Source organism: Fredinandcohnia onubensis (assembly GCF_002734285.1).
GTDB classification, from domain to species: domain Bacteria; phylum Bacillota; class Bacilli; order Bacillales; family Bacillaceae_L; genus Ferdinandcohnia; species Ferdinandcohnia onubensis_A.
Genome location: NZ_NSEA01000016.1, coordinates 57672 through 115342 on the forward strand (window position 1 = coordinate 57672; position 57671 = coordinate 115342).

61 protein-coding genes and 1 pseudogene (1 of these 62 only partly in view) are annotated in these 57671 nt (G+C 40.9%); 11 read left to right on the top strand and 51 right to left on the bottom strand.

Annotation, left to right across the window (positions count from 1 at the left end; all coding sequences use genetic code 11):
• Positions 1-40 precede the first annotated feature (40 nt).
• The 3 genes from CKJ95_RS23480 (at position 41) to CKJ95_RS16345 (ending at position 2076) form a co-directional block, all read left to right on the top strand.
• Positions 41-199: a hypothetical protein gene (locus tag CKJ95_RS23480; protein ID WP_180271552.1), complete on the top strand. Its 159-nt coding sequence runs from the start codon at positions 41-43 to the stop codon at positions 197-199.
• 171 nt (positions 200-370) lie between these two features.
• Complete coding sequence (locus tag CKJ95_RS16335; RefSeq protein ID WP_099354523.1) at positions 371-832, top strand: hypothetical protein; 462 nt, start codon at positions 371-373, stop codon at positions 830-832.
• Positions 833-1371: 539 nt separating this feature from the next.
• Positions 1372-2076: a YwaF family protein gene (locus CKJ95_RS16345; protein ID WP_099354525.1), complete on the top strand. Its 705-nt coding sequence runs from the start codon at positions 1372-1374 to the stop codon at positions 2074-2076.
• A gap of 121 nt (positions 2077-2197) precedes the next feature.
• Here the strand turns inward: CKJ95_RS16345 and CKJ95_RS16350 are convergent, their stop codons facing one another.
• From CKJ95_RS16350 to CKJ95_RS23485, 3 genes are all read right to left on the bottom strand, one after another.
• Complete coding sequence (locus tag CKJ95_RS16350; RefSeq protein WP_099354526.1) at positions 2198-2848, bottom strand: response regulator; 651 nt, start codon at positions 2846-2848, stop codon at positions 2198-2200.
• Positions 2823-4679 (bottom strand): GAF domain-containing sensor histidine kinase, encoded by a 1857-nt coding sequence (locus tag CKJ95_RS16355; RefSeq protein WP_099354527.1) that lies wholly within the window; start codon positions 4677-4679, stop codon positions 2823-2825. Before CKJ95_RS16355 ends, CKJ95_RS16350 begins: the two co-directional genes overlap by 26 nt.
• A gap of 367 nt (positions 4680-5046) precedes the next feature.
• Positions 5047-5208: a hypothetical protein gene (locus CKJ95_RS23485; protein ID WP_165918276.1), complete on the bottom strand. Its 162-nt coding sequence runs from the start codon at positions 5206-5208 to the stop codon at positions 5047-5049.
• Between the two features lie 346 nt (positions 5209-5554).
• Between CKJ95_RS23485 and CKJ95_RS16360 the strand changes: the two genes are divergently transcribed.
• The 3 genes from CKJ95_RS16360 (at position 5555) to CKJ95_RS23880 (ending at position 10163) form a co-directional block, all read left to right on the top strand.
• Positions 5555-7153: an SWIM zinc finger family protein gene (locus CKJ95_RS16360; protein ID WP_099354528.1), complete on the top strand. Its 1599-nt coding sequence runs from the start codon at positions 5555-5557 to the stop codon at positions 7151-7153.
• A gap of 12 nt (positions 7154-7165) precedes the next feature.
• Complete coding sequence (locus CKJ95_RS16365; protein WP_099354529.1) at positions 7166-9919, top strand: DEAD/DEAH box helicase; 2754 nt, start codon at positions 7166-7168, stop codon at positions 9917-9919.
• 118 nt (positions 9920-10037) lie between these two features.
• Positions 10038-10163 carry a hypothetical protein gene (locus CKJ95_RS23880; RefSeq protein ID WP_257215822.1) on the top strand — a complete coding sequence of 42 codons (126 nt, stop codon included), beginning with the start codon at positions 10038-10040 and terminating at the stop codon, positions 10161-10163.
• A 67-nt stretch (positions 10164-10230) separates the two neighbouring features.
• Here the strand turns inward: CKJ95_RS23880 and CKJ95_RS16375 are convergent, their stop codons facing one another.
• From CKJ95_RS16375 to ssb, 8 genes are all read right to left on the bottom strand, one after another.
• Complete coding sequence (locus CKJ95_RS16375) at positions 10231-10857, bottom strand: hypothetical protein (protein WP_099354531.1); 627 nt, start codon at positions 10855-10857, stop codon at positions 10231-10233.
• Positions 10858-10927: 70 nt separating this feature from the next.
• On the bottom strand, positions 10928-11473 hold the full coding sequence (locus CKJ95_RS16380; protein ID WP_099354532.1) for an RNA polymerase sigma factor: 546 nt from the start codon (positions 11471-11473) through the stop codon (positions 10928-10930).
• A gap of 74 nt (positions 11474-11547) precedes the next feature.
• The gene (locus CKJ95_RS16385) at positions 11548-12744 is read right to left on the bottom strand and encodes a hypothetical protein (RefSeq protein WP_099354533.1); all 1197 of its coding nucleotides are present in this window, start codon (positions 12742-12744) and stop codon (positions 11548-11550) included.
• A 16-nt stretch (positions 12745-12760) separates the two neighbouring features.
• Positions 12761-13591 carry a hypothetical protein gene (locus CKJ95_RS16390; RefSeq protein ID WP_099354534.1) on the bottom strand — a complete coding sequence of 277 codons (831 nt, stop codon included), beginning with the start codon at positions 13589-13591 and terminating at the stop codon, positions 12761-12763.
• Positions 13588-14277, bottom strand: a complete 690-nt coding sequence (locus CKJ95_RS16395) for an ABC transporter ATP-binding protein (RefSeq protein WP_099354535.1) — start codon at positions 14275-14277, stop codon at positions 13588-13590. The genes CKJ95_RS16390 and CKJ95_RS16395 overlap by 4 nt, the downstream gene beginning before the upstream one ends.
• An 11-nt stretch (positions 14278-14288) precedes the next feature.
• Positions 14289-14654, bottom strand: a complete 366-nt coding sequence (locus CKJ95_RS16400) for a GntR family transcriptional regulator (RefSeq protein ID WP_099354536.1) — start codon at positions 14652-14654, stop codon at positions 14289-14291.
• 434 nt (positions 14655-15088) lie between these two features.
• Positions 15089-15265 (bottom strand): hypothetical protein, encoded by a 177-nt coding sequence (locus CKJ95_RS23490; protein ID WP_180271553.1) that lies wholly within the window; start codon positions 15263-15265, stop codon positions 15089-15091.
• Between the two features lie 35 nt (positions 15266-15300).
• Positions 15301-15642, bottom strand: coding sequence for a single-stranded DNA-binding protein (ssb, locus tag CKJ95_RS16405; protein ID WP_099354537.1), 342 nt, complete (start codon positions 15640-15642; stop codon positions 15301-15303).
• A 305-nt stretch (positions 15643-15947) separates the two neighbouring features.
• Between ssb and CKJ95_RS16410 the strand changes: the two genes are divergently transcribed.
• On the top strand, positions 15948-16385 hold the full coding sequence (locus tag CKJ95_RS16410) for a YwpF-like family protein (protein WP_099354538.1): 438 nt from the start codon (positions 15948-15950) through the stop codon (positions 16383-16385).
• 44 nt (positions 16386-16429) lie between these two features.
• On the opposite strand, the gene CKJ95_RS16415 is transcribed toward CKJ95_RS16410, so the two are convergent.
• From CKJ95_RS16415 to CKJ95_RS16500, 18 genes and pseudogenes are all read right to left on the bottom strand, one after another.
• Positions 16430-16798 (bottom strand): hypothetical protein, encoded by a 369-nt coding sequence (locus CKJ95_RS16415; RefSeq protein ID WP_099354539.1) that lies wholly within the window; start codon positions 16796-16798, stop codon positions 16430-16432.
• A 175-nt stretch (positions 16799-16973) separates the two neighbouring features.
• Complete coding sequence (gene fabZ, locus CKJ95_RS16420) at positions 16974-17408, bottom strand: 3-hydroxyacyl-ACP dehydratase FabZ (protein ID WP_099354540.1); 435 nt, start codon at positions 17406-17408, stop codon at positions 16974-16976.
• A 152-nt stretch (positions 17409-17560) separates the two neighbouring features.
• Positions 17561-17857, bottom strand: coding sequence for a DNA-directed RNA polymerase subunit beta (locus tag CKJ95_RS16425; protein WP_099354541.1), 297 nt, complete (start codon positions 17855-17857; stop codon positions 17561-17563).
• A gap of 98 nt (positions 17858-17955) precedes the next feature.
• On the bottom strand, positions 17956-18798 hold the full coding sequence (locus CKJ95_RS16430) for a flagellar hook-basal body protein (protein WP_099354542.1): 843 nt from the start codon (positions 18796-18798) through the stop codon (positions 17956-17958).
• Positions 18799-18891: 93 nt separating this feature from the next.
• Positions 18892-19728: a flagellar hook-basal body protein gene (locus CKJ95_RS16435; RefSeq protein ID WP_099354543.1), complete on the bottom strand. Its 837-nt coding sequence runs from the start codon at positions 19726-19728 to the stop codon at positions 18892-18894.
• Positions 19729-20040: 312 nt separating this feature from the next.
• Positions 20041-21042 (bottom strand): rod shape-determining protein, encoded by a 1002-nt coding sequence (locus CKJ95_RS16440; RefSeq protein WP_099354544.1) that lies wholly within the window; start codon positions 21040-21042, stop codon positions 20041-20043.
• Positions 21043-21190: 148 nt separating this feature from the next.
• On the bottom strand, positions 21191-21466 hold the full coding sequence (gene spoIIID / locus CKJ95_RS16445; RefSeq protein ID WP_010677153.1) for a sporulation transcriptional regulator SpoIIID: 276 nt from the start codon (positions 21464-21466) through the stop codon (positions 21191-21193).
• Positions 21467-21760: 294 nt separating this feature from the next.
• Entirely contained in the window at positions 21761-22423 is a 663-nt protein-coding gene (locus CKJ95_RS16450; RefSeq protein ID WP_257215826.1) for a 3'-5' exonuclease, read from the bottom strand.
• 13 nt (positions 22424-22436) lie between these two features.
• Positions 22437-24317, bottom strand: a complete 1881-nt coding sequence (locus tag CKJ95_RS16455; protein WP_099354546.1) for a DUF294 nucleotidyltransferase-like domain-containing protein — start codon at positions 24315-24317, stop codon at positions 22437-22439.
• An 82-nt stretch (positions 24318-24399) separates the two neighbouring features.
• Complete coding sequence (locus CKJ95_RS16460) at positions 24400-26058, bottom strand: sodium:solute symporter family protein (protein ID WP_099354547.1); 1659 nt, start codon at positions 26056-26058, stop codon at positions 24400-24402.
• Between the two features lie 213 nt (positions 26059-26271).
• Positions 26272-26574, bottom strand: coding sequence for a DUF4212 domain-containing protein (locus tag CKJ95_RS16465; protein ID WP_099354548.1), 303 nt, complete (start codon positions 26572-26574; stop codon positions 26272-26274).
• 102 nt (positions 26575-26676) lie between these two features.
• Positions 26677-26856 (bottom strand): hypothetical protein, encoded by a 180-nt coding sequence (locus tag CKJ95_RS16470; RefSeq protein WP_099354549.1) that lies wholly within the window; start codon positions 26854-26856, stop codon positions 26677-26679.
• A gap of 738 nt (positions 26857-27594) precedes the next feature.
• Complete coding sequence (locus tag CKJ95_RS16475; protein ID WP_099354550.1) at positions 27595-28122, bottom strand: chromate transporter; 528 nt, start codon at positions 28120-28122, stop codon at positions 27595-27597.
• Positions 28119-28670: a chromate transporter gene (locus CKJ95_RS16480; RefSeq protein WP_099354551.1), complete on the bottom strand. Its 552-nt coding sequence runs from the start codon at positions 28668-28670 to the stop codon at positions 28119-28121. The genes CKJ95_RS16475 and CKJ95_RS16480 overlap by 4 nt, the downstream gene beginning before the upstream one ends.
• A gap of 198 nt (positions 28671-28868) precedes the next feature.
• A complete protein-coding gene (gene pcp / locus CKJ95_RS16485; protein ID WP_099354552.1) occupies positions 28869-29474 on the bottom strand; it encodes a pyroglutamyl-peptidase I in 606 nt (201 codons plus the stop codon).
• A gap of 13 nt (positions 29475-29487) precedes the next feature.
• Positions 29488-30018, bottom strand: coding sequence for a chromate transporter (locus CKJ95_RS16490; RefSeq protein ID WP_099354553.1), 531 nt, complete (start codon positions 30016-30018; stop codon positions 29488-29490).
• Positions 30015-30590: a chromate transporter gene (locus CKJ95_RS16495; RefSeq protein ID WP_099354554.1), complete on the bottom strand. Its 576-nt coding sequence runs from the start codon at positions 30588-30590 to the stop codon at positions 30015-30017. Before CKJ95_RS16495 ends, CKJ95_RS16490 begins: the two co-directional genes overlap by 4 nt.
• A gap of 24 nt (positions 30591-30614) precedes the next feature.
• Positions 30615-32224 (bottom strand): annotated as a pseudogene (locus CKJ95_RS16500) (gamma-glutamyltransferase family protein).
• Between the two features lie 270 nt (positions 32225-32494).
• Here CKJ95_RS16500 and CKJ95_RS16505 point away from each other — a divergent pair.
• From CKJ95_RS16505 to CKJ95_RS16515, 3 genes are all read left to right on the top strand, one after another.
• The gene (locus tag CKJ95_RS16505; RefSeq protein ID WP_099354555.1) at positions 32495-32944 is read left to right on the top strand and encodes an Lrp/AsnC family transcriptional regulator; all 450 of its coding nucleotides are present in this window, start codon (positions 32495-32497) and stop codon (positions 32942-32944) included.
• A 126-nt stretch (positions 32945-33070) separates the two neighbouring features.
• On the top strand, positions 33071-33805 hold the full coding sequence (locus CKJ95_RS16510; RefSeq protein ID WP_099354556.1) for a polysaccharide deacetylase family protein: 735 nt from the start codon (positions 33071-33073) through the stop codon (positions 33803-33805).
• A gap of 158 nt (positions 33806-33963) precedes the next feature.
• Entirely contained in the window at positions 33964-34329 is a 366-nt protein-coding gene (locus tag CKJ95_RS16515; protein WP_099354557.1) for a cupredoxin domain-containing protein, read from the top strand.
• Between the two features lie 32 nt (positions 34330-34361).
• On the opposite strand, the gene CKJ95_RS16520 is transcribed toward CKJ95_RS16515, so the two are convergent.
• The 4 genes from CKJ95_RS16520 to CKJ95_RS16535 form a co-directional block, all read right to left on the bottom strand.
• Positions 34362-35141 (bottom strand): ABC transporter permease, encoded by a 780-nt coding sequence (locus tag CKJ95_RS16520; RefSeq protein ID WP_099354558.1) that lies wholly within the window; start codon positions 35139-35141, stop codon positions 34362-34364.
• Positions 35138-36049 (bottom strand): ABC transporter ATP-binding protein, encoded by a 912-nt coding sequence (locus CKJ95_RS16525; protein ID WP_099354559.1) that lies wholly within the window; start codon positions 36047-36049, stop codon positions 35138-35140. Before CKJ95_RS16525 ends, CKJ95_RS16520 begins: the two co-directional genes overlap by 4 nt.
• A 1-nt stretch (position 36050) precedes the next feature.
• Positions 36051-36248 carry a PLDc N-terminal domain-containing protein gene (locus tag CKJ95_RS16530; protein ID WP_099354560.1) on the bottom strand — a complete coding sequence of 66 codons (198 nt, stop codon included), beginning with the start codon at positions 36246-36248 and terminating at the stop codon, positions 36051-36053.
• 234 nt (positions 36249-36482) lie between these two features.
• A complete protein-coding gene (locus tag CKJ95_RS16535) occupies positions 36483-37400 on the bottom strand; it encodes a M23 family metallopeptidase (RefSeq protein ID WP_099354561.1) in 918 nt (305 codons plus the stop codon).
• 707 nt (positions 37401-38107) lie between these two features.
• Between CKJ95_RS16535 and CKJ95_RS16540 the strand changes: the two genes are divergently transcribed.
• Positions 38108-38554 (top strand): VanZ family protein, encoded by a 447-nt coding sequence (locus CKJ95_RS16540; protein WP_257215829.1) that lies wholly within the window; start codon positions 38108-38110, stop codon positions 38552-38554.
• Positions 38555-38565: 11 nt separating this feature from the next.
• Here the strand turns inward: CKJ95_RS16540 and spoIID are convergent, their stop codons facing one another.
• From spoIID to atpA, 18 genes are all read right to left on the bottom strand, one after another.
• Complete coding sequence (gene spoIID, locus CKJ95_RS16545) at positions 38566-39585, bottom strand: stage II sporulation protein D (RefSeq protein WP_099354562.1); 1020 nt, start codon at positions 39583-39585, stop codon at positions 38566-38568.
• Between the two features lie 419 nt (positions 39586-40004).
• Positions 40005-41303, bottom strand: coding sequence for a UDP-N-acetylglucosamine 1-carboxyvinyltransferase (gene murA, locus CKJ95_RS16550; protein ID WP_099354563.1), 1299 nt, complete (start codon positions 41301-41303; stop codon positions 40005-40007).
• 844 nt (positions 41304-42147) lie between these two features.
• Positions 42148-42384 carry a DUF1146 family protein gene (locus CKJ95_RS16555; protein ID WP_099354564.1) on the bottom strand — a complete coding sequence of 79 codons (237 nt, stop codon included), beginning with the start codon at positions 42382-42384 and terminating at the stop codon, positions 42148-42150.
• Positions 42385-42727: 343 nt separating this feature from the next.
• On the bottom strand, positions 42728-44239 hold the full coding sequence (gene nuoN, locus CKJ95_RS16560) for an NADH-quinone oxidoreductase subunit NuoN (RefSeq protein WP_099354565.1): 1512 nt from the start codon (positions 44237-44239) through the stop codon (positions 42728-42730).
• Between the two features lie 4 nt (positions 44240-44243).
• Positions 44244-45755, bottom strand: a complete 1512-nt coding sequence (locus tag CKJ95_RS16565) for an NADH-quinone oxidoreductase subunit M (protein ID WP_099354566.1) — start codon at positions 45753-45755, stop codon at positions 44244-44246.
• Positions 45752-47620: an NADH-quinone oxidoreductase subunit L gene (gene nuoL, locus CKJ95_RS16570; RefSeq protein WP_099354567.1), complete on the bottom strand. Its 1869-nt coding sequence runs from the start codon at positions 47618-47620 to the stop codon at positions 45752-45754. The genes CKJ95_RS16565 and nuoL overlap by 4 nt, the downstream gene beginning before the upstream one ends.
• A gap of 120 nt (positions 47621-47740) precedes the next feature.
• Positions 47741-48055 (bottom strand): NADH-quinone oxidoreductase subunit NuoK, encoded by a 315-nt coding sequence (gene nuoK / locus CKJ95_RS16575; protein ID WP_099354568.1) that lies wholly within the window; start codon positions 48053-48055, stop codon positions 47741-47743.
• The gene (locus CKJ95_RS16580) at positions 48052-48567 is read right to left on the bottom strand and encodes an NADH-quinone oxidoreductase subunit J (protein ID WP_099354569.1); all 516 of its coding nucleotides are present in this window, start codon (positions 48565-48567) and stop codon (positions 48052-48054) included. Before CKJ95_RS16580 ends, nuoK begins: the two co-directional genes overlap by 4 nt.
• Positions 48564-48983: an NADH-quinone oxidoreductase subunit NuoI gene (nuoI, locus tag CKJ95_RS16585; RefSeq protein WP_010677182.1), complete on the bottom strand. Its 420-nt coding sequence runs from the start codon at positions 48981-48983 to the stop codon at positions 48564-48566. The genes CKJ95_RS16580 and nuoI overlap by 4 nt, the downstream gene beginning before the upstream one ends.
• Positions 48984-49028: 45 nt before the next feature.
• Positions 49029-50030 carry an NADH-quinone oxidoreductase subunit NuoH gene (gene nuoH / locus CKJ95_RS16590; protein ID WP_099354570.1) on the bottom strand — a complete coding sequence of 334 codons (1002 nt, stop codon included), beginning with the start codon at positions 50028-50030 and terminating at the stop codon, positions 49029-49031.
• A complete protein-coding gene (locus CKJ95_RS16595) occupies positions 50030-51130 on the bottom strand; it encodes an NADH-quinone oxidoreductase subunit D (RefSeq protein ID WP_099354571.1) in 1101 nt (366 codons plus the stop codon). Before CKJ95_RS16595 ends, nuoH begins: the two co-directional genes overlap by 1 nt.
• 3 nt (positions 51131-51133) lie before the next feature.
• Positions 51134-52633, bottom strand: a complete 1500-nt coding sequence (locus CKJ95_RS16600) for an NADH-quinone oxidoreductase subunit C (RefSeq protein WP_099354572.1) — start codon at positions 52631-52633, stop codon at positions 51134-51136.
• A 1-nt stretch (position 52634) separates the two neighbouring features.
• Positions 52635-53147: a NuoB/complex I 20 kDa subunit family protein gene (locus tag CKJ95_RS16605; protein WP_099354573.1), complete on the bottom strand. Its 513-nt coding sequence runs from the start codon at positions 53145-53147 to the stop codon at positions 52635-52637.
• Positions 53138-53515: an NADH-quinone oxidoreductase subunit A gene (locus CKJ95_RS16610; RefSeq protein ID WP_099354574.1), complete on the bottom strand. Its 378-nt coding sequence runs from the start codon at positions 53513-53515 to the stop codon at positions 53138-53140. Before CKJ95_RS16610 ends, CKJ95_RS16605 begins: the two co-directional genes overlap by 10 nt.
• 817 nt (positions 53516-54332) lie before the next feature.
• Positions 54333-54737 carry a F0F1 ATP synthase subunit epsilon gene (locus tag CKJ95_RS16615; protein ID WP_099354575.1) on the bottom strand — a complete coding sequence of 135 codons (405 nt, stop codon included), beginning with the start codon at positions 54735-54737 and terminating at the stop codon, positions 54333-54335.
• 25 nt (positions 54738-54762) lie between these two features.
• Positions 54763-56184 carry a F0F1 ATP synthase subunit beta gene (atpD, locus tag CKJ95_RS16620; RefSeq protein WP_099354576.1) on the bottom strand — a complete coding sequence of 474 codons (1422 nt, stop codon included), beginning with the start codon at positions 56182-56184 and terminating at the stop codon, positions 54763-54765.
• 92 nt (positions 56185-56276) lie between these two features.
• On the bottom strand, positions 56277-57134 hold the full coding sequence (locus CKJ95_RS16625) for a F0F1 ATP synthase subunit gamma (RefSeq protein ID WP_099354577.1): 858 nt from the start codon (positions 57132-57134) through the stop codon (positions 56277-56279).
• Positions 57135-57246: 112 nt separating this feature from the next.
• On the bottom strand, positions 57247-57671 hold the 3' end of the coding sequence (atpA, locus tag CKJ95_RS16630) for a F0F1 ATP synthase subunit alpha (protein WP_099354578.1). Its footprint extends 1087 nt past the window's final position; 425 of the gene's 1512 nt are visible here — the last part of the coding sequence; its start codon lies beyond the right edge, outside the window; the stop codon is at positions 57247-57249.

A 57671-nucleotide genomic window follows, 5' to 3' on the forward strand; every position in this document is an offset into this window, starting at 1 on the left:
ATAGAGATCATTTTTAAAAAATGGGGGAGGAGTTCTAAAAGTGCCTTATTATACGTTTAAAGAAATTTGGACACCATTCAGTATCGTCGGAGTTCGCTTTTACAAACGACTCGAAGATCGGATTTATTTCATACGAGTCAAAAACGGCCCACGCCGTCCATTTCTAACTCGATTCAGTAAAACCAACGCTAGAGTCTAAACTCTAGCTTTTTTATTGTCTTTGGGACACAGGGACAGGTCCCTTGTCCCACTTGCGCGGGTCGAAGGACCTGTCCTCCTAACCAGAAAGTTATTTTGTTCTTGTACTAGGACAACTTTCCAAGGGCATATCCATATTAGTAAACAAGCTTAAGGAGGCTTTTGTTTACATATGAGACGACGACAAGGCGTGCCAATTCATCTGATTCTGGTTTCAGTTGGGGCTATACTGATTGTGTTCCTGCTTATTTCATTGTTTCGGTCATCACCGGAGGAGGATGCGAAGGAGATTGTCCACTCCTTTTATACATTCGAACAAGATGCGGATTTCGGGAGCTCATGGGAATTGTTCCATCCCCTGATGCAGGAGCGGTTTGAGAAAGCCGACTACATCCAGCAGCGCAACCATGTCTTTGTGGGTCACTTCGGAACCGATACCTTCAAATTTACGGTAGAAGACGTTGAACACCTCAAAAGCTGGCAAATGGCCAAAAACACCACAACCTTTCACGACGTCTATAAAGTGCCCATCACCCAAACCTACAAAAGCACATACGGCACCTTCACCATCCAGCAAGACATCTTCGTCGTAAACGAAGACGGCGACTGGACGATTTTGTGGTCGTATCATTAGGTGGTGGGGCTGGACCAAGGGGACGGTTCTCGTGGTTCCACATTGGCCAGCGAGGGCGCGGGGGATGAAGAACTTTTCCATCGGGATTTTCGCCGTGAAAGTTCTTCATTCCATTATGAAGGACTTTTCGACTCTTTTCTCTGCATAAAATGGTCTTCATCACGCTTATGAAGGACTCTTTGACTCTATTTTTTGCTCAAAATGGTCTTCATCCACGAGCAACCTTTGTTTGCCTGGGACGAAGGACCTGTCCCCGCGACCCACTTGCAACTCCAAACCAGGGTGTTATTTAGGTTATCGGACATATATGAGAATATATCGGACAGAGTTAGCCCGATATCGGACATAGTCCAAATTTTATCGGACACAATTCTAATTATATCGGACACAAACCACAATATATCGGACAAACCAATACCCACGCTAGGTTCAGCAACCATTCTACAAAAAAAATCTAATTCCCCCAATTTGTCCGAACGTCTAAACTCCACCAACCCCCGAATAGACTAATAGAAACCATTTAGAAATGGGGTGGCAGTATGTTTTCAGCTGAAGGAATGCAGACGTTTGAGTTGTTTTCCTTGACTCATATTGTGACGCTTCTAATTTTTACGATCCTCACCTTCCTGCTGATCGCCTTCAGAGAGAAGCTCGAACCATATCAGTCAATCATCAAATGGACATTTTTCAGCATCTTGGTCGCTAGTGAAGTGTCACACCAAATTTGGCTAGTTGCGACCAATCAATGGGAAATCGGCTCCCTCCCGCTACACCTTTGTTCCATTAGCACTTTTATTTGTATCTTCCTATTCTTAAAGCCTAGTAAAAAAGCATTCTACCTCGTGTTCTTTACAGGATTGCTCCCACCGATTCTAAGCCTAGTGACTCCCGAACTATTCCATGACTTCCCGCACTACCGCTTCCTAAAGTACTTCCTCCATCACGCTACAATTGCCTGGTCCGTGCTCTATTTCATTTTTTACGAGGGCTATCGTGTTCCGCGAAAAGCTGTCTGGACCGCTTTCTTGCTCCTTAACCTAATCGCTGTGCCAATCTTTTTCATCAATCTCCTTCTCGACACAAATTTCTTTTATCTAGCAAACCCAACTGAAGCCACAACGATCCTGTCCTATTTCGGCTCCGGCATTACGTATTATCTAACCCTCGAAGTCGCTGGTATTATCGTATTTCTCATCACCTACCTCCCGATGGCAATCTGGATGAAAAAAGATAAAAGCCATTAAGTCAAACGACTTAATGGCTTTTATGTCTACATGGTAAAATATGGACAATAAATAAAATTTATGGCTGTTAGCCCTTTTCATAAAAATGGAACCAATAGAACCGTCCCCCTGGTCCTTACTCTTAAATCCCAGGGTTTTGCATGGGAACTAGTTTGTTTTGTACGGCGTAGATGACGACTTGGGATCGGCTTTTGACGTCGAATTTTTTGAAAATCTTGCTGACGTGAATTTTTACGGTTTTGTCGCTGATGAAGAGACGATCCGCGATTTCTTTGTTGCTCATTCCTTCCACCAGGCATTGGAGAACTTCCATTTCCCGCTCTGTTAGCACGTTTTCCTTTGGCTGCTCCTGCTGTTGTTGATGGAAATTGAGAAGCTTTTTCGTCATCGACGGATGAATCACAGACTCGCCACGTGCGACTGTACGAATCGCTTCGACGACCTGCTCTGATGGTGCATCCTTTAGCAAATATCCGTCAGCACCCTCGCGAATCGCGGCCATGAAATACTCGTCATGGTTGTGCATGGTCAGTACCAGTACCTTAATCGAAGGATATTTTTTCTTGAGAATACCCGTCACTTCCACTCCATTTTTCTCAGGCATGTTGATGTCCATTAAAATCACATCTGGTTCACACATGGGTACCTTCTTCAGTGCGTCATCACCTGAAACCGCCTCGCCGACAACGCGAATATCGTCCTCTAACTCTAATATATTTCTAAGTCCGTCACGTAACACAGCATGATCATCCACCAGCATAAGCTTGATCAACAGTACTACCTCCTTCAAGTCCCATCTTTGGAACAGTTAATGTGATATCAGTACCTTCGCCCTCTTTAGAATCAATTTGGAGAGTTGCATTGATTTTTTCTGCGGCGTCATTCATATTTAAAATGCCAAAATGAGGATTGTTTTGCGCCTTGACCATCGCCTGAAACAGTGAAAACCCTACGCCATTGTCCTTGATTTTTAAAACAATATGCTCCTTTTGATAGCTTAACAGAACTTCAATTTCTGTGGCCTTTGCATGCTTGATTGTGTTTTGCAAGCTCTCTTGAAAAATATCAAACAATTCTTTCTCAACCATCGAACTGAGTGGAACTTCTTGACCTCTTATATCAAACGAAAACTCGATATTATACTCATCTTTTACCATTTCAATTCGCTTTTTAATCGCAGCTGATAACCCCACACGTTCGGTCGGATATGGTCGCAACTCGTAAATAGATTCGCGAACTTCTCGCAAGCTAAGTCTTAATTTATCCATGCTATCTCGGATGAGTTTGATTGTTTCTTCCGGATTTCGATTAAATTTACGTTCGGCCGTTTCAAGCTTCATGACCGCACCGGCTAGAGTCTGGGCAACACCATCATGAATCCCCCGCGCGATCCGGTTGCGCTCCTCGAGGATAATCCGTTTTTCTTTCTCTTCTATTAAAAATCTCGTCTTCACCGCAACCGCCAGCTGGTTAGAAAGTGTCGCAATCGAGTGGATTTCGTCATCCCCAAAGCTACGCGCACGACTTTTCGCAACGACGAGCATTCCAATTGTTTCGTCCTCGACGACCATCGGTGAATACACAAAGGCCTTCATGTCTTTTTTAAAAAATTCATCAATGGGTCCAAGCTTTCTTACCCTGTCCTGATAGACAATAGGTTGCTTTTTCCCATCAAAACGGGCCAATGCCTCACCTGTTAAGGCATCCTTCGGAGTGACCCTTCCATCATAATACAAAATCTTCCACACATCATTTTCTTTCACCCAAAGCATAAGAGCTTGCACATCAACGATTTGAGAAAATGTATTTTTAAACGTCTCAATCCACTCGGTTGAATGGATTTTCTTATTCACACCTGTTGTAATTGCAAACAGCGCATTTAAACGTTTCTTTTCATTTTCAAGTGTGGAGATGACCGAATACAGGAGCGATACTGCTACCAATGGCGAGAAAAAGAAGAATAGTGAGAACACGTCAACGGTTCGACCATCAAGAAAAGCCATGATAACCCCATATAATAAGGAAATGAATGCACTACCCAACTCTGTTAAAGTCTTTCCTTTAAACATGTAAAATGGATAAGGTTGTGGACGAATCAGCAGGACAAAATCAACAATTAGATTATTTATAATAAAAAAGAGTGAAACAAAAAGACCATATGTAAGGATACCTGTCAAAAATCCACTGTTCGTCGCAAGAACCTGGGTGATCGTTGTATTTTTTAATATGTAGTCTGCAAGAAATACACTGACCGCTAGCTGAGCCGGGTTAAACAGGACAATTCTTAGCGGACGTTGACGAAGGATATTAATGATTAACACGATTGTCACATAAATGATAATTGGATACGATATCCCAAATAGCGCTTGCATGACGAAGATAAAAGGAAACGTAATCGTCGTGGAGCCTCTCAAGAGCTGAATCGGAAAATACTCGATTAACGCTAAAAATGCTGTAAGTAATAGGAGAATCGCAATTTCATCAGTTGGTTCAATAATAAAAAACGAATACCCTACAACTGTCCAACCAAGTATTGCAATTAAAATCATATAGATCCTTGCATAGTTCTCCCGCTTATGGGAGGACACCATTGGAAGCTTCACACTTCTCCCCCTTATCATAACATTCTGTAAATTTTTGTCTGTTATTATTATAATATATGTACTATGAAAAAATAACAAATGATACCATTGAAAACGAATACACTCAATCCGCATAAAAACCCAGACTAGTCGAATGGCTTGAAAACCACTGACCAATGCTGGGTAACCACAAACAACTGTAATGTTTGTGGAAACAATTATGCCAAAAAAACACACGATTATCTATGACCCAAATTTATTATTTCTATAAGCCAAAAGTAGTATAACATGTCCTTTTATGCCCAATAAAAAAACTGCCACCTCATAGGTAGACAGTGTTAGACAGGTCCCTTGTCCCAAATCTATGTGTTGGCTTACCCGTTATTGGCTATGCTGTAGGTGAGCCTTTAATATCGTTAGCTATGTCTTTGATAAATTTCTTCATATCTATATCTGTACTTCTTTCGCCTTTCATATAAGCACGAATTAACGCTCTTCTAACCTGGTTTTGATCAATCGAAATATCCTTACCCGAAGATTTAGGATCCAAATTATGTTCACTCCTAGTTGGAAAAATACATAGGTTTTCGAACCCTGCTACTGTGAAGGATGGAGACGCCTCCACACAACAGAGTTCGATAAGTGCCTGAGTGGCCAGGACACTATGGGAGAAAATGATTTCTTGGGGAGTTTGGATGGAGAAACCAGCTCCGCCAAGTAATTACTATACATGTACGCTGAAGACTTCTTTTTTGCGACTGTCTTTTGAAAAAACTTTCTAAATTTAGGTAATACGCAAACACTTTCGAAGGCCAAAATGCCAATTTGTTCTATTTTACGGTATAATAAAAAGATGTGATTTCATCAATCTATGCAACATGGGGAGTGAGACTAGCTTGCTTCAAAAAGATATTCCAAAGGATGCGGTCATGCATTTTTCCGAAAAGCTTCGGGGCATGATTACATTCGACAATGAAGTTGACCGGACATTAATCAAAAAAGGACTAAACCTCTTCCGTCAGGGGAGTGTTTATAATGTAAAATACAACGGGCAGAAGTTGGAAGGACGCGTTCAGGATGTCACACCTGTTGATGTTACACTGGATCTCGACTCTCTCGAAACGAGCAGCTGTTCGTGCCCAACTACTGCTTTCTGTCGTCACCAGATGGCTTTGTTTTTCTATATGTATGCGAGTGTTGACCGAGTCGGGTCTTTGCTTGAGCAGTGGAAAGAAGGCAGTAAACCGAAACCTACCCTTGAATCCATTCCTGTAAAAAAAGGAAGCATCCTAGAGCGTGTGGAATACAAGGAAAATTCACTCGAAAGCTGGCTTGCCCTTTTTGACAAGGAATACGCACGGTTTGAATCAGGACACCCTGAAAAAACGATATACTTTTTCGCAACGCTGTACCATTCTTTTTTTCAAACATTAAAAAGAAAAGCCCCTTATTCTGAGGAGTACAAGCGCTTATTTCATATTCATGCAGCCCTTTTTTGCATTCGTAAAACAGTCGAGCTGCTTGATCAAATGGAAGTTCGAAACTATCAGGTGGACACGTATATCAAGCCTTATTTTCATAATTTCACAGACATCGTACTTGATCATTCATTAGAAATGAAGAAAGTGTCACTGCCATTTTCCTTTGATACTCTCCTTGAGGAAAGCATCCAACCAGTTCGTGAGACACTGCTTTGTCAGTCGATGTTTCAATATGAGCGCATGCAAATGTACCGTTTGCTATGGGCGACCTTTTTTAATCAAAAAAAATGGATAGAAATCGAACAGAGCGCCCTGGATACCGATCATCCAGTACACCAGATTGCCTTTGCCCATCTTCGCTTTTTACTAAAGGATGATACGAGTGCAATCGAATCAATGAAAAAGCTTGGGCACGATGCGACGCCTTATAGTTTCTGGTGGATTTCCTATCTATCTGAATCAAAAAGTTGGGACCGTGTTCGTCCTTGGATTGAACATGCTTTAGAGGGCATTCGGACGTTTATTTTTGGCATCCAAAGCTATGAAGGCCGCCGTCATATGACAAGATTGTTTTTACAAAACATAATGCCGTACGCCGAGGAACAAGATGATACGGTTTATATGGATGCCGTAAAAAAGCTCCTCCCGTACAGTTATGTCGAGTACAATGACTATTTGCTTGAGACTGAACAATTCCGGAAATGGGTCGAACTGCAAATCATGCTCGGCTATGATATCGATGAAATAGACCGTTATATTTTAAAAGAAATTGAAAGCCACGATCGGAGTGCATTGTTTCCTCTTTATCACCAGGCCGTTGCAAAGGCAATTGAGGGTAAAAATCGGCCAAGCTATAAAAAAGCCGTTAAATATTTGCGCAAGATCCGAACTCATTATAAAAAATGTAAACAAGAAGACGTCTGGGAGGACTATATTACGAGACTTGCCACGATGAACAAGCGATTACGTGCCTTCCAGCAGGAGCTGATTCGGGCTTCTATGATTTCGGAGTAAAGGGGTGAGATGATGGTAATTGGAGAAACATTTGTAATCCATGCAGAATGGGTTGCCGAAAAAGGATTTTATGTTTGGTGCACCACAGACGATGGAGATGAGATTCGGATAAAAAACTGGAAGCAAAACCTCTTTGCATGGCATGAGGCCTCCTTTTACGGGACCTTCCTCGAAGAGAACGACTTTCAACATCATGATGCCGTTCTACTTTCACCCTGGCAGGCATTTACCTATTTTGGAGAATTACCGGTTAATTCCCTGATCGAAGTAGAGCTTAGCGAGAATGCCGAACACTATCACGCGCTTTCGAGCAGCTTGCTACCGCTTGTTAAGGAAGGCGATTTTATGCCCGACTTTGATTATTGGCGCAAATCAGAGCGTTTTGGCTGGAAACCGATTGGCACTGAAGTAACGGGATTTGCAGCTGAGTGGTTTTCTGAAGCCATCACCGATTGGATTCAAGCGGATTCCACGCTCTCTGACTCTTGGGAGGAAATTGCCTCAACTTTCCCGCTTGTAAAAAGTACTGCGGGAGCTGAGTTTGTCGTTGATGAAAACAATTGGCTCGAACGGATTGGTTGGAAGGAAGACCTTACTCCATTTGATGTCATGCTCCAAATTGAGGAACCGGAAATGGACAATGGCTCGTGGAAGTTACAAACTGTACTTCGCAGCAAAAAAAAGCCCTATAAAACACATATGGATCTACCAAAGGAATGGGCGCCTTTTGAGGAAAAAATCACGAATGACCAGGAGATGTGGTGCAAACTTGTTCCATGGCTTCGCGATGAGGAAGGAATCGTTCACCAGTTAACGGAGCGTCAGGCCTGGGACTTTTTAACGGAAGCAAGCTCAAGGCTTATCGATGCTGGAGTCGGAATCTTGTTACCAGCTTGGTGGCAAGCGATCAAGGACGCCCAGCTTGCGATTAAAGCAAAGGTAAAAACAACTGCTGGTGGCGGGCGCCAATCGTTCGTTGGGTTGCAGTCCATCGTCAATTTTGACTGGCGTTTTTCAACAAACGGTGTGGAGCTTTCCGAAGAAGAATTCATGTCGCTCGTAAACGAGCAAAGACGATTAATCAATATCCGTGGTAAATGGATTAAGCTTGATCCTGCGTTTATTAAACAGGTTCAATCGATTCTAGAACGTGCGAATAAAGAAGGACTTCATATCCGCGATGTCCTAGAGCAGGAGCTATTATCTCTTTCTGAAAAAGCCGAACACGAAGAACAGGAAGCGGCACGAGCATTCGCAGGCGTTCAAATCGAACTGAACCGCCATTTGTCCCATATGATTACTCAGCTAACGGACATCAAGGAGATTCCACAGGCCGCCATTCCAGAAACCTTCAGGGGTGAGCTTCGTCCTTATCAGCAACAAGGTGTCGACTGGCTCTTATTTTTACGAAAGTTCGGTTTTGGTGCCTGCCTTGCTGATGACATGGGACTTGGGAAAACAATTCAAATGATTGCCTACTTTTTATCGGTAAAAGAAAGTGGTGCTAAGCCTGCGCTGATCATATGCCCAACATCTGTGCTTGGAAACTGGCAAAAGGAGCTTGAAAAATTCGGACCCGATTTACGCGTTCACCTTCATTACGGTTCGAACCGCTTGAAGGGTGAGGAGTTTACCCAACAAGTCAATGAGGCTGACATCGTGCTCACCTCTTACGGATTGTCTCATTTAGATGATGAGGAAATTTCCGCTTACGACTGGGGTACAATTTGCTTGGATGAGGCACAAAACATTAAAAATGCACAAACGAAGCAATCACGTGCGATTCGCAAGCTAAAAAGTGACCATAATATCGCACTGACAGGAACGCCAATGGAAAACCGCTTAACCGAGCTTTGGTCGATTTTTGACTTCATCAATCGCGGCTATTTAGGTAGTCTCGGAGGATTCCAAAAACGATTTGTGTCTCCAATTGAGAAGGACCATGACCAGGAAACTATTGCTCAACTGCAGCGATTAATCAAGCCATTTTTACTAAGACGTACGAAAAATGATGAAGCCGTTGCATTGAATTTACCAGACAAGCTCGAGCAAAAAGAATACTGTCCGTTAACAGTTGAACAGGCATCGATTTATGAGCAGCTGGTGAAGGATACATTGGAGCAAGTCGAACAGCTTGCGGGCATTCAGCGTAAAGGGTTGATTTTAAAAATGCTTGGGCAGTTGAAGCAGGTTTGTGACCATCCGGCACTCTATTTAAAAGAGGCTGCTCCGAAAAATATAGACGATCGATCTGCAAAAATGGAAAAGCTTCTTGAGTTGGTCGACCACATTCGTGACCAGAACGAAAGCTGTTTGATTTTCACCCAATATATCCAAATGGGTGAAATGATTAAGGATGTCCTTTCAAAACGTTATAACGAATCAGTAAAGTTCTTGAACGGAAGTGCTGCAAAAGTACAGCGTGACAAGATGATTGAAGGATTCCAGAACCGGGAATACAATATCTTGATTCTTTCACTGAAGGCTGGTGGAACCGGCTTGAATTTAACGGAAGCAAACCATGTGATTCACTATGACCGCTGGTGGAACCCAGCCGTCGAAAACCAAGCCACCGACCGCGCTTACCGCATCGGCCAAAAACGCTTCGTCCACGTGCACAAACTCATCGCAACCGGCACACTGGAAGAAAAAATCGACGAAATGCTGGAGAAAAAGCAGTCACTCAACGACGAAATCATCACCAGCGAAAACTGGATCACCGAACTCTCCACAACTGAACTAAAAGAACTGTTAGGTGCGTTCTAGAGTGGGTCACAGTAGTTGGTCCCTTCCCAAGATTGGGCGGTTCACAGGGGCCTCTGGGACACAGGGACAGGTCCCTTGTCCCAGGTCATACGGCAAAAAACCAAAGGAGCTGATTCAGTTGGCAGAAAAAACAACCAAACCTAAGAAAAGAACCAAAAAATTTGTGCCAAGTGAAAAGCACAAAGACAAAACCGAACCTTGGCAAAAATTCTATCATCTAGTTGAAGAAAAACTAAAGAAATGAAATGGGTGGTGACTGTTGTCACCACCCGAATTTTTTCTAGAAACCCTTACTTGCGTAGCAAACCACTCTATTGACCTACCTTCAAATCTTCCTCGTATTGCTTATATATAATATATCGCTGCATTCCACGCGTTTTTTCGTAAGCCTTTTGGATTTCAGCCACATACTCGTCATGATCGCCTTTCTTTTTTGCAATACCAGAAGCCAAGGCATGCTTCATCCACTCGGACTTCACCTGATTTCCAAGCTCAGCCGCCTGCTCCAACTTCCCCTCCTCCACAGCAACAATTGCCTGATAATAGGCTTTATACTGAGAGGGATGAATGTCCTCAATGTCCTTTTTCACTCGCAAAATATCATCCTCGTATAAGGCATGCAATGTCTTAAACAACGCCTGTCTTGCGGGATCTTTATATTTTCGAAGCAAGGACTCTGTCGCTTCCTGCACATCTTGGTCAATCCGATTACCCATACCGTAATAGAGCTTAAATGCAGGGTTTTTTCTACGTTTTTCAAGATAAGACTCTATCTTTCTTACATTTTTCTCCCCGTAAATCGGATAAATAAATAAGTAAGTACCAAGAACAACTATCACAATCATACTTATGGTCATACTTATTGGTTGACCTAGCTCCAAAAACCCTAGCAAGACTCCTAACAATAATGATATTCCAAACAAAACTACAACCCTCACCAAATCATCCCCAACAATTTGTCATTATTGGATAATTATACCTCACTAGACTCCCATAAAAAAAGACCAATCACGTCGTTTCCCATGATTGGCGGGACGAGGGGACAGGTTCATTGTCCCAGCTTTCATAGATTTGCTTCAACATCCGCTTTCCGCGAAAAAGCTTATTTTTCACAAACGAAATGTCTACACATAAAAGATCGCTAATTTCCTTGTAGCTATAATCACTAAAATAATAGAGGGATAGTGCTTGTTGGTAATCCTTAGGTAAAGCTTCGATTTGTTGGTAGAGACGTTCTCTTTCGAACCTTTCTACTATTTCATTCTCCACCATTTCATTGGTCGAATATCGCAAATCCTCCATCTCATCAACCAAAACGGTCGCTTTTACAACTTTACTACGAAGATAGTCAATACATTGATTACGTGTGATTTTATATAACCATGATTTCAATTTAGACTGTTCTCTAAACGAATTCAATTTTAAGAAGATCTTCAAGAATACTTCTTGCATAATATCATCAACAACTGCCCAATTTCGAACATATCGAAAGGCCACGTATCGTAATTCCGTTCCGTAATTCGTAATGATTTCTTCAATTTTTTGTTCCGACATTTTTTCTCACCTTATTGTGGGACACGGGACCTGTCCCCGTGACCCATTTTTGGGGGACACGGCCCTGTGTCCTACTAATTGTTGATTTCGTAAATGTATAGTTTGTAGTCTTTTTGTTCTTTTGTTTGGTTTTTCACGGTAAGTTTTCCTTCATAGAGTGACTCACCAGTGCTTAAATCACTAATCGAGAGTGGATACTCACCATTAAGTACACTTATGATATAAATCTTTCCGTTTAGTAACTTAATATAAGGATCATGTTCGCCCTTATCATGTTTTATCTTAAAGGTGTGCTTTTCGCCCCAGCTTTCCGTCTCAAGATTATACTGATTCACTACAACTTCATTTGAAGATCGACTTGGAATATATACAGTAGCTTCATTAATAACAAATGAATCAATGCCCATGCCTTCCTCTTCCAAACTAAGCTCAATCTTTTTCATTTGATTTGTTTCTATGTTATAAACGTTAATTTCATCTACAATCACTTTCGGTTCTGCCATCTCACCCTCATTTTCATAGTCAGGCTCCTCATGTGCGTACACTTGGAACAACAGATATTTTTTCGGTTCGACTGAATAATATTCATCAACGACTCTTATATCTGACCATCCATTCTCAATCTTTGGTGATCCATAGATGGTTTCATCACTAACGGCCTTTTTGTCTAAGTCAATAGTATATACATTTAGGTCCTCACCGCCTTCAGCGCGAAATCCTCTTGCTATGACCTTAATTTCGTTATTGATTGATTGGACATCCATCACATCGACCCAATGATAGTTGTCTTTATTAGGAAGATCCAACTCCATTGATGTTGTTTTGTCTGTTTTAACGTCTAAAATCTCTATTTCGAAATACATATTTTTAGAGACATTTCCATTTCCATTGCCTTCCACATTTACATACACGGCAAAATTCTCATCTGCATATAAGCTATTTGTTAAGTATTTTTTTCCTCTCATAAAATGGCTATACTTTTCTTTTAGCTGATTATACGCAGGTACCGTACTCGTCCTTGTCAATTGTTCAATGAACGATTGATTACTTAAATTAATCGTTTCATCTTTTGAAATAAGTAAGGAATGATGAATATTATTACCGCCAAAATCTCCGTTAATCCTTATATTTTCTACTTCTTCTTCATTTCCACTTACCTTTTCGATGCCGATTACAATATTTTCATCAGCCAAACTAGAATTTATATAAAAAGCACCAATCACAATCACCGTAATTAAACTTACCGAGATTATTTTCCAATATCGTTTCATGCTATTCGACCTCCTATCATACCCTTATTTTTTTGTTCATGAGGTAATTTCCGATCCATATTGCCCCAGCAAGGGTAAGTAAGCATGTACCAAGTTCCATATAGAACAATTCATTTGCATAAAAATAATTACCTAAGATAAATTCATTCACTAATATCGGTGCAAAAAAGACTAAAATGGATACTGCGGCATAAAGGATCCCGAAGAAAATCCCTTTTAATCGATATGAACGTTCAAATAGAATCGCCGTAAACACGACACATACCGCTACAATCCCAACACCGTATATGAGAATAAAGTCTGCAACTGTCATAGGGAATAAAATATTTAAGTAATGGAAGTTAGAAACTTCTGCGATTGGAAAATCAACATGAAACTCTTCTGGCACTAACCACTGTAAAATTTGCAATTCAATAGTGATTAGTATTAATTGCAAAGCAATGAGACCCAGAACAAATAATAAGATGGTTGTAGCCTTCGCTAAATAAATATTCAATCTTGCTGTTGGTAAAACGAGTAAACGATAACTAAACGTGTTCTTTCCAAGCCAATCACGGTACCAAATAAAGAACACATAAATCAGCAATGTCACTCCAGAGAGGACAATCGGCCCCATAAACCAAACAGAGCCAGAAAAATTAAAGAAGGACATTGTACCGTATTGTGAGATAAAATCACTCTTCGATAGGAGATCCTCATAAATTGCCTTGTTCGCTTTGCCTACGTATCTACGTGCTTCAACTATTACGCCAACAATTTGAACAAGCACCGTAATCCCAAGCAAAATAAGATATAGCTTTAAAAATCGAGAAAACTCGAAATTGACCAGTTTCAAAAATCGATTCATGCTCTATACACCTCTCTCATCACATCGATGACCGATTTCCCTTCATTCTCCCTGACTTCTTCGGTATCGAACTCCCTTAACACGACGCCATTATCTAGCAACACGACTTTATCAATTAAATGCTCGATATCATTGATTTCATGGGTTGTAATGATCACGCCGCGGTCCTCAATTAAATGGCTTGTAAACACATCTGCAATCTGCTCTCGACTAAAAATATCAATCCCCGAAAAAGGCTCATCCATCAAGACATAGTCAACATCCAATGCAAGTCCAAGGATTAAGTTGACCTTTGCCGTATTTCCCTTTGATAGATCCGAGATTCGGTCCGTTTCTTTTAATCTAAAAAATTCGAGTAGCTCCTCGGCACGTTTTTGATTCCATGAGTCATAGAAATCTGCCATAAACGTGAATGCTTCGTGAATTTTCATTTGAGGCAGCATCGTGATTGTATCTGGAATAAACGTAATTTTTTCATAGCTACCTTTATGAATTTTTTCTCCATTAATGAGAATTTCACCACTATTAATTGGAGTTAGGTTCATAATCGCCTTCATAAGTGTTGTTTTTCCAACACCGTTAATCCCAATCAAACACGTAATCTTTCCTTTTTCAGCAGTGAAGTTTACGCCTTTTAACACGGTTTTCCTACCAAACTTCTTGGTTACGTCCTTTACTTCAATCACCCAAATCCCCCCTATTCCTTTTCGTACTCTTGTTCAACTATTTTCAATGCCTCTTGCAAGGGCATATTAATTGACCGAACTGAATGAATAAATGTGGTAACTGCGTCTAATACCAATTCCTCACGAACCATCTTCAATACTTGTTCATCCTTCGTAATGCGACTAGGTAAATTTCCCTCTGTAAAAATCAACCCTTGTTCCTCCATTTCTTTATACGCACGCTGAGCCGTATTTGGATTTATCTTCAATTGATTCGCTAACTCTCTCCTTGACGGAATCTCCTGACCTGGTTCAAAAAAGCCTTTCGCAATTTGTTCCTTAAAAAACTGAATGACTTGAACGTATACAGGATCCCGATTATTAAACTTCACATCCATAGACCCAACTCCTAAAAAAATTTATCCCCCGTATTAAAGGGTTAATACACCAAACTCAAAAAGAAAGCTTATTTTGACAACTGTATTAAACACACCATACAGCTGTGATAAAAAAATTCCGTGGTGTATCAATCACTTAATACACCTTATGAATGTATTATATGGTTAATACACTTCAACTGTCAACACTAAAAAAGAAATAAATGTAAATAACCTATTGACCACCAAGAACAAATGTTCTAATATAAGAGTAAGAAAAAGGCCAACCATGTTGTGACCATGATTGGCGAATATTTGAAGAATTACTGGAGCATCCATCTATCTCTAGAGGAACCTTTTTGAAAAGACGACTGAGGCTGCTTACTGCGAGGTACATGAATAGTGGGGATATGTTGACTTTTCATAGTCTGAATTTCTTTTTTACAATTCTCAAATTACAACACCTTCCTTTCTAAAATACGATTGATTTGTAGAAGCCTTTCATTATAGTTTTGATCAATCTGATCCATGCGTTCTCCAATTTGACCTTGTAATATTTCTAGATGTAATGCAATACCCATAGCAAGCTTATTCAACTTATCGTTCATTGTCTTAATCTCATCATTGTTCATACATACACCTCCTACTACTCAGACATCAAGGATATTTAATTTTCTACAAGCTCCCTAGGCTTTCCACCAAGAAATTTAACAGAGTCTGCTAACACTTCAGTCACATACACCCTTTTGCCCTCATTGTTTTGATAGTTCCGGGTTTGAATTCGTCCTGTAACACCTAGAATGGAACCTTTTTTACAATAATTTGCCGTGTTTTCTGCAGTTTTCTGCCAAAGTGTACAGTTAACAAAATCGGTGTTAATTTCACCACCCGCAGTTTTAAAATTACGGCTTACCGCGAGTGTCACATGCGCTACAGCTTTCCCGTCCTGGGTGTAACGCAAATCTGGATCACGAGTCAATCTACCAACTAAAATTACTTGATTTATCATATGTTTTCCCCCTTTGTTAAGTCTAACAGGGCTATCATACTTCACGATTCGACAGAGGTAAAATTAGGAAAAATTAATTATTCAAAGAATGTCTTTATAAAAAACCGAATTTCTCTACACCTCTTTTACATTTTTTAATCGAAAATAGATTAAACCCAAGAATTATCTAAGGTTCTACAATTTTTTTAAAAAAGGGACACAATTTTCAGATTCATTTCCTCTTCTTCTACATATAATAACCAAGTAAATATGCTATAATTTAACTACCTTTATTAGTACGAAAGATTTACAAGGGGGTCAGGGATATGAAAACGTTTAAGTTGGTGTCACTTAAAGTTCTTCATCAGGACGAACAAGCGGAACGGGTCGAGGATATTCCGTTGATTGATGGATTAATCATTAATCGGGAGGATGGAGAAAACCGTTGGATTGTGGAGGCTTTTATTGAAAAACCGTATAAGGCGATTTTCGAAAAAGCAAAACAAGCCCAAGAAAAGCTTAATCTTCAAGTAACCATTTCAAAAAAATCAAATGATCCCGCCCCCTTAATGGGTGAAGTAAAGATCATTAAGGAAATGGAGAATAGTGTGAGTGTCCTTTTAGACGGAAACTTAGTTCCAGTTCGACTCAACATGGCTGAGATTGTGTTAACCGATCTTATTAAGCAAGGCTTAGAAGGCGATGGCCTGCTTGCTGAATTTAAAAACAGACTACAAGAAAAGAAAAAGACGATACAAAGTTAAAAAAGGCAGGACACGATCCCGCCTTTTCTTACGACTACAGAGACTTATTTGCCTCCGCCTGCACCGTTAGTACCACCATTGTCTCCACCAGTGCCACCGCCAGGAGCCATTTCATTGTCACCTAACTCATCATTGTCATCTTTACCCACGTCTAGGTCACCATCATTATTGTCATCTTCAATTAGATTTCCGTCACCATTTAAGTCATTATCAATGTTATTCATGTCATTATCACCAGGAACAACATCTTCCTCAGGAGTTACATCGTTATCTAGCTCGTTGTTGAAATCCTCACCCGGTGTTTCTAGTCCATCATCCTCCGGAGGCGGATCTTGGTCATCGGCGTTACAGCCGGTTACTAAAAACACAGCAAGTAAAGATCCCATTAGCTTAAGGAACCATTTTTTGTTCATTTGCAAAATCTCCTTTCTGTTTTCTTCTAAGTATTTTTGTGACCACTTGGTCTTGGCTTAGCTTTCCCCGAAGTATAAAAATGTATCAAAAAAATTACATGATTTATCTCTATTTTTTTATTTGACCAAATAAAAAAACCAGATGATCACTTTCATCCGGTTTCTACGTTAATCCTTATTCTGTTTTTTCACCTAGTGCAAACATAATTTCCGTTTCGCAAACAAGCTCTCCGTCAACCGTTGCGATCCCTTTTCCTTTGCCGATAGAGCCTCTAAGACGAGTGATCTCGACTTCTAGACGAAGTTGGTCTCCAGGAACTACCTGTCTTTTAAAGCGACAGTTATCAATTCCAGCAAAGAAAGCAAGTCTGCCTTTGTTTTCTTCTTTTTTTAGCATAGCTACTGCGCCAACCTGTGCTAATGCTTCAACAATTAACACGCCCGGCATGACTGGGTATCCAGGAAAATGCCCGTTAAAAAATTCCTCATTCGCCGTTACATTTTTAATGCCTAGCGCACGTTTACCATCTTCCATTTCAAGGATGCGGTCGACTAATAAAAATGGGTAACGATGGGGAATGATTTCCTTGATTTCATTAATATCGTACATCTTTACAATTTCCTCCTCTATGTATATAAGGACTTACTGAATAAAGTCAGTATCTTATGCCTATTATAATACAAGTGTTGGGGAAAATCTAAACTTCGTCGGGAAAGCCGTAAATTTCTAACCATAAAAAAAGAAGGCATAGGCCCTCTGTTTTATTTTTCTGCATCCTTATTTACAATGTCAACAATATGCTGCCATGTTTCTTTTTTCAAGGCATCACTTGGCTTACCATCCCCAATGACTCCGTAACCCACAACCACACCGATTAAAATGCTGGCTGCAAAAAGAACAACGACAAGCAAAAGTCGTACCCAAATCGGAATTAAGCGAATTCGAATTTTTGATTCGCGCTTTTTCTTAGGTTCTTTTTCCGTATTCTTTTGTTCGTCACGCGTTTTTCGAAAATCTTCGCGCGATTTTACTTGTGTATTGTTTAGTTCACTAGTCACTGAGATTACTCCTTATCTATAGGGTGTTCCAAGAATTGCGATTGTCTGCCTTAAATTATAGTATTCCGTAGGTTTCTATTTTTATCAAATAGTTTCGGTTATCGTAGACCGTTCACAAGCCCCATCATTTGGTCTGAGATAGAGATTGATTTTGCATTGAACTGGTAGGAACGTTGTGTCAGTAGTAGATCTGACATTTCGGTTGTTAAATTAACGTTGGACTGTTCTAGTGCTCCTTGTTGCAAACTTACTTGTTCACGTAAGGCCCCTTGAAGAGAAACGAATACGTCATCTGCTGCGATGCCAAGCTCCGCTAAATCAGGTAACGCAAATTGATTTTGACCTACTCCTTGAAGAAGCTGTGGTTTTTGAAATTCTACAACGGACAGATTAAATCGTTGCGGCGCACCTATTTCAGGGACAACCGTTATCTCCCCGTTTGCTGATATCTGAATTTCCTTAAACCCATCAACAAACGCAATTGGTTCCCCGTCTTGATCGAGTACAGGATTACCACCACTTGTCACAAGAGCAACACGATTTGTTCCGTCATTAGTTGGTGATAAATAAAGCGCCCCATCCCTTGTGAATCGAGGAACTTGAACTCCATTTTCATCGACTACTATTTGAAGAAATTGATTTTCCTTTGTGAAGGCAATATCAAGTTCACGGTCCGTTGTTTTTATCGCACCTTGGGTCATCATCATATTTGTAGACCCGAGTTTTGCACCGACACCTACTCGAACACCATTTGGAGTCAAGCGGCCTTCTTCCTGCGCAGCAACTGGTTGGTTATTAAACTGTTGGGTTAAAAGCTCACTAAAGTTGACCTGGCGTTTTTTATAACCGGTCGTGTCAGTATTGGCTAAATTATGCCCAATTGTATCAAGCTGTTTTTGTAACTGACTCATCGTATTGGTTGCTGTTATCATCGAGCGCATCTGAAGACCTCCCTACCATTTCTAATATGTCTAGCTCCAACTGTCATCGGCTCTAGTTCAAAAGCCAATAATCCGGCACACTTAGGGCTTTTCTTATAATCTTCCAATCTCGTTAACCGCTTTGTCCATACTCTTATCATACGCCTGAAGAACTTTTTGGTTGGCTTCAAATGTACGGTATGCTGTCATCATTTCCGTCATTGCCTGGGTTACATCCACATTTGAGCCTTCAAGAAATCCTTGTTTTAGCGTGTATGATACTTCAGGATTTGCCGTTGCATTAGGTAACACCAAACCATCATTCGTACGGAATAATCCATTTCCCTCTTTAGTTAGGTTTTGTGGATTTTCTGAGTAAGCAATGCCAAGACGCGTTTGGGCAAGCCCATTTACAAGAACACGGCCATCCGCTGTAACCTCAAATTGAGTACTATCGACCTGGATTCGATTTCCATTCTCATCTAGTACGTAAAAGCCTTCATTTGTTGTTAAAGAACCGGTTGGGTCAACCGTGAAGTTTCCATTTCTCGTGTATCTCACATCACCATTTGCATTTTGAACTGCAAAAAACAAAGAGCCCGGTTTGTTAGTCTCAGGATTGATCGGTAAATTTCCGTCCACTAATGCCACATCTGTGGAGAGTCCTGTTTCGCGGATATCTCCTTGCTTGAACAGTGGAGTCATTTCCTGCATATACACACCTGTATTCAATCCACCAATCGTACTCGCCGTCCGAAGGGTACCACCATTTTTAGCAGGACTTTGTATACCCTCAAGACGTTGCATTAACATTTCAGGGAAAGCACGTAAAGAACCTTGGTCCACTTTGTAGCCAGGTGTATTCGCATTAGCAATGTTATTCGTTAACATTTCCGTACGACGCTGTCCAGCAAGCATTCCAGATGCTGCAGAATAAAATCCACGTAACATGAACTCACCTCATTTTTCTATCCGAACATAATACTACTATAATAGGATGTTTAAAAAGTCGGCTGCAAATGACACATCGAATTTCTGCGTTGGCTTGCTTCTCCGTTCCTCACGTATATACTGCATACGCTCCGGTACTCAAAGCTGCGCCGCCTTGAAATTCTTGGTCCTTTTCACCCTCCCTTTTAAACCCATACTTATATTTATTATAGTAGGAAATTCCTATTTCTTCATCTGTAAATTTTAGCCACGTAATAAAATGTTGAAATGTTAGAAAGGACCTGCCGAGTCGGAAAGGTCCTCAATTACGTATTAGACTAATTTTCTTCGTGGAAGCTTATCCAAGTTTTCAAGCATGACGCCTGTACCGATTGCGACACATTCCATTGGGTTTTCAGCAATTAATACAGGTACGCGCAATTCCTCAGCTAAAAGCTGATCGATTCCGTGAAGCAATGCTCCACCACCCGTTAAAATCACACCGCGGTCAATGATGTCTGCAGAAAGCTCAGGTGGTGTACGTTCAAGTACACTTTTCGCAGCTTGTACAATTGCAGAAACCGGCTCACGTAGTGCTTTTTCAATCTCACCAGATTTAATTGTAAGTGTGCGTGGTAAACCAGTAACCATGTCACGGCCACGAATGTCAATTTCTTCATTACGTGAATCCGGGAATACCGTTGCCACTTGAATTTTAATATTCTCTGCTGTTCTTTCACCGATTAATAGCTTGTACTGACGCTTAATATAGCTTAGGATTTCCGCATCAAACGTGTCCCCAGCCATTTTGATGGATGAGGCGGTAACGATATCGCCCATTGATAGTACAGCCACGTCTGTAGTACCACCGCCAATATCAACTACCATATTTCCGCTAGGTTGGAAAATGTCCATGCCTGCTCCAATCGCAGCCACTTTTGGTTCTTCCTCAAGATAAATTTTCTTCCCACCGCTTTTTTCAGCTGCTTCCTTGATTGCCTTTTGCTCAACAGAAGTAATATTCGTTGGACAACAAATAAGGATTCTTGGCTTTGAAAGAAATCCTTTGACATTTAACTTATTAATAAAGTGCTTTAACATCGCTTCTGTTACATCAAAATCTGCAATAACACCGTCTTTTAAAGGTCGGATCGCAATAATATTTCCTGGTGTACGACCCACCATGCGTCTTGCTTCTTCACCAACGGCTAAAACCTTGCCAGTGTTTTTATCTAATGCCACTACAGATGGCTCGTTTAATACAATTCCTTTACCTTTTACGTGTATGAGCACGTTTGCAGTTCCTAGATCAATACCGATATCCCTAGCTAACATTTGAGTAACTTTCCTCCTTGCATTTTAAACAAAAATGCATCTATTTTCCTAATAATATATTGTATCACAATTTACCATATAAAATAGATATTTTGTAATTTTTTTGTAGGAAAATGTCGTAAATGCAAGAAAGAAAGTCACAGGCATGTTATTTCACTGGTTCTTCTTGTAGCTCTTCCTCTTTCTTGTACTTTAGCTTTGTCGCTTCTCCACCCCGTAAATGTCGTATTGATTTATGATAATCAAGGATTTCTTTTACTTCATTTGCCAATTCGGGATTGATTTCAGGTAGCCTTTCAGTTAAATCTTTATGGACAGTACTTTTGGAAACGCCAAATTCCTTCGCAATGACGCGAACTGTTTTTCTTGTCTCCACGATATACTTTCCAATCTTGATAGTTCGTTCTTTGATGTAATCGTGCACACTACTCGCCCTCCCTATATGGATGTGAGAAGTGTGAAATGAGACGCGTTCATGCTTCAACGAAGAAGATGTAGTATTTGAACAATATTCGTCATATGTTTTGCTGGAACTTTGAAGACGGTATACGCCCCCTCACCTCAAACACTCTCTTTGTTAGGTTTGTAACCATTTTATTAGCTTGGTTGAGGGATTATGCTATAAAAGTCAAGAGGGACAAGGGTTTTATCAAAATATTTTTAAAAATTGCTTGTTCTACCGATTGAGACAGGCCATTTTTAGCTATTGGACAACCTGTTATCTAAAAAAATGATTCTGATTATTTTCTGTCGCTTGGAGAAGATCACCCCAAGTTCGCTTTCCTCGGCTTTTAAAATGATGAAGGAGTTCAACAAAAAGATAGGCTGTCGTTAAGGCATCACCTGTTGCTGAATGACGATTATACATTCTCGTTCCAAAATTCTGAGCGTACCTGTGCAGATCCCGCATATCATAAGACGGGGAAATATATCCAATCAAATCCAACGTATCAATCGTTGGCATCCGCCCTAAACTAAATTTTTCCCGTTTCAGTTCACTTTTCAGCGCACAAATGTCAAACGATACATAATGTCCAACCAAACAGCTACTGTTGTGTTCCTTTATAAAATGAAAAAGACTTGTGATTCCTTCAATAGATGTGGGAGCGTTTTCGACCTTTTTATCTGTGATTCCTGTCAATTCGATTATTTCCTGAGAAATTTGTCGTTTAGGATTTATAAACGTATGAAATTGTTCCTCTTCACAAACCCTCAATCCTTTTACCTGAACAGCAGCAATTTCAATTAAACGATCGACGGTCGAAACCCTAAACCCCGTCGTTTCTGTATCAAAAACGGCAAACGAAATCTCCTCAATTGGAGTTGATAACGGTATTTCCTTAAGAAGTTGCTGAAAAAATGGTTTTCTACCAAAAAACACAGACTCCCTCCTTTCATATTTGGAAGTGGGCATTTACTAGAGTTTGAATCTCTTTTAAAGTTTTCACACTTAAAATGAGTTCTTCCTTTTCCTTCGTTGTTAAGTGGGAAAAATGAAGAACAGATGTGAGTTTCTCCTTGTTTTTATATTGGCGCCACCTTTGTTTCACAAATAGAAGCATCACATCTGAAGCGGCTGCTTTTACATCCTTTCCAAAACTAGCACTAAATGCCTTCTTCTCTACTAATCTATCAATTCTCTCAAATGGGGTACCCGAGATGATCCCATATTCCAGCGACAGAATTTGCAAGCAATGGTGATATGGAAATAATATTTCTTTTTTAATATCCAACTGCTTTCGATCCAATTTAAAAAGAGCACGAATTGGATGGTCTAATGAGGGAATGTGATGTTCCTGTTCATGTAGGCGATACAGAAAGATCTTGGCATTTTTCATTTGTTGGAGGAGTCTTGCTTCAAATTCCTTATGAAGTTTCTCATCTCCATATAAAAAGCGATACGAAAAGAAATTCTGTGCGAGAAGCATATTCTGATTAGTTGCATTTGTGCTCCATGTTTGAATCCTGTTCATCCATGTTTCCAATGACCCGCGCCAGCTTGGGTTGCTCGCCATCATATCTCCTAAACAGCGTGCATACCCTGCTTTCTCTAATAGATGAACGATCTCTTCTCCTAATTTTGAAAAATAACTCTCTATCTCTGGGCTATTGTTATCATAGACTAGAAAATGGTCCTGGTCGGTTAGCAAAAATTGCTCCTCACGACCTGCGCTCCCCATTTGATAAAAACAAAATACAGTTGGTGGAAGTAATCCTTCTCGTTTTGAGAGTTTCTCAATTGCCATCTCTATACATCTCTTCACAAGCCGGTCATATAGTCTTGTCACGCTATCGAGTACTTTGAAAATAGGTACTTCGTTTTGAAGTAGAGCATCGACAACATCATAAATGGCCATTTTTACAGAAGGTAACGTTTCCTGGGTTGCAGCTTCAATGGTCTTAATCGTTCTCATCATGCTGTCCTTATTGTGCCTTAATACATTTGAAAGTGTGATAATTCCTAGGATTTTACCATTCTCCACAACTGGCAAATGTTTAACTCCGTTTATAAAAAAAGTGGAAAGTGCTTCATAATAGTAGGCATATTTTGAAATGGTAATGGGGTCTTTCGTCATCACCTCTGATGCAAGTGTGTTTCCGTTTTTCTTTTCAGAAATAACTCTTGAAACGAGGTCACGCTCTGTGATAATTCCTAGCAACTTCTTCTTTTCAATGACAAGGACAGAGCTTGTGCAATGCTCAGTCATAAGTCTTGCTGCAACGCTAATGGCTGTACTAGAGTCCACCGAGACGAGTTTTTTTGTCATGATATCCTGCACTCTTCTGATGAAGGTACCATTTTCCTTGGCCATTTTCCTGAGCGTTATCTGCTCTGCTAAAGAGCTGTAGATTTCTCTAAGACGAATAGCAAGCTGAGTAAAAAGGTAATGATGGAAATGTTGATTATGTAGGCGTTTCTCAACGACATGGATCGGGATTAATAAGCATTGTCCCGCCTCGGTTGCCATCACACCAACCCGATACTCCAGGTGGGGTTTTTGCTCTCCAATTAAATCCGCAATACTGGAAAGCCCAATCAATTCGCCTGGTTTTAAAATTTCGAGAACCTCCCGATTGTCAGGTGGTCCAACAAACACTTCCGCAACGCCAGAAAGCAGCAGAAGTAACCCCTCCCGCTGCTCATTGGCATGAAACAATAAATCCGATTCCATATACACTTTTTGCTGACATAAGGATAATAAATGTAACGATTCTTCTCGTGACAATCCATGAAAAAGCGGATGATCCCTTACCATCTTATATAGCTGTTCCATGTTTTTTCCCCTCTTTTAAAAACGGTTCTACAGGATTATTCTGTAGAACCGTCAGATATTTTTTCGATGTGGCTAGGCTATTTTAAGCCTCATCTTTAAGCCATACATCGCCATCTTTGTATACCATTTGTTCAGGGTAACGCATATCGACAACTTCGTCCTGCTTAGCTTGTGATGGAGCCTCGGTCATTAGAGAAACAATAATGTTTCCTAAGAAACCAGCTGCTGCTCCAAAGATCCCTGCTCCTGTATCGATAATGCCAAGAATGGTGAAGCCACCGTATTTCGCCGCAAAAATATAAGATAACACGACTACTAATCCGATGATCATTCCAGAGATAACACCTTTTGCGTTCGAACGCTTCCACCATACTCCAAGAACGAGCGCTGGGAAGAAAGTACTAGATGCAATTGCAAAGGCCCAGGCCACGATTTGCGTAATCGCTCCTGGAGGATTTAGCGCAACCAATCCTGCGATTAAAGTTGCAACTGCAATTGACCAACGTGCTACACTTAAGCGAGTTTTCTCGGATGCATCTGGCTTTAAGACACGATAGTAAATATCGTGAGCAAATGAAGATGAAAGGGCAATCATCAATCCACCCGCCGTAGATAATGCTGCCGCCATTGCACCTGCAGCCATTAATCCGATAACAAACACTCCAAGGTTTGCAATCTCAGGTGTCGCCATAACGACGATATCATTCGCAATCGTCATTTCTTGCCACTGCAAGATTCCGTCACCATTCGCATCCGCAAGCTTTAATAGACCTGTATCAATCCAGCTTTGCGTCCACGCAGGAAGCTCTGTCATTTTTTGACCAGCCACCTGAGTCATTAGAATGAAACGTGAAAATGCTGCATATGCAGGAGCTGATAAATATAATAATCCGATGAATAAAAGCGCCCAAGCTCCTGACCAACGAGCTGCCTTCATCGTAGAAACCGTATAGAAACGAACGATAACGTGTGGAAGTCCAGCCGTACCACACATTAATGTAAACATTAAGGCAAGGAACTGCCATTGTGAGCCTGTTGCAAACGGAGCAAAGTATTCGGTGAAGCCAAGTTGACGATCTAATTCGCCAATTTCCTCAACAATTTTCCCGTAAGATAACCAAGGTAACGGATTGCTTGTTAACTGTAAGGAGATAAAAATAACCGGAATCAAATATGCGACAATTAACACGATATATTGCGCGACCTGTGTCCAAGTAATCCCCTTCATTCCACCCATTGCTGCGTAGAAGGCAATTAACACAACCCCAATCATTGTTCCAACCTTAGCGTCAATTTCAAAAAGACGTCCGATTACAACTCCTGAGCCAGATAACTGCCCAATTGAGTATGTAAAAGAAATAATGATTGTACAGATTGCAGCTACAATACGAGCTGTATGGCTGTCAAAACGGTCCCCGATAAACTCAGGTACAGTGTATCGGCCATATTTTCGAAGCTGAGGCGCTAGGAGGAAAGTTAATAATAAATATCCACCTGTCCACCCCATAATATAGGCAAGACCGCCATAACCGAGGGCCATGATCGTTCCGGCCATTCCGATGAATGAAGCAGCACTCATCCAGTCTGCCCCAATCGCCATTCCGTTGTAGACAGGCGGTACTCCACGCCCTGCTACATAAAAGTCCGAAGTCGCCCGTGCTCGGTTAAAGATGGCAATCCCAATATAAAGAGCAAATGACGCTAAAATAATAATTAATGAGACCAGAAATTGCGTATCCAAATTTCCTCCCCCTTTAGGTTCAAATATAGGCACTACATTTTAATAGAAAAACTGCCTCTTTTTTATCAATTTGTATAGTTTTATAGGTTTGTGACATGTTGTGTGGGGTGATTCTTACTTCGTTTGAAACTTAAGAAACGTCTTTAGATGTAGGGGTTATTGTTATATCCGTAGGTTCTAAGTTTGAGAGAATGTTTGTTAGGTTGAATGGTTTTAATGATCAAGCACTTTTCCAGAACTAATTTGCTCGTTCTTCTCTTCATCAATGCCATACTTTTGGTCAATTTTGTCGCTGACCTTCGCATTCACAAATAAGATAATGATAAAAGTTAAAACTGCACCCTGCGCCCCCATGAAATAATGGAATGGCAGCCCGTTTACCGAAAACGTGGATAGCGGCCTTGCAAACAGGACAACACCAAATGAGACAAGAAACCCAATAATTAAATAGATAATAATATTCCTTGTTCTCTCCCTAAAGTATCCATCCGCAATCTTCTTATCAACTTTTTTCAACTACTAGCACCTCCATAAAAAATATAATTGGACTGGACTTTCGGTTGCACCCTTTAGTTTTGCATCACCTCCTTCAAAATTGATTAATATACTCCAATACTTTTATCCAAGATTAAAAATAAAACGTATCGTCTCCCCAAGCGGTGCCGGAAAACGAATGATTTCAAAGATAAAGTACCCAAAAATAGACACAAACGGCAGAAGTAAAAACAAGGGGCGCTTACGCTTAAACGCCATAAAAAGGCTGAAAATAACAATAAACAGCATTAAGTATAAGATCATGACTGGTTCACTCCTTATAGTGTAAGCGTTATCAATTAGTGAATATTGGAACAAGTACATTTACTATATGTACGACATACATTTTGTAATATTACGAAAATTACTACATTTACATTATGAATTTTTTTCCAAGGCTCGTCAAGGAAAGATTTTGGCGAAATTTGAAAGGGTTTTAGGAGTTTATATTTCAGGAGGGGATTATCGTGGCATCACTTTGGGGGGGTTCGAGGTGGCGAGGGCTAGCTAATCTTACCTTCACTCAACTGCTTTGCGAGCAGTGAGGGTATGAAAACTAGCTAATCGTACCCTCACTTGCAAGATTATTAGACTTTGAGGGTAAGATTATGCCCTAATCATACCCTCAGTCTTATCTTTTTGCGCTACTGACGTTATGATTATTGGAAAGGAGTAACTTTTAGAACGGCCTTTGGAGTTTTATGGAAAAGGTTATAACATAAACTACCTTTATGCAATACATTTGGGTTATTCTGGATGAAGTCATTGCTTAAAAGCCTTATATGACATAACTTTTGGAAATTAAAGTAAAAACGTACAGCATAAGGTTCTCTTATGAAATAGCATTTGGACATTAATGGTAAATGCTGCAGCATATAGCCTCTTTAAGGCATGACTTTTGGTTATAAAAGGGAAAAGCATCAACATAAACATCTCATCTCTAATATTTGTGTAAACGACCAACTATAAAACCCTCTTATGATTGTCCTTTTTAGAAAAACCCTACAACAACACAGCTCCATACACGAGCGATCCGACGATTACATACGCGGGGTGGACCTTCCATTTTTCAAGCAGCAAAAAACTCAGCACCACTAAAATAAGCGTATGTACCAACCCTGCGTCCACATACGACTCTTCAAAAAAGCGATACGCCATTGCCCCCAGGAGAACAGCGATTGTCGGACGGATATAGTTCGTCATCCGTTTAACTTTTGGAGAATGCTTGAACTTCTTCAAAATGCTCAGCAAACCAATCATTAAAAGCAACGAAGGCGCGACTGTTGCAAAAACAGCAACTACTGCACCTAATATCCCCGCCTGTTGAAAACCGATATAGCCGGCCATCTTCGTTGCAATTGGTCCTGGCAGTGCATTGCCAATCGCGATGACCTCACTGAATTCATGAACGGAAAGCCAATGATAGCGATGAACAACTTCATTTTCAACAAGTGGAATTGAGGCTGGCCCGCCACCATAGCCAAGAATACCTGGAATTAAAAAGGCAAGAAAAAGCTGCATGTAAATCATTGTTGTTTCTCCTCCCGCTTGTCCTTTTTCAACAAGGCAACCACTAGTAAAACTCCAACTAAGATTCCTGGATGCACTCCCAACACATCTAAAACCAGTATGCTGGCAACTCCAAGAAAAATTGCTCTCGCCCAACCAAGGCCTTTTTTTGCATTCATGAAAAATTCCCAGGTGAGTTGAGCAAGCATAACTCCAACCACAGCCAGCACCGCTTTTGTCATTCCCTGCACCCAACCAAGATTTTTAAAAGAAGTCAATGATGTGAGCAGTACAATCATCAATAAAATCGTCGGCACTGACGTAGCCAAAACAGCATTAAACATTCCAAGCCAGCCACCCACGCGATACCCGATATAGCCGGCCATTTTTGTAGCGATTGGCCCAGGCAACGTATTCCCGAGCGCAAGTATATCGCCAAAATCATCATCATTTAGCCATTTGTAGCGTTCTACCGCTTCCTTATGCACAAGCGGAATCGATGAGGGACCACCGCCATACCCTAGTAAACCTACTTTGAAAAACGCATAAAAAATATGTAATTGCTTCATTTTAAAGTCCTTTCTGAAGCTTTATCAATGTAAAAAGAGGAAGCCCACATTAGGCTTCCTCTTAGTGTTTTCAATTATTTTTGTTGTATTCAAATGGCTATTAGCCGTATTTGTGATTTATTAGCCATAAATCTTAATTATCAGCCGTAATTTTAATTTATCGGCCATAATTCAATATTATTGGCCGTAAACCCATGTCTACTCCCCAAGCACCTCAATCATCGCGCGAATGGACTCTGTTAAATCCGCTAACGACCAACTCGGAATGCCCGATTTCTTAAGCGCAAGTTCGTGTGAAGCAGGAATATGGATGAACCCTGCTCGCATAGGAAGTTCTTCTTGCTCAATTTTATGCAAAACAGAGTACATCACATTGTTGCAAAGATACGTCCCTGCTGTGTTCGAAATTGCGGCCGGGTAGCCTTTTTCGATAGATGCATTCACAAATGCACGAATTGGTAATGTCGAAAAATAACCTGCTGGACCGACTTCTTCTATTGGAGCATCCTGTAATCTCACACCGCTATTATCTGGCTCACCATCGCGGCAATTAATCGCAATCCGCTCAGGTGTGACTTTATTTCTTCCCGCTGCAAGTCCTAATGAAATCACGACATCAGGCTTTACCTCATTGACATGCTCGATACACTGTCTTGCTGACTCTGCAAAATCAACCGGCAGAATCCTTCCAACAATCTCGTATCCTCCTATCGTTTTCCCTTCCAATGCCTTCACAATCTCCTCAGTCGGATTGATTGGATTATCTAGAAATGGGACAAACCCTGTTAATAATAGTTTTTTCATTCTTTACACCTCATTATGCTAGAAAAAATGCTCCATATCCTAGTGCGCCAATAATCACATAGGCTGGGTGAACCTTCAGCTTTTCCAATAAAACAAAGCTAACCACAATGATGATGATGGTTTGTAATAAGCCAGCACCTTCATATGAAGTTGCAAAAAAGCTGATTGTCATTGTTCCAAGTAAAACGGCAATTGCCGGACGAACATAGCTGGACATACGTTTTACCTTTGGTGAATCTTTGTGTTTGTATAAAAAGCCTAATAGCACAACCATTAAAATGAGTGATGGTGCCACGGTTGCAAAGATACCCACAAGCGCACCTGGGATTCCCGCTACATCATACCCAATATAGCCGGCCATTTTTGTCGCAATTGGGCCTGGAAGTGAGTTTCCAAGAGCGAGTAACTCACTGAATTCAGAAACCGTTAACCAGCCGTAACGTCCCACAACTTCATTTTCAACAAGCGGAATTGAAGCTGGCCCACCACCATATCCAACAATTCCCGGTATAAAAAAGGCTAAGAAAATTTCCCAATAAATCACATGCCAACACCCTTTTCTATCGTTTGCTTAACCTCTGGAGCTTTGTCTTTCTTAACGATTGCTGCAACTAACAGAACTCCAATGATGATTCCAGGATGAATCCCAACAAACTCGATTAATAAAAAACTCACGACGATAATTCCTACCGCAAACTTCCAACCTAATGAGTCCTTTGACTTTTTAAAGAAATCCCATGTTAGGGTTGCAAGCATCACACAAACAACCGGAACAACTGCCTTTGTCATCCCTTGCACCCATGGCTGATCTTTAATAGAAGTTAAAATGGTTAACAGGATAATCATCATAAAAATAGTGGGTACTATGGTTGCTAATACGGCATTAATCATTCCCAACACTCCCGCGACGCGATACCCGATATAGCCGGCCATTTTTGTCGCAATTGGCCCTGGCAATGTATTCCCAAGGGCGAGCACATCAGCAAATTCATCATCGTCCATCCATTTATACTTGCCGACTACCTCTTTATGAACGAGAGGGATTGAGGAGGGGCCGCCCCCGTACCCCAACAGCCCCACACGTAAAAATGCTAAAAACAAATCAAGCTGTTTCATACTATCAACTCATTTCCGTTTCGATTACCAAGATGCAATACTGCCGTCTGTACGTGCCTCCGTACCACCTGAGAGAACACCTGTCTTCGGATCTCTCCAGATGATTTGACCACGTCCGAAACTACCACCATCAAGTGCCACTTGAATTTGGTGCCCGCGTCTAGCAAGCGCTTGAGCAACATGTGAAGGGAAGTTTGGTTCCACCAACACTTTTTTATCCTCAATCCATTGCCATCTTGGAGAATCAAGTGCTGCCTGTGGGTTCAGATGAAAGTCAATCGTATTCATAATAACCTGCGTGTGACCTTGTGGCTGCATGTATCCACCCATAACACCAAATGGACCAACTGCTTCCCCGTCCTTTGTTAAGAATCCAGGGATAATTGTGTGATACGTCTTTTTACCCGGCTCTAATGCATTTTCATGCGCAGGGTCTAATGAGAAATCATGACCACGGTTTTGTAGGGAAATCCCTGTGCCTGGGATAACAATTCCAGAGCCAAAGCCCATGTAATTACTTTGAATATAGGAAATCATGTTCCCTTCTGAGTCAGCTGCCGCTAAATACACGGTTCCTCCACGTGGTGGTGTTCCTGGTTCTGGAGCTAGAGCCTCATCACCAATCAGATTTCTTCTTTGTGTCGCAAATTCTTCTGATAAAAGTTGTGCTGCAGATACTGACATTTTTTCAGGGTCTGTCACATATTTCTTACCATCGGAAAATGCTAGTTTCATAGCTTCAATCTGCTTATGATAGGTTTCGACTGATTCTTTTTCCTTGATGTCAAAGCCATTCAAAATGTTGAGCGCCATCAATGCAACAATTCCTTGCCCATTTGGCGGTATCTCCCATACATCATAGCCTCTGTAGTTCACTGAGATTGGCTGCACCCACTGAGGTTTATAGTCTGCTAGGTCCTCTTTTGAAAGGAAGCCTCCATGCTCTTTAAAGAAAGCATCTATTTTATCTGCAAGCTCGCCTTCGTAAAAACTTTCCGCATTGGTTTCTGCAATAGAACGAAGCGTGCTCGCATGGCCTTCAGAACTCCAAACCTCTCAATTTCAGGTGCACGTTCTTCAGGTGCAAACGTGTCAAACCAGCTTTTAAACTCTGGATCCTTAAACGTTTCTTTATATTTGTTATAAGCTGCTTTCCAGTATTTTGCTAGAACAGGTGATAATGGGTAGCCTTCTTCAGCATATTTTATCGCTGGCGCTAAAACTTCAGTTAACGGAAGTTTACCAAATCGGCGTGATAGCTCTGCCCATGCGGACGGAACTCCTGGTACCGTAACTGGAAGCAAGCCATGTGTCGGCATTTTTTCATGACCTTTTGCTTTTACAGCATCAATCGAAATGCTTTTCGGTGCTGGTCCGCTTGCGTTTAAACCGTGTAACTCTCCTTTCACCCAAACAAGTGCAAAGGCATCCCCACCGATTCCGTTTGAAGTAGGCTCTACAACAGTTAAAGTCGCTGCCGTAGCAATTGCGGCATCAATCGCATTTCCACCTTTTTTCAGAATGTCCAAACCTGCTTGTGCGGCTAATGGCTGTGAAGTTGCGACCATCCCATTTTTCGCAAAAGTCGCCATCCTTTGTGAAGCATACGGGTAATTCAAATAATCAATTTTCATTTAAAATATCCCCCTCTTATGTACCTCATTTTTGACATTTGTTAGTTATTTTTCAAAAATCAACTAACAAACGGAATATCTAAGTTATAATTATGATTATAATTGAAATTTAGAATATATTCTATAACTTTGATAAAATAAGTAAAAACGTGGGAAAATTGGGCGAACGTCATATGACAATTCGTAAGCTAGTCCTATTTTTTGATGTGTGTTGTTCGAACCGATGGTAAAATATATGTTAGCAATTAAACCGTGAAATGTGGTGATACAATGAAACTCGATGAAACGGATAAAAGAATTCTCGAGCTTTTGACGATAAATGGGAGAATGTCCTACGTGGATATTGGAAAAGAACTTGGCTTTTCAAGGGTATCGATTCGTGAGCGTGTCAATCAACTGATTGAAAAAGGCGTGATTGAAAAATTTTCTGTTGTGATTAATTCTGAAAAGGTTGGAAAAGGGGTATCGGCCTTTTTCGAGGTCGACTGTGAGCCTGCCTCACTTGTGAGGGTTGCAGAAACTCTTGTAAACAATCCAAGTGTCGCTAGTTGCTATCAAATGACTGGGCCAAGTACCCTGCATATGCATGTACTTGTGGAGGACTTTGCGAAGCTTGAAAAATTTATTAACGAAGAGCTCTATAGCTTGGATGGGATCACGCGGGTGGAAAGTCACATATTATTGAGACGATTTAAGAGTCGGACGGGTCTTAAATTATAAAGGTGTTGGGGAGTTCCCGACACCTTTTTTGCTTGTGTGGTAGATGAAATGTAATATTAAGGAAATCATAATAGTCCTATGTTTATAAGGAATAATAAATTAATAAGGATTAAAGCGAGGAGTTTTATGAAAAAGGTTGTCATGATTTTTCTATGTCTTCTTATACTTATTCTTCCATCACACGTTTTTGCTCAACGTAAGGTTCCTATTTTAGTCTATCATTCGATTGATGAATTTACGGGGCTAGGTTCCAAGGAGTTATACGTAGCACCAAAAAATTTTGAGAAACAAATGATATATCTAAGAGACCATGGCTACACATTATTAACTTTTGATCGGTGGAACGACATTGATCAAGTAAACAAACCCATTTTCATTACCTTTGATGATGGGTACAAAAACAATCTGAATGCTTTTGGTATTTTTCAAAAACTGAAAAATGAACGTTTTAAACCAACTGCTACCATTTTTGTTATTTCTGATTTTATCGGTGGTTCCAATCGTTTATCAGAATCGGATTTAAAAATGATGGCTGATTCGGGAATCATCTCCATACAGTCTCATACCGCTACACATCCTGATTTGACGAAAATAAATAATGATGAATATGAACTGAAAGGATCCAAAGATAAAATCCAAAAAATAACGGGTAAACCAGTTATTGCTCTTGCTTATCCATACGGAAATTTCAGTAACAAGGTCGTAGCAGAAACAAAGAAATACTATTTATTTGGACTTACGACAACTCCTGAACTGTTTTCTGAGAAGGGCATAAAAGATGAAGTCTATCTGTTACCACGTGTCTATATCAAGTATTCAACCACTCTTGATGACTTTGCAAAAATCGTTGACGGAGAATGAAGCTAGTTCCCATACTAAGTAATCGCGAAATAACAAGGCATGGCCAATAAGCCATGCCTTGTTTCAACTATTTTCAAGGATAATTCCCAGAAAACCAATTTCACTGATAAATTTTAACAAGTTAGAAGAAAATAGAATAAGAAAGGAGGGATTGCAAAATGTCTGCGAAAAAACGGGTAATAGGATTGTTTATTGCAATGGCTATGCTTGTGGTTGGATCACTTGGTGTATTTGCCGAAACTCAGCCTCTGGAGCCGATTCAAAAAATTGAGGTCGGATTAAACGATGATTACTTTAACCCAAAAGCCATCACGATTCCCAAAGGAAAACCGATCGTGTTGGTCTTGAAAAACAACGGCGTAAAGGAACATACCTTCACAGTAGAAAAGCTTGGAATTGACTATGAAGTCAAACCAAAACAAATAAAAATAGTGACTGTGGAACCGAAAAATGCTGGTACATATGAACTGATATGTCGATACCACGAAAAAGAAGGAATGGTCGGACAGGTTATCGTAAATTAATAGGCACGGCCAATTGGCCATGCCTGTTTTTTTTACGCTGCCCGTTCTTTCTTTGCAAAGAGATAAATCGAACTTACGAGTAAGCCAAGAATCAATAGAAGTGAGACAGTCATAGATAGTGCAAATTGTTTATCTGGACTTCCTGTTAAAAGTAGTGAACTTGCGTGTGTTGAGAGTCTCGCTGGGCTCCAGGTCATCCATTTTGATAATAATGAAGTGAGTGCTGACAACCCAATCGCAACCAGCAACGACATAAATGCTACAAAGATATTACTTTTAAATAGTGAGCTTAATAGAAGTGTAACCGTTATGAGGAACACAAGCCAGGTCCCGTACACGAGCGAACCTTTCATTAATTCCCCAAATCCCACGTCTCCGATTAATACTCCGGTGTAATACCAAGACGCTAAGATGCCTAGTAAAAATGAACCCAATGTCATGATCGCGATACTTACCCATTTTGCTGTGATATAATTTGCGAACGAAACAGGTTTTACAAGAATAATATCAGAAACGCCACTGTTTTTTTCCGCCGCAACAATCCCCATAAATGCTAATACCAACACGAGAACACCGATTTGGCTGTACTGTCCGAAGGTTTGCACGAGCACCTCTTCTGGGGTTGGCACCGGGATATCAAAGACCGCTCCCTCTGGTAACTCACCCGCAGCTTTAATGATTTCCGGCAAATAATAAGAGGTTACAGGCTGCATGATCCCAAGTAAAATGAAAACAAGTGGGATCCACAGGATTTTAAAATTCCGCGTCATCTCAATCCATTCTTTTTTAAATAATACTGACCATTGTCTCATGACTTCACCACCTTCATGAATACATCCTCGAGGGACGATTGCCCAATTTTAAACGTTGATACTGGTATATTTTTTGTCAATATATCTTGTAAAATAGCATTTCTTGCAGGTTCAAGTTGAGAAACAACAATTGTCGCTGTTGTGCGTTCAGCGGACACTTCATGAACCGAGTCAATTACTGTTAAACCGCTTGCCCAAGTTGTAATATCCGTTTCTGCTTCAATAATGATTACATCATGCTGGTGCTTTTTTCTTAGACCAGAGAGCGTATCACTTAATGCCAATTCTCCTTTACGGATAATGACGATATCATCACAAACTTCTTCTGCGTCATGCAACACATGTGTTGAAAATAGAATCGTAGTTTTCTTTTTCAATTCCCGCATCATTTCAATAACTTCCCGGCGTCCAACAGGGTCTAATGCAGAAACTGGTTCATCAAGCATAACCAGTTTTGGTTCATGAATCATTGCCTGTGCGATCCCAAGGCGCTGCTTCATTCCGCCCGAAAATCCGCCGATTCTCTTTTTCTTTGCATCTGAGAGTCCTACCAACTCTAGTAATTCATCCGCTTTTTGCTGGGATTCCTTTTTCGATAAGTGTGCAAGTTGCCCAACATAGACCAAAAATTCATTTGCCGACATCCAGTTATAAAAAACAGGGTGTTGTGGTAGGTATCCGATGTATTTCCGATTGTCACCATTTTCCATGCCATCAAAGGCAATTTTACCTGAGGTAGGATGAAGTAAGCCCGCCAACATCCGTAAAGTCGTTGTTTTCCCCGCACCGTTCGGACCTAGTAAAGCTGTACAGCTTCCTTTTTTAATATCAAAGGAAAGATTGTTAACCGCCGTTTCCTTTCCAAACCGTTTCACCAAATTTTCAATTGAGACTAATGTTTCCGTCATTCTATCTCTTCCTTCCGATTACAAAATAGAGAATCGGGCCAAGTATACTGACCAAAAGGATGACAAACACCCACAAAATCTTTGGTCCATTCGTTTCTTCACTTCTCACAAGATCGACTATGGCCGTTACCAATAAAATTAATTGAATCACGATGATCGGAGCAATAAGTGCCCAATTTATTCCTTCAAGTCCTGTCATGCTGAATCACGTCCCCTTCAATTTGTTTTTCCGAAGATAATACGACCGACAGTAGAAAAAAGTTCAGCAGAATTTTAAAATATTTTGGGACACAGGGACAGGTCCCTCGTCCCACCATATTTTTACAGGGATGCGGAACCTCTGTCCCATAAAAAAACCGACTACTCTACTGAGTAATCGGTTGGATTATTAGCTAAAGTTGCCACCACAGGCTAGACTACTATTTCTCCTAGCTTATGCTTTTGCCATTCCGATTGAAGCATCAGTTGAGTGTGCATTTTCCTCTTCTTTAGAGTTTGCATCTTCCTCATCTTTTGATCCTTCATCGTCAGCAGGAGTGCCTTCTTCATCTGCAGGCTTTTTACTGTCTTCTGGTTTCTCTTCTTCTTTTGGTTGCTTATCTTCTGCAGGCTGCTTGTCTTCTTCCTTCGTTGCAGCTTCTTTGTCTTCTGTCCCTTGCTCACTTTCTTCAAGTGCAGTTAGAGATTGTCCAAAGAACTCAATGGGATTAACAGCAACACCGTTGTTACGGATTTCAAAGTGAACGTGAATTGCAGCTTCTTCGTCATACTGATTTTCGCCAGCCATTCCAAGGACTTCACCTTGTTCTACTACGTCACCTTTTGCTACTTTTAAGTCTGCAAGAGATTGATACATTGTTACAACACCGTCAGAATGCTCGACTTCCACAACATTTCCGTGTAGTGGATCTTTTTCTGCACGTGTTACAGTTCCAGCTAATGATGCAACAACTTCAAATGTCTCACCATTTTTAGCGACGATATCAATTCCTTTGTTAGGGGAATAAATATTGTTATAGACTACAAGAGCTGCTTCTTGCTTTTCTGCTGAAGCTTCTGCATCGTAGAATTCCCTAAAAACTTGGATTGCATCTTCGTCAATGACAGGCATCTTAAAGTTTTCTGACGCTTGGTTTACCGGTACACTTGGCTCTTCACCTGTAGCAGTTCCTGGTTGATTCTCACCATTCTTTACATCATCTGCTACATCGTTATTGCCTGTGAACCATAAAACCGCGGTTAAAATAAGTGCTGCACTTACTAGATAGATTGCTGGAAAAACCCAACGCTTTCTAAATAAACTTTGTAAACTTGATTTTTGAGAAGTACGTTTCTTTTCTTCCTCTCTCATGTTTATCACCTCAGCAACCATTCTGAACAGATTCGCGGAATTATATACATTTTCAAAAAATTTTTTTCGATTATTTTTCGACAAAGCCTAAAATATTATTCATAGAATCGAATTTTTTTTCAAAATGGGGTCCAGTTGGACGTTGTTTTTTTGGGTTTGGTGTGATTTAACAGGTTAGGGGGCTGGTGGAGATCTTTTGATTAAGGGGCGGGTTGGGGGTGCAATTATATAACCTTGATGAAGGACTTTGGTTGAGGCCTGCACGTTCGTTCGGGACTTCATAACGTTGATGAAGGACTTTACATGAGACTCACTTGTTCGTTTGGGACTTCATAACGTCGATGACGGACTTTACATGAGGCTCGCATGTTCGTTTGGGACTTCATAACGTCGATGACGGACTTTAGATGAGGCTCGCATGTTCGTTGAGGACTTCATAACGCTGATGAAGGACTTTACACGAGGCTCGCTTGTTCGTTGAGGACTTCATAACGCTGATAGCATTAATGAAGAGGAATTCGATCGCAACCTTCCTTCCGTTTTCCCCTTCATAACCTCAATGAAGAGGATTTCGATGATAGCTCCGTTACGTTTTCCCTTCATAACTCTAATCAGCATGGAATCTCAAGAAAGAACAAAACTCATCCCCCTCACCCCGCCAATGAATGCTATACTATTTAAGTACATTTTAATAAGGAGAATCTTTCATGAAAGCTATATTACGACTTCTACTATTAATTGCACCATTTTTATATATGATCTTAATTTTTATTTTGTCGAGTCTTCCGGCGGATGCGATTGTAAACACTCCGTTTTCGTGGGACCGGGCTTTTAAAGAATCGCTGCACCTCATCGAATTTGGAATTCTGTACGGGCTGTGGGTATTGTTTTTCCTTGTGCAAGGAAAGTTCAGCCCCAAAACAAGTCTCCTTTCTGCAGTAATCGCAATCGCCTATGGTTTTTCCGACGAGTTGCACCAGTATTTTGTCCCATACCGATCCGCGACTGTAATCGATCTTGTTAAAGACTCAATTGGCGTGCTTGTGCTTTATACGATTGTAAAAGTGAGTTATTTCGGAGAGAAACTGCCGTGGATTAAAAAGCTCCTTATCTGGGTGGAGGGCTTAAACAACAAAAATGCAGAGGGCAAATAGCCCCTCTGCATTTATTTTTTCACTGTTAATTTATTTAAAAAGTTCTCTGTGGATGAGATTTCTACACCTTGGTAGTAATGTGACACAATGTCCTTGTAACTCTTACCTTCCTTCGCCATTCCGTCTGCGCCGTATTGACTCATGCCAACCCCGTGGCCGTAGCCCTTCGTCTGAATGACAATGTGGCTGCCTTTACGTTCCCAACTAAAATCACTAGAACGAAGGCCTAATGCATCACGCACTTGCACCCCTGTGAATGTCTTGCCCCCAACTTCAACAGATGCTACTCGATTTGATTTCGTTCTGGAAGTAATCTTGCCAACATCGTTACCATTGCCAAGCTTAATCCCTAACTTATTCTCAAATTCGGATACAGGCATATTTACTTGAGAATGAAATTTTTCTGTATTAACATCCCATGGGCTCTCAACACTTTTTAAGTATGGTACTGCGTTTTTCCAAACATTCTCTGAGTCTTCTGTATAGCCATTACTTGTCGAGTAAAATACAGCATCAATTGGTTCACCATTAAAGGTTATAATTTGCCCTTGTGTTTCCTTGACGGCTTGCCTAATTTTTTCTATTTTCCAATCATAGTCGCCTTTCCATTGGGCTTTTAGTTCCTCATTGTTTTTATAAACCTGATGACTGACCGTATCTGAAACATCAGCACCATTTGGCACCTTTAATTTTTGTTCACTCAACATTTGTCTAACCACGTATGTTCTTGCTGCTAGTGCTTGTGCCTTTAATGCCTCTAACTCAAAGTCTGCAGGCATTTCCATTGCGAGTACACCTACTACATATTCCTCCAGTGGCACATTTTCAATCTTCTGAGCACTGACGCGGTGAACGGCAACCTCCACAGTAGGCCCTGAGGCGATTTGAGGCGGTTCCGGATTTGATTGTCGCTCTTCAGCTAGCTTTCCCGCACCTTTATCAGAGAACGGAATGACAAGCATTGATGGAATCAATAAAATTAAGACAAAAAGGACAGAAACTAGTACAATGATTGGTTTAATCTGTTTCATGAATGCAAGCCTCCACTTTGAAATTAATGCACGAACGTAAACATGCACCTATATATCAATATCTATGGTAGTGGACAAGCTTTTATGACATTTAATAGCAGAAAAATATTTGTATTCTATTACCTACCACACATAGTATAATTTTCCTAGTATTACCATTATAAAATATAAGGGGAAACGAGTAAGATGAGTAAAAACTTGATAAGTAGAATATGTCTTGCACTTGCTTTGTTAGTTACCGTTTATAATTTTTTTATCACAGAGAATCCAGACTCTCGGGCAACAGGCGTAATATTCCTACTTCTTATCATTGCAAATATCATTCCTGTATTAAAAAAAGAGTAATAATACGAATAAAAATAAAAAAGCTAGAGATATTACCTTGTATGGGTAATGTCCCTAGCTTTTTACGTGGTTAGTTAGAAGTTTACTTTTGCTTCTTCCACTAGGCTATCTGTAGCTTCATTTATACGTTCGATATCAGCACCTATTGCCGCAAGCTTTTGGTGGAAGTCCACATAACCACGGTCTAAGTGCTTAAGTTCTGTAACACGTGTGTATCCATCTGCAACCAATCCGGAAAGAATAAGTGCAGCAGCAGCACGTAAATCCGTTGCAGCTACTTCAGCTCCTTGAAGCTGGGATTCTCCGTTGATGATAACAGAACGGCCTTCAATTTTGATGTCACCGTTCATGCGTCGGAATTCCTCGACGTGCATGAAGCGATTTTCAAATACAGTTTCCGTAATCATACTTGTGCCTTTTGCACGAAGTAATAATGCCATCATTTGTGATTGCATATCTGTTGGGAAACCAGGATGTGGCATTGTTTTAATATCCACAGCCTTTAATTGATCTGGACCAATGACACGTAAACCATCTTGTTCTTCAATGATGGTAACGCCCATTTCTTCCATTTTTGCAATTAATGAGCTTAGGTGTTCCGGTACTGCACCTTGAACAAGAACATTACCACCTGTGATTGCAGCTGCCACCATGAATGTGCCTGCTTCAATGCGGTCAGGGATAATATTATGAGTTGCTCCATGCAATTCTTTTACACCTTCGATACGAATTGTGCCAGTACCTGCGCCTCTAACGTTTGCTCCCATTGCATTAAGGAAGTTGGCTAGATCAACAATTTCTGGTTCTTTCGCACAGTTTTCAATAGTCGTCATGCCGTCTGCTAATGTAGCAGCCATCATGATGTTTTCAGTAGCGCCAACGCTTGGGAAATCCATATATACTTTTGCACCACGAAGTCTTCCATTGACCTCGGCATCGATATATCCATTTCCAACTTTTACAACTGCACCCATTGCTTCGAATCCTTTTAGATGCTGGTCAATCGGTCTTGAGCCAATTGCACAGCCGCCAGGAAGAGCAACTCTCGCATGGCCATTGCGTGCAAGCAATGATCCCATGACTAGTACAGACGCGCGCATTTTTCGAACATATTCAAAAGGTGCTTCCGTTTTTAGCTCTCTTGATGCATCAACAACGATTTGATTGTTTGCAAATGTAACATCTGCATTTAAATAGCGTAATACCTCATTAATCGTATACACATCTGAGAGCGTGGGTACTTCATTTATTACACTTTTTCCATTACTTGCTAATAAGGATGCAGCGATAACTGGCAAAACGGCGTTCTTTGCGCCTTCTACTTTGACTGTGCCGTTTAGCTTACGACCGCCGCGGACGATGATTTTTTCCAAGGTATTCCCCTCCGCGTCCCATTTTCTATATATTCATATTCATTCATGACAATTGGTGTTCCATCTCGAATGCGTTAAAAGAACCCAATCTTATTACATTCATACCTTTTTTTGTGAGAAAGTACATTCACACTGCTGTAGTATATGCAAACCACCGGGCAAGTGTCTCTATTTTGATGTGATTGTACTTAATTACGTAGATCAATCTTTGTTTTTAAATAATAGGCTAGCTCGTTGCTAAACGGGCATATCCTCGTTTTTTTAGGGTTCATTTTTTACACAAAACCAAGTTACATCATATCACTTAAGCATTCACTGGCACAAGTGAAAATTGTGGTATTTTCGCAATAATTGTCGAAAAAATCCAGGTTATTTGTAGGAATGTTTTTACATGAAAATATTACATAACTTACATAGTACAAATTATACGTAAGGAACTTTGTTTTTTTGAGGGTTTGTCTTCTTTTTTAGACAGTTTTACTTATGCGGATAACTATCTTGAAAAAGTAAGTATATTTGATGACATTTCTAGAAGGGACTAACTTGCGGGCCACCACGTGGGGTGATTTCTTCTGTGAAAATCATCAACTCTATGGTTCCTTCGTATTCTTTTTCCAACAAAAACCAATGTATTTTTCTATACCATTGGTATACTAAGGAATGTTTTAAAAAAGTCATAATAACTTGTGCTGTTATTTGATTTCCTCTCCTTACTTACATTTTTTCCAGATGTATCGCTCAAATACGTGGAAAGTAGTGGAGAGAACAGATGAAAACTACTTCGAACATTTTTTACCTTAAACTTCTTGGATATATTATTCATTCAAAAAAGATATAGTAACAGTTAATTTAAGATAGTAGGTAATTGTTGTGACCAAAGAAGATAATCTAAGAAAAAATTGCTGACAGTCGATCCAATTGCAATCGTCACAAGAACGAGAAGAACGCGCACCTGAAATATATGATTCGGCTTCACCAAATGCTCATACCGAATGCTTTGCAGCGCCCACCACGTGACTGCAATAAATATCAAATGTGAAATAATACTTATAAGTGCTTGATACCCAAAACCTGCTAACATAAACCCACCCTTTCTATATAAGAAGGAAATATGTATGAAACACACACCACTACATTTTAGCATTTTCTATGACAGAAGTCCTCAAAAACAAGCCTACAAAAAGCTACAATAAATAAGAACCATAGGGACGGTTCTACTGGTCACAGATAAAAAACGATCAAGCAAGGAAGATTCTTGAGTTTTCCATTATATGTAGAACCACAAGAACCGTCCCCTTGGTCCCTTCCCTTGGTCCCCAAACTCCAAAACTAAAGAAGAGGCATCCCCATGCCTCTTCTTCTCATACACCCCTATTTGTTTGAAAAGGGAATGAACAGCATTCTATGGTGCTGCCACCCCGTTATTAACCTATAAAATCCGCAAAGCTTTCGAATTGCTGGATGAATTCGAAGGCGGCACCCGGGAAAATTCCAAAGCCAATTGTTCCAACCACTGCAACAATCACGACAATCAACACACCTGTAGGTAATTTAATGCTCGTATCGTCTGCTGCAGGTCTAAAAAACATCTGCGTTAACATACCGAAGTAATAGAAATAGGATACAACGGTTGTTACAATCATAATCGATGCCAGCACATAATGTGATGGACTCGTTACAAATGCTCCAATGAAAATCTCTAGTTTTCCGATAAAGCCCGCCGTTCCCGGGATACCCGCTAATGAAAGGATAAACACGCCAAGCGCAACGGCTAACACGGGTGAGCGCTTATATAAACCAGCAAATTGACTAATATCCTCTGAGTCAGATTTCTGCGTGATCACCTGAAGAATCGCGAAAAATCCAAGACTCATGAAGAGATAAGCAACTAAATAGAACCAAATCGCATCCATCATAAAATAAGAGAAAGCGACAAATGCTACTAATAGGTATCCAGCGTGGGCAATACTCGAGTATGCCATCATCCGCTTTATATCTCGTTGTCTAAGCGCTATGGTATTACCGATAATCATTGTTGCACCTGCGATAATTGCTAATAGGTCTTGTAGGTGGAACAATAAATATTCTGCTTCACCGTTTCCAGATGGTGCTTGGATAAAACCTGTCACGACAATTCTTAATATAATAACAAAGCCCGCTGTCTTTGAAACAACACTTAAAAATGCCGTAACAGGAGTTGGTGCTCCTTGATACACATCAGGTGCCCACATATGGAATGGAGCAGCCGCGATTTTAAAGGAAAGTCCAACTACAATCATAAACAAAGCAAGTGCCACAAGATAAATATGCTGCTGGTCCTGAAGGTTACCGAACGCTCCGAAAATCTCTCTTAAATTCGAGGTTCCAGTGAATCCATAGACATAGCTGACACCGAATAAAAAGATAGCGGTTGAAACCGTTCCGTTAATCACATATTTCATCGCGGACTCATTTGATAGTCGATTGCGCTTTCGAAGTCCAGCTAATATATAGGAAGAAATCGAGAGCAATTCTAACCCGACAAATAATGTAATCAAGTCTGCACTTGATGTCATAATCATCGTACCTAAGAGTGCGGCTAGTAGTAGGTAGTAAAACTCACCACGATACTCAACCATCCCCTCTTCAGGTTCATAGCTCATTGCAAGCAAGAGAACAAGTCCTGTTCCCACTAATAATATCAATTTAAAAGCAATCGCAAACGAATCAAGTCTAAATGTATCGTACAAGATCGATGTGACATCATTTCCGATTAAAGAAACCGTAAACCCGATTGCAACAAGGATTCCCACAATTCCAATCCAACCGAGTGGCCGTCGGTCCTTGTCTTTTCCCATAAATAAATCCAGTAACGATAGAAGGGTTGCAACACCGAGGATGATAAATTCAGGTGCCATAACTCCCCAATCAAAGCTTAGTAAAGTTTCTGTATCCATCGGCTCACCCTCCTAACCCTAGCATGATCGTTTCAAGTGCAACCTGAAGTGGCTGTGTAAGCACGTTAGGATAAACACCAATCAGTACGATAAACGCAAGCAACACCAATACGGGTACCATTTCAATTGGACGTAAATCAACTGCTCCCTCATAGGAATGAATGGTCTTACCATATGTCACATTTAACACAGCACGGAGCAAATACACAGCTGTCATAATAATGCCGACTGCCCCAACCGAAGCGAGAACTGGCATTTCCTTAAACAGCCCAAGGAACGCCATGAATTCACTAACGAATCCGGACATCCCTGGTAAGCCAAGTGAAGCCATTGCTGCTGCTAATAAGAATCCAGCCGTTAGTGGCATTACCTTCGCAAGCCCACCAAGCTTATCAATATACGATGTTCCTGCACGCTCGTACATGACCCCAATTAAGAAGAACAATAATGCTGAAATCAATCCGTGTGACACAACCTGGAATACGGCTCCTTGCACTCCCGCTTCATTCATCGCACCAAGCCCTATCAACACAATTCCCATATGAGAAATACTTGAGTACGCCAGAACCATTTTGAAGTCTTTTTGGACGAATGCTAAAAATGCTCCATACAGCAGATTGATTACTCCAAGCACAGCAACAATCGGTGCTAATGTGCTGAACTCATCTGGGAAAAATCCCATTCCGAAGCGGATGATCCCGTATGCTCCAATTTTCAAAAGGATTCCCGAGTGAATCATGACAATGGATGGCGGTGCTTGTACGTGAACACGAAGCATCCATGTATGAAGTGGAAAAATAGGTAATTTAATCCCAAATCCAATAATGATCGCAATCAATAATCCAAGCTTTAAGTCTTCAGAAAAAGTACCTGGAATCGGTAAGCTATCAGATGGGCTAGCAAAAATCGCCGTCAGTGCCGCAATATTCGTTGTTCCAGCTTTTGCAAAAATGATCATAATCACAATCAGCAAGATCGCGGAACCTAATCCGTTATAGATTAAAAAGCTAAATGCCGCTTTTTCTTTTTCAAAATATCCCCATTTTCCAATTAAGAAGAATGTTGAGATTAGCGTCATTTCAAAGAACACGAAGAACAATAGTAAGTTCCCTGCTGTAAATACGCCCAGCATTCCAAGCTCAAGTAAAAGGAAGAGCATGAAATACCCTTTCCATTCTTTTTTAATATGAACAGATGCAATAGCAGCGAGTGTTGAGATCACAGTTGTTAAAAGAACGAGAACTAGGGTTAGACCGTTTAGGCCCATCTCATAGTTGACTTCCCACGGATTCCCTTTTGGTAGAAAGCCAAACCAATAGACTGATTCCTTAAGCGTTGAAAGGTCTCCGCCACCTGTATAAAACCCGTACACATAAAGAGCCAACACGAGTGAAGGAATGGTAGCTAAAACACCAACTAATTTAATTGTTTTTTCCTCAGTTTTTGGTACAAAAGCAAGTAGTGCAATACCTAAAATCGGGAAGAATACTAAAAGTGAAAGAATTAATGAGCTCATCTTAAGTACCCCCCTGTCAGTGCCACAACCAGTAGTAAAATCGCTAATCCAACAAAGGCAACGGAAGTGTACATTTGAACTTGCCCATTTTGAAGCTTAGCTCCAAGCTTTCCGATTCCTTGTGTTGCCATTGCTACTCCTTTTACAACTCCACCTACTAAAAATTCATCGATATAGCGAAGGAATAAACTAAATACCTTTGTCGCGTAGACAACCGTCATGTTGTAAAATTCATCAATAAAATATTTGTTATAGACGATGCTATACATAATTGGTGCGCGAGAGCTGAAAAAGTCTCTTGAAATGGACTTCCGTTGATACATCGCATAGGCAAGCAGTAGACCTAATAGGGACGCAAATGTTGCGACAGCCATAATCCAACCTGGCCCTTCGTGATGACCTGGTCCATATAGGTTTGTACCTTCTGTTAACCAATCCCCTAAAAAGGTTCCAAACCAAGGTGTGTTCACATATCCAGCTACAACCGCTAGAACACCAAGAACAATCATCGGGATCGTCATCACACTTGGTGATTCTTTGACATTTGTTTGCTTTCCTCTTGCCTCACCAGTGAACACCATGAAGAACAAGCGGAACATATAAAATGCAGTAAAGAAAGCTGCAATCACCGCTAACCAGAACAGCACGTAATTCCCTTGTGCCCAGGTCGCAATTAAGATTTCATCCTTACTGAAAAATCCTGAGAAAAATGGAACACCACTGATAGCTAGGGTTCCAATTAAGAATAACGGACCTGTAATGCGAAGTTTTTTCCACAAACCGCCCATTTCCTCAATGTTCTGTGTATGAACAGCATGTATAACGCTACCCGCTGCCAAGAACAACAACGCTTTAAAGAAAGCATGTGTCATTAAATGGAATACCCCTGCAACATATCCAGCAGATCCTAATGCAAGCATCATATAGCCGAGCTGGCTCACCGTAGAGTATGCCAGAACACGTTTAATATCCTTTTGTGCTAAACCTATTGATGCTGCAAAAATGGCGGTAATTCCTCCGATAATCGCAACTGTCATCAAAGCGGCATTACTTGCAGCAAATAAAGGATAAGTCGTTGCCACTAAATAAACCCCTGCCGCAACCATTGTCGCTGCGTGGATTAAAGCTGAAACGGGTGTCGGTCCTTCCATCGCATCCGGTAACCACGTGTGAAGTGGGAATTGACCAGATTTACCAACAGCTCCCACAAAAATTAAAATCGCAGTTAAGGTGATCATGGTTGGTGAAATATCTCCAGCACCAACAGCGCTAAAAATCTCATCATATTCAAAGCTATTAACTTGCCAGAATAATAGAATCATCCCGATTAATAAGCCAACATCTCCGATACGCGTCATAATAAACGCTTTTTTCGCTGCAGCTTTTGCTTCTTCCTTATAGAAATAGAAACCAATTAATAGGAATGAACCAAGTCCAACAAGTTCCCAGAAAATATACGTTTGGAGAAGGTTTGGAGAAATGACCAAGCCTAACATCGCAAAGGTAAATAACCCAAGGTACGCATAAAAGACAGGAAAGCGCTCGTCACCATGCATATACCCTTTTGAATACATATGTACTAAAAAACTGACAAGCGATACTACCACTAACATAAGTGCATTTAATTGATTGACTTCAAACCCCGCTGTTAAGTGAACATCCCCAATTGATAACCACGTGCTCTCATATTTGTATGTTGGGTTCCCAAATCTCGAAATGAGAACCAACACCGAGTAGACGAATGAAATAAATGTTAGCAGAATGCCAAGATACGCACTCGACTCCTTCAATCGTTTACCGAATATAAGAAGGAACAAAAAAGAGATAAGCGGGAAAAGCGGTATGATCCATGCATTTTCCATCATCGTATCACAATCCCCTTCTTTGGCTTGCGGCTAAGGCAAAGCAGAACGTTTGGTTCCACAGCCTTTACCGGTACTTCATCAAATACGACTTAGCGTTTTGTTCTCCCACCAAAGGCTAAGTTAATGCTTCATCGTATTCATTTCATCAATATTTACGGTGCGTTTATTTCGGTACAATGCCATCAAAATAGCTAGACCAACAGCAAATTCAGCTGCCGCAATGGCGATCGTAAACAGTGAGAAGATTTGACCCGTAATTCCAGGGACCATTCCATATTTACTAAAAGCCACGAAATTAATATTTACTGCATTTAGCATTAATTCAACTGAAATTAACACAATAACTGTATTTCTTTTTGTGAATGCCCCGTAAAGACCAATACAAAATAAAATTAACGCTAGGATAAGGTAGGCTGCTAATGGAACAGAACTCATTCCTCATTCGCCTCCTCTTCATTGTCTTTTTTCGCTAAAATGATTGCCCCTACTAACGCCACAAGTAAGACCACTGATGTTAATTCAAATGGAATCACGTATTTTGCATAAAGCTCTATTCCAATCTTCTCCGTATTGTTCACATGTAGGTCCGTCGCTTGCCCTCCAAAATCCAAATCGTAAATGCCAAGGTAAACAGCAACACCAAATGCAAGGATTCCAAAAAGAACAAGAAAGGTTCGACCACGACTTACTTTTGGTTCGTTTGTGTCATTATGTTTCGTCAGCATAATACCAAAGAGCATTAAAATGGTGATGGCCCCTGAGTAAATTAAGACTTGCACAGCTGCAACGAATTCCGCGTGAAGCATCACATACAAACCTGCGATACTAATGAAGGTGAATACAAGTGCGATAACCATGTGGATGACCTTTTGGAGGTTCAGCATTAATATACCGCCGCCAATCGCACTAATTGCTAGGACTATGAATGCTAAAAATTCTCCAGTCACGCTTTATTCTCCTTTCGCACGTTCGTATCATTTTCATCTAACCACTCGAGGTTTTTAAATAAGTCATCACGACTGTATTCTGCTAGTTCAAAGTTGTTTGTCATAACGATTGCTTCTGTCGGGCAAACCTCTGTACAAAGGTCACATAGAATACAAATTTCAAAGTTAATATCATAAGTATCAATAATCTTCCCTTTTTTAGTCGGGTCAGGGTGTTTTTTCCCGGTTAGCTGGATACAATCGGTTGGACAAATGTTGGCACATTGATTACATACGATACATTTTTCCGGATAAAATTTTTGAATACCACGAAAGCGATCTGGTAGTGGTAGTGGTTCATTCGGATAATCATATGTGACTTTTTTATAGGTTAATTGATTTAGGGTATATTTCATCCCTTTCAGCAAGCCAAACATAGTTTGTCACCCCTTTATAAGGTAGTTTCGATTCACGAATCCTTTTTAGAAAAATAATTCCTTAATTAAAGCTGATAAGAAAATGTTTGCTAATGCGATTGGAAGTAGTACTTTCCAGCCGAACTCCATCAGTCTGTCCGCACGTAAACGTGGGAAGGTGGAACGGAACCAGATTAAGACAAAGATTACCAAGCTAAACTTTAAGGAGAACCAAACGGCACCTGGAATAAAGTCTAAGAATAAAACTGGTTTCCAGCCTCCTAAGAAAAGAACGGTCGTTAAGGCTGCCATCGCAAACATATACACATATTCGGCAAGCATAAAGAAGGCCCATCTAAATCCTGAATACTCAATATGGAAACCAGCGACAATCTCTGATTCTGCCTCAGGTAAGTCAAATGGTACACGGTTTAACTCGGCAACAGACGCAATAAAAAACACAATAAAGGCGATCGGCTGTGCAAAAATAAACCAAACCTTATCCTGAGCTTCCACAATATCAGAAAGATTCAAGCTTCCAGATAATAAAATAACCCCAATCACGGACATCACCAGTGGAATTTCATAGGAAATCATCTGTGCCGCTGCACGCATTCCTCCCATGAGGGCATATTTGTTATTTGATGCCCAACCACCGGCGACGATTCCAATTGTCGTGAGTCCAGATACGGCGATGTAATAGAGCAATCCCACCCCTATATCTGCAAATTTATAGCTCTCCGTAAACGGAAGTGCTGCCACAACCATGAAGGCTGGAGCAAACGCAAGCACAGGTGCAAGTATAAACAAGGGACGGTCCGCAACTTTCGGGATCACGTCTTCTTTTAAAAGAAGCTTTAAAACGTCAGCCACTGTTTGTAAAAGCCCCCAGCGTCCCCCTACTTGGTTCGGACCCTGACGTGCTTGCATAAAACCCATCACCTTACGCTCTGCAAGGATTCCATAAGTAACGAATCCCAGGATGACTAATAGTAAGACGGTTGCAAGTAAAAAGAAAATACCAAAATTCAGCCAACTCGGAGGTGAATTCAGTAGGTTTTCTATCATTAGCCGTCAACCTCCCCGAGGACAATATCTATTGCACCTAAAATGGTGATCAGGTTTGCCATATTCTCACCCTTTAAAAGCTTCGGGAGGATTTGAAGATTATAGAATGACGGACGTCTGAATTTCAAACGATACGGTTCTTTTTTACCATCACTCGAAATATAGCAGCCAATTTCTCCACGCGGTGATTCAATTCGTACATATGCTTCACCTTTTGGTGCTTTAATGATTTTCGGAACCTTTGCCATAATTGGACCTTCTGCAGGAAATTGTTCCACAGCCTGTTCTACTATTTTAAGAGATTCCTCAATCTCTTCCATACGGCAGTGATAACGTGCCCATGCATCTCCACCGTCTCTCGTTGGTACGTCAAAATCAAAGCGGTCATAGATTGAATATGGCTCATCTTTTCTAAGATCCCATTTGACACCTGTACAACGAAGATTTGTACCACTTAGGGAGTAATTTAATGCATCTTCCCTCGTATACTTTCCAACTCCAATGACACGGTCCCGGAAAATTTCATTTCCTGTTACTAGCTGGTGGTACCCTGGAAGCTGTGACCTCATATATGGAACAAATTCCTTAACCTTTTCAATCCAACCTTCAGGCGCATCCCATTTAACCCCACCTACACGCATGTAGTTAAAAGTCAGCCTTGCCCCAGAAAGCTCATTTAGGAGATTAATAATCATTTCTCTTTCTCTAAACGCATAAAGGAACGGTGTTGTTGCTCCAATATCAAGTAAATACGTACCCCACCATACAAGGTGACTCGCAATTCTCCCCAATTCCATTGCGAGGATCCGTAAATACTCAGCCCTCTCAGGAACCTCAATATCCATCATTGTTTCAACCGCATGACAAAGTACATAGTTATTCGTCATCGCTGACAAATAGTCCATTCTGTCTGTGTACGGAATGATTTGTGTGTATTGCAAGTCCTCTGCAAGTTTTTCTGTACCACGGTGTAGGTATCCAATTACGGGTGTAGCTTCTGTGATGATTTCTCCGTCAATTTTAACAACCAGACGGAATACGCCGTGCGTACTTGGATGCTGTGGCCCTACATTTAGGAGCATTTCTTCTGTACGAATCATATGCTACACCTCCACGTCAAACGGTTCATAGTCTTTTCTAAGCGGATGCCCCACCCAGTCGTCTGGTAATAGGATTCGTGTTAAATTTGGATGTCCTTCAAATTTAATCCCAAGCAAATCAAATGCTTCACGCTCTGGCCAATTTGCCCCTTCCCATAACGGTTGTAGGGATGCAGTCGTTGGCTCTTCACGGTCAAGTTTCACTTTTAACGCAACAGATTGACGGTTTTTATAAGAGAACAAATGAACATATATTTCCATATGTGTTTGGAAGTCTGTACCATGGAGTTCCGATAGATAATCGAATCCAAGCTGTTCATTGAACTTTAAAAACTGTGCAACCTTATAATATGTATCCGGTTTTGCAACAAGTGTTGGCACATCTTTTGATAGTGTATTAATATATGAATCTTCTAAAACGTCCCCACCTATGTGCTCCGTAATTACTTTTACGTACTTATCCAAATACTTCTGGTTAGGAGATGGTGTTGCCTCTTCTACTTCTTCCTCAGGCGCTCCGCCCGCCGCAGCCTTCGCTTTTGCTGCTGCAGCTGCTTTTGCCTTCGCTGCTGCGATCGCCTTCGCTTTTTCCTTCGCAAGATCGTCGCCACCACCGCCAGCTGCCGCTTTGGCTTTCGCTGCTGCCGCCGCTTTTGCCTTGGCCGCTGCTACAGCTTTCGCCTTCGCTTTTGCTAGCTCATCATCGGTTGAGCCTTCGCCCGCTTTTTCAGCCGCTTTCTGCTTCGCCAATGCCGCGGCCTTTGCTTTCGCTGCAGCAACTGCCTTTGCCTTCGCCTTCGCTAAGTCGTCATCACCCGATGCTCCACCAGCCGATTTTTGTTTCGCTAGTGCTGCGGCCTTCGCCTTCGCTGCCGCTGCTGCTTTCGCTTTCGCCGTTGCCTTGTCGTCTGTTTCTGACGTGTCCGCTGATGCGGCTTCCGCTGCTTTTTGCTTCGCTAATGCCGCGGCCTTCGCCTTCGCTGCCGCTGCTGCTTTCGCTTTCGCCGTTGCTTTGTCGTCTGCTTCTGACGTGTCAGCTGATGTGGCCTCTGCTGCTTTTTGCTTCGCTAATGCCGCGGCCTTCGCCTTCGCTGCCGCTGCGGCTTTCGCTTTCGCCGTTGCTTTGTCGTCTGCTTCTGACGTGTCAGCTGATGCGGCTTCCGCTGCTTTTTGCTTCGCTAATGCCGCGTCCTTCGCCTTCGCTGCCGCTGCGGCTTTTTGCTTCGCAATGTCAACGTTTACCTCTTCTGATGATTCTGAATTTTCATCAGAAACCATTGCCTCTTCAGCTTGTTGTTTGGCCTTTTGCTTCGCTAACGCCGCGGCCTTGGCCTTTGCCGCCGCAGCAGCTTTTGCCTTCGCAATATCTATATTTTCTTCCTTGGATTCCTCTTTACTTTTTGCTTCAGCTGCCTGTTTTTCGGCCAGTCGCTTTTTTGCAGCTTCCTTAGCCTTCTCTGCAGCCTCTCGCTTAAGTTGTTCCAGGTCTTTTTCTTCGCTCACGCTAAATCACCTTCTTCCCCGTTTTAGCCTCATAGCGAATCTTTTCTTTTAATTTATTGATCCCGTAAATAAGTGCAGCTGGATTTGGTGGACAACCAGGAATGTACACATCAACGGGCACAATTTGGTCTACCCCTTTCACAACAGCATACGACTTCACATAAGGACCCCCTGCTGTTGCACAAGACCCCATCGCAATGACCCATTTTGGTTCTGGCATCTGATCATACAATCTCTTTAAAACTGGTGCCATCTTCTTAGTCACTGTACCCGATACAATCATGCAATCGGACTGACGTGGAGACGTACGGAAAAAGGAACCAAATCGATCCAAATCATAGTGGGAAGAACCTGTCCCCATCATTTCAATCGCACAACAAGCTAGACCAAATGTAAGTGGCCACAACGAATTACTTCGCGCCCAACCTTTCACCTGCTCTAGCGTCGTCATAAATACACTTCTCTTTAACTCTTCCATCTCTAAATCTGAAATTCCATCCATTTTTAAATCCATTTTAACACGCCCTTCTTCCAAGCATATACTAAGCCGATAACGAGCATAACAACGAAAATCAACATCTCAACTAATGCGAAAATCCCGAGTTTTTCGTAGGCAACTGCCCATGGATATAAAAATACAGTCTCAACATCAAAGATAACAAACAATAACGCAAAAATATAATAACGTACATTAAACTGTACACGAGAATCATGGAATGGCTCAATTCCACTCTCATATGTAGTAGCTTTCTCGTCACTCGGTGCATGTGGCCGTAGCAACTTCCCCAAAAACAACGCCACAATCGGGAGTATAATCCCCAACAACAAGAAGACAACCACGATCAAGTAATTATTCAAATACTGATTCAACAGATCTTCCATGTAGCCCCCTCCGATATCCCCCAATGTTTTATTAACAAAATATTATAAATGTAACCGAATACATTATAGCACTTTTCCCAGCCTAGTGTCGACCAAACCTGGCACTTATTCTACGAAATTACCATTTAAGACAAATAAAGTAAAAATAAGCAGAAAAGGCTTGTATTTCTAAGCCATTTATTCTTCAATTTTCTGTCTCAGCAAGGACTAAAATGATGAACTTCAATTTCATCAAAACAGTAATTTCTATTTTCATAGAACAATAGTACGAAACTACATTTTCAATAATTTTTACATACCCAATCCAAGCAATCCATTTACTCCGAGGGTATGATTACACTGTTTTCGTACCCTCACTCAATCAACTACTCCTACACGAGGGTACAAATAGCCCCTTTTCATACCATCACACAAGAATTTTCACTAACATGAGGGTAACGATTATGCATTAATCATATCCTCACCACATACATTTATCCCTTTTGACGGTAAGATTGCATCTACAAACTCCATTCAATCCCCCCAAAACCCTATTGTCCATAAATTTTAAATATCGTCCTATACTAATAGAGTATTGTCCATAAACAAAAATTATCAGCCATAAATTAAAATTATTGTCCAAAAACGAAAAAAAGGACTACTTATAAGTAGCCCAACCCATATTTACACACCCTATCGGCGTATAATTTCAGTTTTTCGATGTTATTTTATTTCTATCAACTTTTGCTATATTCCGCGAGGTAGCCATGATACACGACCACCCACAACGATAAAAACCCCCAGAAGCAAAAGGCCTCTGGGGGTTCCTACACTAAGATTAGTATTTGTTTTGTGTTACGTTTAATCGATTGATGGCACGTTTTAAAGCGAGCTCTGCCCGTTTAAAATCTACATTATCTTGTTTCGCCTGCAAGCGTTGTTCAGCGCGCTTTTTTGCTTCGCTAGCACGTTCAACGTCAATCGCTTTAGCTGTTTCTGCAGCTTGAGCAAGGATTGTTACTTGATCAGGACGAACCTCGAGAAAGCCTCCACTTACAGCCACAAGTTCAGTGTTGCCTTCCTTCTTAAGTCTAACTGCCCCTACTTGAAGAGGAGCAACCATAGGAATATGTCCTGGTAGGATACCAAGCTCACCACTTTGAGCTTTGGCACTTACCATTTCCACATCAGCTTCATAAACTGGGCCATCAGGAGTCACGACATTGACTTTTACTGTCTTCATTTTATACCCTCCTAGGTCCCGTTAATTATGCTTCAACACCCATTTGCTTTCCAGCTTCTACTGCTTCTTCAATTCGACCAACTAGACGGAACGCATCTTCTGGAAGATAATCGTATTTTCCTTCTAGGATTTCCTTGAATCCACGAACAGTTTCTTTAACTGGTACGTATGAACCTGGTTGTCCAGTGAACTGCTCCGCAACGTGGAAGTTTTGAGATAAGAAGAATTGGACACGACGTGCACGGTGCACGATTAACTTATCCTCATCACCTAACTCATCCATACCTAGGATTGCGATGATATCTTGTAGTTCACGGTAACGTTGTAATGTTTGTTGTACTTGACGTGCAACATTGTAGTGCTCTTCGCCAACTACCTCAGGAGATAAAGCACGAGAAGTAGATGCTAATGGATCCACCGCTGGGTAAATACCCATCTCAGAAAGCTTACGCTCAAGGTTTGTTGTTGCATCTAAGTGAGCAAACGTTGTAGCTGGAGCCGGGTCAGTATAGTCATCGGCAGGAACGTAAATCGCTTGGATTGACGTTACAGATCCAACGTTTGTTGATGTAATACGTTCTTGCAATTTACCCATCTCAGTTGCTAGAGTTGGTTGGTAACCAACGGCAGATGGCATACGACCAAGTAGGGCTGATACTTCAGAACCAGCTTGCGTGAAACGGAAAATGTTATCAATAAAGAATAACACGTCTTGGCCTTGCTCATCACGGAAGTATTCCGCCATTGTAAGACCTGTTAAAGCTACACGCATACGTGCACCTGGTGGTTCGTTCATTTGTCCGAATACCATCGCTGTTTTTGTGATAACTCCAGAGTCTTTCATTTCGTAGTATAAGTCGTTTCCTTCACGAGTACGTTCACCTACACCAGCGAATACGGAAATACCACCGTGTTCTTGTGCGATGTTGTTGATAAGCTCTTGGATAAGAACTGTTTTACCAACTCCGGCACCACCGAATAGACCGATTTTTCCACCTTTAATATATGGAGCAAGAAGGTCTACTACCTTTATACCAGTTTCAAGAATTTCAACCTCAGTTGAAAGTTGTTCGAATGTTGGTGCTTCTCTATGAATTGCATCACGACGTGCATCAGCAGGTACTGGTGCATCAAGGTCAATGCTTTCACCTAGAACGTTAAATACACGTCCAAGGGTTACATCACCAACTGGTACTGAAATCGGTTTACCAGTATCAGTAACCTCTAATCCACGAACTACACCGTCAGTAGATGACATCGCAACTGTACGTACAGTGTCATCACCTAGGTGAAGCGCAACTTCTAATGTTAAGTCGATGTTAACTTCATTTGCATCACGCGCACTATGTTTAATAGTAAGGGCGTTATAAATCTCAGGAAGATGGCCGCTGTCAAACTGTATGTCTACAACAGGACCCATAACTTGGGTAACGCGTCCTTTTGTCATCGTGTTCCCTCCTAACTTACTTTTCGAGGTCATTCAAATTTTTTTCGCTCATTTTGAATGCCATAATAAATCTATCTAATGTTGTAAATGTTCTATTCGAGTGCTGCTGCTCCACCGACAATTTCCGTAATTTCTTGCGTAATTGCCGCTTGACGTGCACGGTTATATGAAAGAGTAAGTGAGTCGATAAGCTCTTTTGCATTGTCTGTCGCATTTTTCATCGCAGTCATACGAGCCGAGTGTTCACTTGCTTTTCCATCTAAAAGTGCTCCGTAGATGAGACTTTCAGCATACTGAGGTAGCAATACCTCTAAGATATCTTCTTGTGAAGGTTCAAATTCATAAGAAGTTTGTTTATTGTTTGCCGCTAAATCCGTTAATGGAAGTAGCTTTTTCTCCGTTACATCGTGTTGAATCGCACTTACGAAGTGGTTATACCACATGTAAAGCTCATCATACGTACCATCCGCGAACATATTCACAGTAGCATTAGCAATATCTTTAATTTCAGCAAAAGATGGCTGATCAGATAAACCAGCGATTTCTAAGCTAACCGAAATTCCTCTTTTTACAAAGAAGTCTCGGCCAACACGACCGATTGCGATTACTGTGAACTCGTCTGTGCTTTTATGACGTTTTTGCATCGCTTGGTATGCACCACGAATTACGTTACTGTTATATGCGCCAGCTAATCCACGGTCAGAAGTAATGACGATATAAGCAGTCTTTTTAATTGGTCTATGAGTTAGCATTGGATGACTTGCATCCGAGCTACCTACTGCGATATTCGCAACGACCTCTTGAATTTTTTCCATATAAGGAACAAACGATTTTGCATTTGCTTCAGCACGACTAAACTTAGATGCTGAAACCATCTGCATCGCTTTAGTAATTTGACTTGTTTTCTTTGTTGAAGTGATTCTTGTTTTTATATCACGTAAGGATGCCAAAGGTTCTCACCACCTTTTCCTCGATTATTCGTAAACGCTTTGGAACCGAGTCTTCCTAGCTTTATTCAGATAAGCGACGCACGCATTGCGCGTCGCTTAAGCATTGTCTTTATTATTCAGAAACAGCAAATGTCTTTTTGAAATCATTGATTGCAGAAGTAAATACTTCATCATCTGGAAGCTTACCAGTTGACTTAATGTGATCAAAGATTTCAGCTTTACGGTTATGCTCTAACCATACGAAGTACTCTGCTTCGAAACGAGAGATATCTTCTACTGGAATATCATCTAAGAATCCACGAGTTAACGCATATAAAATCGCAACTTGCTTTTCTACTGCTTGTGGCTTGTTTAGACCTTGTTTTAATACTTCTACTGTACGAGCACCACGGTTAAGTTTCGCTTGAGTTGCTTTATCAAGATCAGAACCGAACTGAGCGAAAGCTTCAAGTTCACGGTAAGAAGCAAGGTCAAGACGTAATGTACCTGATACCTTCTTCATCGCATTAATTTGCGCAGATCCACCAACACGTGATA

Excerpts from the sequence above, each read along its gene's own strand:
- CKJ95_RS16605 (WP_099354573.1), bottom strand. The coding sequence starts at position 53,147 with ATGGATTTAAAAATGGATGGAATTTCAGATTTAGAGATGGAAGAGTTA.
- nuoK (WP_099354568.1), bottom strand. The coding sequence starts at position 48,055 with ATGAGTTCTGTTCCATTAGCAGCCTACCTTATCCTAGCGTTAATTTTA.
- nuoL (WP_099354567.1), bottom strand. The coding sequence starts at position 47,620 with ATGATGGAAAATGCATGGATCATACCGCTTTTCCCGCTTATCTCTTTT.
- CKJ95_RS16595 (WP_099354571.1), bottom strand. The coding sequence starts at position 51,130 with ATGATTCGTACAGAAGAAATGCTCCTAAATGTAGGGCCACAGCATCCA.
- CKJ95_RS16510 (WP_099354556.1), top strand. The coding sequence starts at position 33,071 with ATGAAAAAGGTTGTCATGATTTTTCTATGTCTTCTTATACTTATTCTT.
- CKJ95_RS16565 (WP_099354566.1), bottom strand. The coding sequence starts at position 45,755 with ATGAGCTCATTAATTCTTTCACTTTTAGTATTCTTCCCGATTTTAGGT.
- CKJ95_RS16515 (WP_099354557.1), top strand. The coding sequence starts at position 33,964 with ATGTCTGCGAAAAAACGGGTAATAGGATTGTTTATTGCAATGGCTATG.
- CKJ95_RS16335 (WP_099354523.1), top strand. The coding sequence starts at position 371 with ATGAGACGACGACAAGGCGTGCCAATTCATCTGATTCTGGTTTCAGTT.
- CKJ95_RS16610 (WP_099354574.1), bottom strand. The coding sequence starts at position 53,515 with ATGGAAGATCTGTTGAATCAGTATTTGAATAATTACTTGATCGTGGTT.
- pcp (WP_099354552.1), bottom strand. The coding sequence starts at position 29,474 with ATGAAAAAACTATTATTAACAGGGTTTGTCCCATTTCTAGATAATCCA.
- CKJ95_RS16415 (WP_099354539.1), bottom strand. The coding sequence starts at position 16,798 with ATGAACAAAAAATGGTTCCTTAAGCTAATGGGATCTTTACTTGCTGTG.
- CKJ95_RS16385 (WP_099354533.1), bottom strand. The coding sequence starts at position 12,744 with ATGAAACGATATTGGAAAATAATCTCGGTAAGTTTAATTACGGTGATT.
- CKJ95_RS16520 (WP_099354558.1), bottom strand. The coding sequence starts at position 35,141 with ATGAGACAATGGTCAGTATTATTTAAAAAAGAATGGATTGAGATGACG.
- CKJ95_RS16480 (WP_099354551.1), bottom strand. The coding sequence starts at position 28,670 with ATGAAGCAATTACATATTTTTTATGCGTTTTTCAAAGTAGGTTTACTA.
- CKJ95_RS16475 (WP_099354550.1), bottom strand. The coding sequence starts at position 28,122 with ATGATTTACATGCAGCTTTTTCTTGCCTTTTTAATTCCAGGTATTCTT.
- CKJ95_RS16345 (WP_099354525.1), top strand. The coding sequence starts at position 1,372 with ATGTTTTCAGCTGAAGGAATGCAGACGTTTGAGTTGTTTTCCTTGACT.
- CKJ95_RS16435 (WP_099354543.1), bottom strand. The coding sequence starts at position 19,728 with ATGTTACGTGGATTTTATTCTGCAGCATCTGGAATGCTTGCTGGACAG.
- CKJ95_RS16455 (WP_099354546.1), bottom strand. The coding sequence starts at position 24,317 with ATGGAACAGCTATATAAGATGGTAAGGGATCATCCGCTTTTTCATGGA.
- ssb (WP_099354537.1), bottom strand. The coding sequence starts at position 15,642 with ATGATAAATCAAGTAATTTTAGTTGGTAGATTGACTCGTGATCCAGAT.
- nuoN (WP_099354565.1), bottom strand. The coding sequence starts at position 44,239 with ATGGATACAGAAACTTTACTAAGCTTTGATTGGGGAGTTATGGCACCT.
- CKJ95_RS16470 (WP_099354549.1), bottom strand. The coding sequence starts at position 26,856 with ATGATCTTATACTTAATGCTGTTTATTGTTATTTTCAGCCTTTTTATG.
- CKJ95_RS16525 (WP_099354559.1), bottom strand. The coding sequence starts at position 36,049 with ATGACGGAAACATTAGTCTCAATTGAAAATTTGGTGAAACGGTTTGGA.
- CKJ95_RS16615 (WP_099354575.1), bottom strand. The coding sequence starts at position 54,737 with ATGAAGACAGTAAAAGTCAATGTCGTGACTCCTGATGGCCCAGTTTAT.
- CKJ95_RS16380 (WP_099354532.1), bottom strand. The coding sequence starts at position 11,473 with ATGTCGGAACAAAAAATTGAAGAAATCATTACGAATTACGGAACGGAA.
- CKJ95_RS16540 (WP_257215829.1), top strand. The coding sequence starts at position 38,108 with ATGAAAGCTATATTACGACTTCTACTATTAATTGCACCATTTTTATAT.
- CKJ95_RS16530 (WP_099354560.1), bottom strand. The coding sequence starts at position 36,248 with ATGACAGGACTTGAAGGAATAAATTGGGCACTTATTGCTCCGATCATC.
- CKJ95_RS16430 (WP_099354542.1), bottom strand. The coding sequence starts at position 18,798 with ATGCGCTCGATGATAACAGCAACCAATACGATGAGTCAGTTACAAAAA.
- CKJ95_RS16440 (WP_099354544.1), bottom strand. The coding sequence starts at position 21,042 with ATGTTAGCTAGGGATATCGGTATTGATCTAGGAACTGCAAACGTGCTC.
- CKJ95_RS16390 (WP_099354534.1), bottom strand. The coding sequence starts at position 13,591 with ATGAATCGATTTTTGAAACTGGTCAATTTCGAGTTTTCTCGATTTTTA.
- CKJ95_RS16555 (WP_099354564.1), bottom strand. The coding sequence starts at position 42,384 with ATGTTAGCAGGTTTTGGGTATCAAGCACTTATAAGTATTATTTCACAT.
- spoIID (WP_099354562.1), bottom strand. The coding sequence starts at position 39,585 with ATGAAACAGATTAAACCAATCATTGTACTAGTTTCTGTCCTTTTTGTC.
- CKJ95_RS16505 (WP_099354555.1), top strand. The coding sequence starts at position 32,495 with ATGAAACTCGATGAAACGGATAAAAGAATTCTCGAGCTTTTGACGATA.
- CKJ95_RS23490 (WP_180271553.1), bottom strand. The coding sequence starts at position 15,265 with ATGAACAATGATGAGATTAAGACAATGAACGATAAGTTGAATAAGCTT.
- fabZ (WP_099354540.1), bottom strand. The coding sequence starts at position 17,408 with ATGTACGATATTAATGAAATCAAGGAAATCATTCCCCATCGTTACCCA.
- CKJ95_RS16400 (WP_099354536.1), bottom strand. The coding sequence starts at position 14,654 with ATGGATGTGAAGTTTAATAATCGGGATCCTGTATACGTTCAAGTCATT.
- nuoH (WP_099354570.1), bottom strand. The coding sequence starts at position 50,030 with ATGATAGAAAACCTACTGAATTCACCTCCGAGTTGGCTGAATTTTGGT.
- CKJ95_RS16410 (WP_099354538.1), top strand. The coding sequence starts at position 15,948 with ATGAAAACGTTTAAGTTGGTGTCACTTAAAGTTCTTCATCAGGACGAA.
- nuoI (WP_010677182.1), bottom strand. The coding sequence starts at position 48,983 with ATGTTTGGCTTGCTGAAAGGGATGAAATATACCCTAAATCAATTAACC.
- CKJ95_RS16495 (WP_099354554.1), bottom strand. The coding sequence starts at position 30,590 with ATGAAACAGCTTGATTTGTTTTTAGCATTTTTACGTGTGGGGCTGTTG.
- CKJ95_RS16535 (WP_099354561.1), bottom strand. The coding sequence starts at position 37,400 with ATGAGAGAGGAAGAAAAGAAACGTACTTCTCAAAAATCAAGTTTACAA.
- atpD (WP_099354576.1), bottom strand. The coding sequence starts at position 56,184 with ATGACAAAAGGACGCGTTACCCAAGTTATGGGTCCTGTTGTAGACATA.
- CKJ95_RS16365 (WP_099354529.1), top strand. The coding sequence starts at position 7,166 with ATGGTAATTGGAGAAACATTTGTAATCCATGCAGAATGGGTTGCCGAA.